General features: G+C 49.1%; 56 protein-coding genes, 4 tRNA genes, 3 riboswitches and 1 other annotated feature (1 of these 64 only partly in view). Of the genes, 53 read left to right on the top strand and 7 right to left on the bottom strand.

Annotated features, from left to right (window positions below):
- Positions 1-20: the 3' end of a 50S ribosomal protein L20 gene (gene rplT, locus QOX44_RS10555; RefSeq protein ID WP_176850596.1), read on the top strand. 337 nt of this gene lie to the left of the window's left edge; the window shows 20 of its 357 coding nt (coding positions 338-357); its start codon lies beyond the left edge, outside the window; its stop codon occupies positions 18-20.
- 205 nt (positions 21-225) lie between these two features.
- Positions 226-1,401, top strand: coding sequence for a glycerate kinase family protein (locus QOX44_RS10550; protein ID WP_283683095.1), 1,176 nt, complete (start codon positions 226-228; stop codon positions 1,399-1,401).
- Positions 1,402-1,560: 159 nt separating this feature from the next.
- Here the strand turns inward: QOX44_RS10550 and QOX44_RS10545 are convergent.
- Together QOX44_RS10545 and QOX44_RS10540 are read right to left on the bottom strand one after the other, a co-directional pair.
- A tRNA-Leu gene (locus tag QOX44_RS10545) sits at positions 1,561-1,644 on the bottom strand.
- 392 nt (positions 1,645-2,036) lie between these two features.
- Complete coding sequence (locus QOX44_RS10540) at positions 2,037-3,284, bottom strand: IS30 family transposase (RefSeq protein ID WP_283682841.1); 1,248 nt, start codon at positions 3,282-3,284, stop codon at positions 2,037-2,039.
- Positions 3,285-3,489: 205 nt separating this feature from the next.
- On the opposite strand from QOX44_RS10540, the gene QOX44_RS10535 reads away from it, so the two are divergent.
- The 28 genes from QOX44_RS10535 to QOX44_RS10400 all read left to right on the top strand — a co-directional run bounded on the left by QOX44_RS10535 (position 3,490) and on the right by QOX44_RS10400 (position 31,103).
- Positions 3,490-3,574, top strand: a tRNA-Leu gene (locus QOX44_RS10535).
- A 266-nt stretch (positions 3,575-3,840) separates the two neighbouring features.
- Positions 3,841-5,010, top strand: coding sequence for an LCP family protein (locus tag QOX44_RS10530; RefSeq protein WP_283683093.1), 1,170 nt, complete (start codon positions 3,841-3,843; stop codon positions 5,008-5,010).
- Positions 5,011-5,350: 340 nt separating this feature from the next.
- Positions 5,351-5,563 (top strand): hypothetical protein, encoded by a 213-nt coding sequence (locus QOX44_RS10525; RefSeq protein WP_283683092.1) that lies wholly within the window; start codon positions 5,351-5,353, stop codon positions 5,561-5,563.
- A 79-nt stretch (positions 5,564-5,642) separates the two neighbouring features.
- Complete coding sequence (locus QOX44_RS10520; protein WP_283683091.1) at positions 5,643-5,936, top strand: rhodanese-like domain-containing protein; 294 nt, start codon at positions 5,643-5,645, stop codon at positions 5,934-5,936.
- 72 nt (positions 5,937-6,008) lie between these two features.
- The gene (gene yfcE, locus QOX44_RS10515) at positions 6,009-6,551 is read left to right on the top strand and encodes a phosphodiesterase (RefSeq protein WP_283683089.1); all 543 of its coding nucleotides are present in this window, start codon (positions 6,009-6,011) and stop codon (positions 6,549-6,551) included.
- Positions 6,548-7,711 (top strand): THUMP domain-containing class I SAM-dependent RNA methyltransferase, encoded by a 1,164-nt coding sequence (locus QOX44_RS10510; protein WP_283683088.1) that lies wholly within the window; start codon positions 6,548-6,550, stop codon positions 7,709-7,711. Before yfcE ends, QOX44_RS10510 begins: the two co-directional genes overlap by 4 nt.
- Positions 7,708-9,024, top strand: coding sequence for a lectin like domain-containing protein (locus QOX44_RS10505; RefSeq protein ID WP_283683087.1), 1,317 nt, complete (start codon positions 7,708-7,710; stop codon positions 9,022-9,024). Before QOX44_RS10510 ends, QOX44_RS10505 begins: the two co-directional genes overlap by 4 nt.
- A gap of 68 nt (positions 9,025-9,092) precedes the next feature.
- Entirely contained in the window at positions 9,093-9,692 is a 600-nt protein-coding gene (locus tag QOX44_RS10500) for an XTP/dITP diphosphatase (protein WP_283683086.1), read from the top strand.
- A 60-nt stretch (positions 9,693-9,752) separates the two neighbouring features.
- Positions 9,753-10,229: a metallophosphoesterase family protein gene (locus QOX44_RS10495; RefSeq protein ID WP_283683085.1), complete on the top strand. Its 477-nt coding sequence runs from the start codon at positions 9,753-9,755 to the stop codon at positions 10,227-10,229.
- A 181-nt stretch (positions 10,230-10,410) separates the two neighbouring features.
- The gene (gene rpmG / locus QOX44_RS10490; RefSeq protein ID WP_176850573.1) at positions 10,411-10,560 is read left to right on the top strand and encodes a 50S ribosomal protein L33; all 150 of its coding nucleotides are present in this window, start codon (positions 10,411-10,413) and stop codon (positions 10,558-10,560) included.
- A 31-nt stretch (positions 10,561-10,591) separates the two neighbouring features.
- Positions 10,592-10,801 (top strand): preprotein translocase subunit SecE, encoded by a 210-nt coding sequence (gene secE, locus QOX44_RS10485; protein ID WP_283683084.1) that lies wholly within the window; start codon positions 10,592-10,594, stop codon positions 10,799-10,801.
- A gap of 23 nt (positions 10,802-10,824) precedes the next feature.
- Positions 10,825-11,340, top strand: a complete 516-nt coding sequence (gene nusG, locus QOX44_RS10480) for a transcription termination/antitermination protein NusG (protein ID WP_283683083.1) — start codon at positions 10,825-10,827, stop codon at positions 11,338-11,340.
- Positions 11,341-11,462: 122 nt separating this feature from the next.
- The gene (rplK, locus tag QOX44_RS10475) at positions 11,463-11,888 is read left to right on the top strand and encodes a 50S ribosomal protein L11 (RefSeq protein ID WP_120390821.1); all 426 of its coding nucleotides are present in this window, start codon (positions 11,463-11,465) and stop codon (positions 11,886-11,888) included.
- 259 nt (positions 11,889-12,147) lie between these two features.
- A complete protein-coding gene (gene rplA, locus QOX44_RS10470) occupies positions 12,148-12,840 on the top strand; it encodes a 50S ribosomal protein L1 (protein ID WP_283683082.1) in 693 nt (230 codons plus the stop codon).
- A 77-nt stretch (positions 12,841-12,917) separates the two neighbouring features.
- Complete coding sequence (locus tag QOX44_RS10465) at positions 12,918-14,753, top strand: ABC transporter ATP-binding protein (protein ID WP_283683081.1); 1,836 nt, start codon at positions 12,918-12,920, stop codon at positions 14,751-14,753.
- On the top strand, positions 14,740-16,572 hold the full coding sequence (locus tag QOX44_RS10460; RefSeq protein WP_283683080.1) for an ABC transporter ATP-binding protein: 1,833 nt from the start codon (positions 14,740-14,742) through the stop codon (positions 16,570-16,572). Before QOX44_RS10465 ends, QOX44_RS10460 begins: the two co-directional genes overlap by 14 nt.
- A 99-nt stretch (positions 16,573-16,671) precedes the next feature.
- Positions 16,672-16,803, top strand: a sequence feature (ribosomal protein L10 leader region).
- A 113-nt stretch (positions 16,804-16,916) separates the two neighbouring features.
- Positions 16,917-17,405 carry a 50S ribosomal protein L10 gene (rplJ, locus tag QOX44_RS10455; RefSeq protein ID WP_283683079.1) on the top strand — a complete coding sequence of 163 codons (489 nt, stop codon included), beginning with the start codon at positions 16,917-16,919 and terminating at the stop codon, positions 17,403-17,405.
- Between the two features lie 72 nt (positions 17,406-17,477).
- On the top strand, positions 17,478-17,855 hold the full coding sequence (gene rplL, locus QOX44_RS10450) for a 50S ribosomal protein L7/L12 (protein WP_283683078.1): 378 nt from the start codon (positions 17,478-17,480) through the stop codon (positions 17,853-17,855).
- A 437-nt stretch (positions 17,856-18,292) separates the two neighbouring features.
- Entirely contained in the window at positions 18,293-19,231 is a 939-nt protein-coding gene (locus QOX44_RS10445) for an Rpn family recombination-promoting nuclease/putative transposase (RefSeq protein ID WP_331488371.1), read from the top strand.
- Positions 19,232-19,523: 292 nt separating this feature from the next.
- Positions 19,524-20,531 (top strand): Rpn family recombination-promoting nuclease/putative transposase, encoded by a 1,008-nt coding sequence (locus tag QOX44_RS10440; protein WP_331488370.1) that lies wholly within the window; start codon positions 19,524-19,526, stop codon positions 20,529-20,531.
- A 216-nt stretch (positions 20,532-20,747) separates the two neighbouring features.
- Positions 20,748-21,128 (top strand): BlaI/MecI/CopY family transcriptional regulator, encoded by a 381-nt coding sequence (locus QOX44_RS10435; RefSeq protein ID WP_283683077.1) that lies wholly within the window; start codon positions 20,748-20,750, stop codon positions 21,126-21,128.
- Positions 21,125-22,486, top strand: coding sequence for a M56 family metallopeptidase (locus QOX44_RS10430; protein ID WP_283683075.1), 1,362 nt, complete (start codon positions 21,125-21,127; stop codon positions 22,484-22,486). The genes QOX44_RS10435 and QOX44_RS10430 overlap by 4 nt, the downstream gene beginning before the upstream one ends.
- A gap of 271 nt (positions 22,487-22,757) precedes the next feature.
- Positions 22,758-23,873, top strand: coding sequence for a hypothetical protein (locus QOX44_RS10425; RefSeq protein WP_283683074.1), 1,116 nt, complete (start codon positions 22,758-22,760; stop codon positions 23,871-23,873).
- Between the two features lie 416 nt (positions 23,874-24,289).
- A complete protein-coding gene (locus QOX44_RS10420) occupies positions 24,290-24,790 on the top strand; it encodes an SEC-C metal-binding domain-containing protein (RefSeq protein WP_283683073.1) in 501 nt (166 codons plus the stop codon).
- A 67-nt stretch (positions 24,791-24,857) separates the two neighbouring features.
- Positions 24,858-25,628 carry a YdcF family protein gene (locus QOX44_RS10415; RefSeq protein WP_283683072.1) on the top strand — a complete coding sequence of 257 codons (771 nt, stop codon included), beginning with the start codon at positions 24,858-24,860 and terminating at the stop codon, positions 25,626-25,628.
- A gap of 70 nt (positions 25,629-25,698) precedes the next feature.
- Positions 25,699-28,092: a hypothetical protein gene (locus tag QOX44_RS10410; protein ID WP_283683071.1), complete on the top strand. Its 2,394-nt coding sequence runs from the start codon at positions 25,699-25,701 to the stop codon at positions 28,090-28,092.
- Between the two features lie 85 nt (positions 28,093-28,177).
- Positions 28,178-28,259: riboswitch (ZMP/ZTP riboswitch) on the top strand.
- A gap of 68 nt (positions 28,260-28,327) precedes the next feature.
- Positions 28,328-28,422, top strand: a riboswitch (THF riboswitch).
- A gap of 164 nt (positions 28,423-28,586) precedes the next feature.
- Positions 28,587-30,272, top strand: coding sequence for a formate--tetrahydrofolate ligase (locus QOX44_RS10405; protein ID WP_283683070.1), 1,686 nt, complete (start codon positions 28,587-28,589; stop codon positions 30,270-30,272).
- 63 nt (positions 30,273-30,335) lie between these two features.
- Complete coding sequence (locus tag QOX44_RS10400) at positions 30,336-31,103, top strand: formate/nitrite transporter family protein (protein ID WP_283683068.1); 768 nt, start codon at positions 30,336-30,338, stop codon at positions 31,101-31,103.
- A 151-nt stretch (positions 31,104-31,254) separates the two neighbouring features.
- Here the strand turns inward: QOX44_RS10400 and QOX44_RS10395 are convergent, their stop codons facing one another.
- Complete coding sequence (locus tag QOX44_RS10395) at positions 31,255-31,746, bottom strand: hypothetical protein (protein ID WP_283683067.1); 492 nt, start codon at positions 31,744-31,746, stop codon at positions 31,255-31,257.
- A gap of 123 nt (positions 31,747-31,869) precedes the next feature.
- Here QOX44_RS10395 and QOX44_RS10390 point away from each other — a divergent pair, with 123 nt between their 5' ends.
- From QOX44_RS10390 to QOX44_RS10350, 9 genes are all read left to right on the top strand, one after another.
- Positions 31,870-32,739 (top strand): DegV family protein, encoded by an 870-nt coding sequence (locus QOX44_RS10390; RefSeq protein WP_283683066.1) that lies wholly within the window; start codon positions 31,870-31,872, stop codon positions 32,737-32,739.
- A gap of 200 nt (positions 32,740-32,939) precedes the next feature.
- The gene (locus tag QOX44_RS10385) at positions 32,940-33,437 is read left to right on the top strand and encodes a hypothetical protein (RefSeq protein ID WP_283683065.1); all 498 of its coding nucleotides are present in this window, start codon (positions 32,940-32,942) and stop codon (positions 33,435-33,437) included.
- Positions 33,438-33,586: 149 nt separating this feature from the next.
- Positions 33,587-34,387, top strand: a complete 801-nt coding sequence (hisA, locus tag QOX44_RS10380; protein WP_283683064.1) for a phosphoribosylformimino-5-aminoimidazole carboxamide ribotide isomerase — start codon at positions 33,587-33,589, stop codon at positions 34,385-34,387.
- Between the two features lie 109 nt (positions 34,388-34,496).
- On the top strand, positions 34,497-35,024 hold the full coding sequence (gene hpf, locus QOX44_RS10375; protein ID WP_283683063.1) for a ribosome hibernation-promoting factor, HPF/YfiA family: 528 nt from the start codon (positions 34,497-34,499) through the stop codon (positions 35,022-35,024).
- Between the two features lie 146 nt (positions 35,025-35,170).
- Entirely contained in the window at positions 35,171-37,741 is a 2,571-nt protein-coding gene (gene secA, locus QOX44_RS10370) for a preprotein translocase subunit SecA (protein WP_283683062.1), read from the top strand.
- Between the two features lie 55 nt (positions 37,742-37,796).
- Positions 37,797-38,925, top strand: a protein-coding gene (gene prfB, locus QOX44_RS10365) for a peptide chain release factor 2 (protein ID WP_283683061.1) whose coding sequence is annotated in 2 segments (ribosomal slippage) — positions 37,797-37,871 and positions 37,873-38,925 — 1,128 coding nt in all. Because the reading frame shifts where the segments join, the coding sequence is not laid out codon by codon here.
- Positions 38,926-39,192: 267 nt separating this feature from the next.
- A complete protein-coding gene (locus QOX44_RS10360) occupies positions 39,193-39,636 on the top strand; it encodes an ACT domain-containing protein (protein ID WP_283683059.1) in 444 nt (147 codons plus the stop codon).
- 15 nt (positions 39,637-39,651) lie between these two features.
- Positions 39,652-40,875 (top strand): homoserine dehydrogenase, encoded by a 1,224-nt coding sequence (locus QOX44_RS10355; protein WP_283683058.1) that lies wholly within the window; start codon positions 39,652-39,654, stop codon positions 40,873-40,875.
- A gap of 79 nt (positions 40,876-40,954) precedes the next feature.
- Positions 40,955-42,160, top strand: coding sequence for a cofactor-independent phosphoglycerate mutase (locus QOX44_RS10350; protein WP_283683057.1), 1,206 nt, complete (start codon positions 40,955-40,957; stop codon positions 42,158-42,160).
- Between the two features lie 93 nt (positions 42,161-42,253).
- Here QOX44_RS10350 and QOX44_RS10345 read toward each other — a convergent pair whose 3' ends face one another.
- Both QOX44_RS10345 and QOX44_RS10340 read right to left on the bottom strand, forming a co-directional pair.
- Positions 42,254-42,973: a DUF975 family protein gene (locus QOX44_RS10345; protein WP_283683056.1), complete on the bottom strand. Its 720-nt coding sequence runs from the start codon at positions 42,971-42,973 to the stop codon at positions 42,254-42,256.
- The gene (locus QOX44_RS10340; RefSeq protein ID WP_283683055.1) at positions 42,970-43,485 is read right to left on the bottom strand and encodes a hypothetical protein; all 516 of its coding nucleotides are present in this window, start codon (positions 43,483-43,485) and stop codon (positions 42,970-42,972) included. The genes QOX44_RS10345 and QOX44_RS10340 overlap by 4 nt, the downstream gene beginning before the upstream one ends.
- Before the next feature lie 328 nt (positions 43,486-43,813).
- Here QOX44_RS10340 and QOX44_RS10335 point away from each other — a divergent pair, with 328 nt between their 5' ends.
- On the top strand, positions 43,814-45,955 hold the full coding sequence (locus tag QOX44_RS10335; RefSeq protein ID WP_283683054.1) for a Tex family protein: 2,142 nt from the start codon (positions 43,814-43,816) through the stop codon (positions 45,953-45,955).
- Positions 45,956-45,999: 44 nt separating this feature from the next.
- On the opposite strand, the gene QOX44_RS10330 is transcribed toward QOX44_RS10335, so the two are convergent.
- Positions 46,000-46,782 (bottom strand): helix-turn-helix domain-containing protein, encoded by a 783-nt coding sequence (locus QOX44_RS10330; protein WP_283683053.1) that lies wholly within the window; start codon positions 46,780-46,782, stop codon positions 46,000-46,002.
- 300 nt (positions 46,783-47,082) lie between these two features.
- Between QOX44_RS10330 and QOX44_RS10325 the strand changes: the two genes are divergently transcribed.
- The 11 genes from QOX44_RS10325 to ispD all read left to right on the top strand — a co-directional run bounded on the left by QOX44_RS10325 (position 47,083) and on the right by ispD (position 54,736).
- The gene (locus QOX44_RS10325) at positions 47,083-47,550 is read left to right on the top strand and encodes a sporulation initiation factor Spo0A C-terminal domain-containing protein (RefSeq protein WP_283683051.1); all 468 of its coding nucleotides are present in this window, start codon (positions 47,083-47,085) and stop codon (positions 47,548-47,550) included.
- Between the two features lie 82 nt (positions 47,551-47,632).
- Positions 47,633-47,766, top strand: a riboswitch (FMN riboswitch).
- Between the two features lie 160 nt (positions 47,767-47,926).
- On the top strand, positions 47,927-48,694 hold the full coding sequence (locus tag QOX44_RS10320) for an ECF transporter S component (protein WP_283683050.1): 768 nt from the start codon (positions 47,927-47,929) through the stop codon (positions 48,692-48,694).
- Between the two features lie 88 nt (positions 48,695-48,782).
- A complete protein-coding gene (locus QOX44_RS10315) occupies positions 48,783-49,388 on the top strand; it encodes an NUDIX hydrolase (RefSeq protein WP_283683049.1) in 606 nt (201 codons plus the stop codon).
- A gap of 12 nt (positions 49,389-49,400) precedes the next feature.
- Entirely contained in the window at positions 49,401-49,898 is a 498-nt protein-coding gene (locus QOX44_RS10310) for a YcxB family protein (protein WP_283683048.1), read from the top strand.
- Between the two features lie 13 nt (positions 49,899-49,911).
- Positions 49,912-50,334, top strand: coding sequence for a tRNA (adenosine(37)-N6)-threonylcarbamoyltransferase complex ATPase subunit type 1 TsaE (tsaE, locus tag QOX44_RS10305; RefSeq protein WP_283683047.1), 423 nt, complete (start codon positions 49,912-49,914; stop codon positions 50,332-50,334).
- A gap of 52 nt (positions 50,335-50,386) precedes the next feature.
- Positions 50,387-51,151 (top strand): tRNA (adenosine(37)-N6)-threonylcarbamoyltransferase complex dimerization subunit type 1 TsaB, encoded by a 765-nt coding sequence (gene tsaB, locus QOX44_RS10300; protein ID WP_283683046.1) that lies wholly within the window; start codon positions 50,387-50,389, stop codon positions 51,149-51,151.
- A complete protein-coding gene (rimI, locus tag QOX44_RS10295) occupies positions 51,152-51,625 on the top strand; it encodes a ribosomal protein S18-alanine N-acetyltransferase (protein WP_283683045.1) in 474 nt (157 codons plus the stop codon).
- Positions 51,626-51,724: 99 nt separating this feature from the next.
- The gene (locus QOX44_RS10290) at positions 51,725-51,943 is read left to right on the top strand and encodes a hypothetical protein (RefSeq protein ID WP_283683044.1); all 219 of its coding nucleotides are present in this window, start codon (positions 51,725-51,727) and stop codon (positions 51,941-51,943) included.
- 17 nt (positions 51,944-51,960) lie between these two features.
- Complete coding sequence (locus QOX44_RS10285) at positions 51,961-52,872, top strand: ribonuclease Z (RefSeq protein WP_283683043.1); 912 nt, start codon at positions 51,961-51,963, stop codon at positions 52,870-52,872.
- 12 nt (positions 52,873-52,884) lie between these two features.
- The gene (tsaD, locus tag QOX44_RS10280; RefSeq protein WP_283683041.1) at positions 52,885-53,910 is read left to right on the top strand and encodes a tRNA (adenosine(37)-N6)-threonylcarbamoyltransferase complex transferase subunit TsaD; all 1,026 of its coding nucleotides are present in this window, start codon (positions 52,885-52,887) and stop codon (positions 53,908-53,910) included.
- Positions 53,911-54,022: 112 nt separating this feature from the next.
- Positions 54,023-54,736 (top strand): 2-C-methyl-D-erythritol 4-phosphate cytidylyltransferase, encoded by a 714-nt coding sequence (ispD, locus tag QOX44_RS10275; RefSeq protein ID WP_283683040.1) that lies wholly within the window; start codon positions 54,023-54,025, stop codon positions 54,734-54,736.
- A 276-nt stretch (positions 54,737-55,012) separates the two neighbouring features.
- On the opposite strand, the gene QOX44_RS10270 is transcribed toward ispD, so the two are convergent.
- Positions 55,013-56,260, bottom strand: coding sequence for an IS30 family transposase (locus tag QOX44_RS10270; protein WP_283682841.1), 1,248 nt, complete (start codon positions 56,258-56,260; stop codon positions 55,013-55,015).
- 225 nt (positions 56,261-56,485) lie between these two features.
- On the opposite strand from QOX44_RS10270, the gene QOX44_RS10265 reads away from it, so the two are divergent.
- A tRNA-Ser gene (locus tag QOX44_RS10265) sits at positions 56,486-56,571 on the top strand.
- A 66-nt stretch (positions 56,572-56,637) separates the two neighbouring features.
- Positions 56,638-56,726 (top strand) — tRNA-Ser (locus tag QOX44_RS10260).
- Positions 56,727-56,901: the final 175 nt, after the last annotated feature.

The following is a 56,901-nucleotide window of genomic DNA, read 5'->3' as shown; positions in this document are numbered from 1 at the left end:
CAAAGACAAAGCTGGCATAAGGCTCACAGGACAGATACCAGTCTGGAGTTTATAAATATAGAAAAGTGCTGCGGCAGACGGTGCGGTCTGGCAGACTTCCCCATGCTTTCTGATGCAGACAGCTTACCTGTCTGTTATAAAAGGAAGAGGGAAAGTCTGTCACCGTAAACTCTGCCGCAGTTTTTGTATTGTTCTGGAAATGCCTGCATATGGGAGGGAAGATATATGAAGGTAGTGATAGCAATGGATTCGTTCAAAGGGAGCATGAGCTCTCTGGAAGCCGGGGAGGCTGTGGCAGAGGGAATCCGGCGTGCGGATGAACAGGCAGAGACGGTTGTGCGGCCTCTGGCAGATGGCGGAGAAGGGACGATGGATGCGCTGGTACACGGAATGGGAGGAGAGATACAGCGTATCCGGGTGACGGGGCCGTATGGCAGGAAGGTCGAGTGCCGGTATGGGATCATAGAAAAGCGAAAGCTGGCTGTGATAGAGATGGCGGAGGCGGCCGGACTCACGCTTGCGGCGCCGGACGAGAGGAATCCGCTTTACGCGACGACATACGGTGTCGGAGAGGTGATCTGCGATGCAGTTGCAAAGGGCTGCAGACGGTTTCTGGTCGGAATTGGCGGGAGCGCTACGAATGACGGAGGCGCAGGAATGCTGCAGGCGCTTGGCTACGGTCTGCTGGACGAAAAAGGAGAGCAGGTGCCATTTGAAGCACAGGGGCTGCGCTGGCTACAAAGAATTACGAGTGACAGAGTGCTTCCGGAGCTTTCGGAATGTGAATTTCTGGTTGCCTGCGATGTAGAGAATCCTCTGTGCGGCGAGCTGGGGTGCAGCGCGGTCTATGGCCCTCAGAAGGGAGCGGATCCTGCGATGATCGCAGATATGGATCGATGGCTTTTGCGGTACGCGCAGCTTGCAGATGCGATATCAGAAATGGCAGATCCGTATTATCCCGGAGCAGGTGCCGCGGGAGGCATGGGATTTGCATTTCGGACATTTTTGCATGCGTCTCTGAGACCGGGCGCAGCGCTTGTATTAGAGGAGACAGGGCTGGAGGAAGCGATTAAAACGGCGGATCTGGTGATCACGGGAGAAGGACAGCTGGACAGACAGACCATGATGGGAAAAGCAGTAGCGGGTGTGGCAAAGATCGCAAGGACATATCGTGTTCCGGTTCTGGCATTTGCAGGGAGCGTTACAAAGGATGTGGCCGGATGCACTGAAAACGGTATAGCTGCATACTTTCCGATTCTGCACAGAGTCTGTACCCTGGAAGAGGCGATGAAAAGTGAGAATGCCAGAGAAAATCTGGCGGATACAGCGGAACAGGCGATCCGGCTGCTGAGAGTGGGGATGCAGATACATACAGAAAAAAGAAATGATTCTGTGAAATAAAAAAGATTGTGCAACAGCACAATCTCCGCGCGCGAGCGGTTCACAAAGCGATAATTTCATTTCCGAGAGCTGCGCATCCTTGCAGAGCATTTTTTATTTCATAGAACGCAATTTTCTATGAAATAAAAAATCCTGCATCATACGATGCAGGATCTCCAGTGCGGAGAAAGGGACTTGAACCCTCACGATATTGCTACCACAGGCACCTGAAGCCTGCGCGTCTGCCTATTCCGCCATCTCCGCGAAGTTGTTTTGCAACTCACGAACGTTATAATACTATATCATTTTAAGAATGTCAATATGTTTTTTGAAAAAAATAAAAAAAATCGCGAAAAAAATTTTTTGCAAGATTTTGGTGAATTATAAAAGTAACTTCCGGTTGTAAAAGTAACGTCCGGATGAAAGAGAAACTTCTGTTTTCAGGCAGGAAAACGGAAGTTTTTCTTGCCTAAAAGACTTTTTTTGTGTAAACTTTAAGTACAGTTCCGCTTTTTTGCGCATGCAAAGCGGAGCAAAGGGAGCTTTTTCTTTTTTTGTGAAAGACAAAGTTCCGTTGCCCAGAAGAATACATATGGGACGTGTGTTCATAGGGGCAAAATTAATGGTGTAAGGATAAGTCAGCGGTTGTGGCTGGCTTATTCTATTTTCAGCAGATACGGCTGAAGCGTTACGGAATCCGGTTCGATCCGTCTGACACCCAGCTTATGCAGCAGCGTTTCCCCATAAAAGAAGGAAAAGACCTCATAAGGAGTTCTTCCGCCTAATACCTTTCGTGGAACGGAATTGATATGATCGAACATAAGATTCAGATCTTTCTGCGTCAGGTGTTCGAGATTCCGCTGGTTCGGAAGGATATTCCGGACATAGTTGTGGTTATTTTCTACATGAGGTTTCTGGCTTGGTGTCTGTGGGTCGCAATAAAAGATATTTGTCCGTATCTGTCCGCTCTTTGGATTCTGTTCAAAGAGGGAGACTTTTTCAAACTCTGTCCCACGGTCAGTGAGGATCAGGGAAAAGAGGCGGAAATAGTCGATGCCGAGAAGCTCCTGAAGGAAATCTAAGGCAGAAGCCATGGATTCCGAAGTTTTTTCCTGATGGAGGAATCCGATCATAAGTCCGGTATTCTGAAAAGAAAAGGTCTGGATATAAGGTCCTTGCGGTTGGTTGTACAGAGTATCCATCTCCGTTGTCGGGATGGAAGGATTGTCGGCAAGAAACGCGAGATAGTCTGAAAACTTATGCCCCTCATAGTTGACCGGCTCTCTGCGTTTTTTCAGCTTTTTGCGTTCGCGCATGGAAACCTGTCTGCGCAGAGAGAAGTTATCAACGCCAAAGTCTTTAAAAACGCCGCCTTCGATGTAGGTGTAGAGGGATTTTACCGAAAGGGAGAGTTCCGGATGGTTAGCAAGGATCTGATAAAGGGACTGCCCTTTTTTGAGGAGCGGGGCAATGGTTTGTGCAATGAGTAGACGTTGCGGCTCTGAAAGATTAACGCCCTGTCTGGAATCGGACAGGTGAAAGAGATAATCTTCGTGAGCATGACTGGCGTTGTAGAAGTAATGATCCAGCCGGCAGTGTTTGATGTCCGGACAATGGTTGCAGGCGCCGACGGAGCGGTCACGCAGGGAACAGGACTGTTCGGCATAGGACGGGCAGGCTTCAGAACAGTATTTACGGGGTTTGCTGCACTGTTTAAAGTTTGAACAGATGACAGGTGAATTGAAGCGGTTGCGTGGTTTTAAGGTTCTATGCTTTTTGATTTCTTTTGCAATGGTAGTCGGATCTTTGTGGAGGGAACGGGCAATGGCTGTTTTGGACAAGCGCTTTTCGATGCCCTCCTGGATTATTTTTCTTTCTTCTAAGGTTAAATGTTTTGCTCTCATTATGTACATCCTTTCTCCCATGAACATCACAGGAAAAGGATAACCGGAAATAAGTCTTTCATAAAGCCTTAATGAAAAACAAGCTTCCGGAAGTGTGAAGAAGAACCGGAAGTTACTTTTACATTTCTCGTTTGCAAGATTTTTGAAAAAAGTTTAAAAAGGGTGTTGACAAGAACCACACCTTTTGCTATAATTCCAATTGTTCGCGGAAGTGTCGGAATTGGCAGACGAGCAAGACTAAGGATCTTGTGAGCAATGCGCTCGTGTGGGTTCAAGTCCCATCTTCCGCATGGACTCTTTCGAGAGATCGAAAGAGTCTTTTTTTTGTTCCAAAGGAAATTACGTCCTGTGGAACAAAAATATTCCGTGAGGATCGCATTGCGACGGACAGGGATGATGTTGCCCGGGCAGGCCGCCGCAGGCGGAGGATTCTGCTTGCAGAATTCTTTTTATACCAGGAAACATTGAGTCTTATGGTTTTACCAGATGTCTTTGCCTGCTTTGGCCGGACGGTCATTATACAGCAGGGGAGGAGAGAATCAGGAGGGAGCTTCAGATGCCAAGAAACAGGGACAACCGTATGGAGAGACGGGATAGCTACGAAAATGAAAACAAAAAGAAGAAAACAGGCATGAATACAAAGAAGGTCTTTGCGATCAGCTTTTGTATCGTGCTCGGTCTTGTGTTTATCAGCGGAGGGCTGATCTATAAGCTGGGACATGATATGTACCGCAGCGTTAATTATGTAGCGGATGAAGAGGTAAAGGTACTTGAAACGCTGCCGGAGGCGGCGCTTGAGGAGATAGCAGAGGCGGAGACTGCCGAGGACGATGGTCTGAAGGGTGAGAAGGTTTCTGATGATGAGCTTAAGAGTATCCACGACCAGATCAGCAGCCTGGCCAGTCAGGAAGCAGTGTCAGATGACGATATCTACAACGTGCTGCTTGTCGGTCTTGACCGCCGTGATAAATCCTGGAATGGAAACTCTGACAGTATGATGCTTGTTTCTATTGATAAAAAGGATAACCGTGTGTCTGTTGTATCTTTAATGAGAGATACGTATGTGGATATTCCGGAGGTTGGATATCAGAAGCTGAACTATGCGTACGCATACGGCGCAGGTCCGCTTTTGTGTGAAACTGTCACAAACACCTACAATATAAAGGTAGACCGGTATGCGGCAGTAGATTTCTTTGACCTGATCGATATCATTGATATCATCGGAGGCGTTTCCCTCGAGATCAGCCCGAAGGAGGCAGAGGTCGCAAACGGATATATCCTCGATATGTGTACTCTGATCGAGGGTGAGGACGGATGGGATCATCAGATCCCGGCAGAGGGCGGTCTGGTCCGCTGCGATGGTATTCAGGCAGTCGCATTTGCGCGTAACCGTTTTGTCGGCAACTCTGATTATGAGCGAACAGAGCGTCAGCGTTATCTGATCCAGCAGCTCATCGCTGAAGTAAAACAGATGAGTGTGGCACAGATGACAGAAAAAATGCAGGCGATCCTTGAGCATGTGACAATGAATATTCCGGAGAGCGAGATTTGGGCGATGATTCCGGAGCTTCCGGAGATGCTCAATTATGAGTTTGCGATGGATCGTGTGCCGTATGATGGCATGTACAGCATCATCGACGTAAATGGTCAGGGTATGCTTGTTCCGGACTGGGAGCCGACACTGGAAAAGCTGCATGACTTTATTTACGGGTCGGGAGAAAACTGATAAAAAATACAGATAAAAAGAAAAATGCTTCAGGACGTACCGGGAGACCGGGGAGTTCCTGAAGCATTTTTTTTGAGAGAAGTATCAGAAAAATATAAAAATGAAACAGCCGATAGGGGAGCTATCGGCTGTTTCGAGGGGAGTATAAATAATTAATAAGGGGTTTGTAAAAAAAATTGTTTGAAGGGTAATTCTTTTTACACCAAGAATTATAATATAATTTCCAGAAAAAAGCAACACATATTTTTCAAAAAAGCAGGAACAATAGAAGTGTAGTAAAGATGTGGCGGTGAAAACATCAGACCGCCGCAAAAATTCAGACACAGGAGGCTATTGTATCATGGCTAAGAATGCAAATAATGCAGTAAATTCAGGAAGCGCAAATAATGCGGCAAGAAATGCAGAAAACGGAAAGAACTGTGATTATAACAAGAGTATGGACAGCGCGAAGAACAATTCCAGAAACAGCACGAAAAACAATGCAAAAAACAGCTCCAGAAACAGTGCGGAAAACTGCCGCACACAGGAGTATGATTCCAGATCAGAATACTAAGAGCGAGGGGATGCGCGGGAGCATCCCCTTTTTTTCGCGCGTACATATGATAAAGTAAAAGAAAAGGAAGGACTTTGTTATGGAAACGATCTCTGCAAAGGAACTGGACCGTTATGCGGCGGACGGCAGGAGCATGATTATAGATCTGCGTTCCAGAAAGGAGTTTGCCGCGGCTCATGTACCGGGGGCGTTGAATGTCCCGCAGGGCAGGTTTCGGGGAGAGCTTGCCGGGAAGCAGGCGGTTCCGGTCATTTTGTACTGTGCCAGAGGGGCGCTTAGTATGGCAGTGGCGCGCGACCTGGAAGAAAAAGGCTATCAGACGAAAAGTGTAGTCGGAGGATTTCGGGCGTATCAGAACAGGAGGATGTGGTGATTCCTGCTATTTGCGATTGACAAAAAAGGGCGGAGGGCATTAAGATAGAGAAAAATAGATCAGGAGGAACATATGAAGCTTTTAGTGGCATCTGATATTCACGGGTCAGCTTTTTACTGCCGAAAGCTGTTAGAGGCGTATGAAAAAGAAGGGGCACAGCGGATGATCCTGCTCGGAGATATTCTCTATCACGGACCGCGCAATGACCTTCCGCGGGAATATGCGCCGAAGGAGGTCATCCGCATGCTCAATGAAAAGAAGGATGAGATATATGCAGTGCGCGGAAACTGTGAGGCAGAAGTGGATCAGATGGTCCTGGCATTTCCGGTTCTGGCAGACTATATGCTGCTTTTTGAAAACGGACATGCAGTGTATGCGACGCACGGACATATCTGGAATGAAGATCATCTGCCGCCGATAAAGCCGGGAGACGTGCTGCTGCACGGACATACGCATGTACTGCGGGCAGAGCAAAAGGGCGAGATCCAGATATGGAATCCTGGTTCTGTGTCGATCCCAAAAGAAGGGAATCCTCCCACGTATGCGATTTTGGAGAATGGCACATTTTGCATCAAAGATTTTGACGGAAAGACGATAAAGGAAAGAACCGTATGAGAAAACTATATGAACTGATCGCCCCATGCCATTTTGGCCTGGAGGCGGTGTTAAAAAGAGAGATCCTGGATCTGGGCTATGAGATCAGCTGTGTGGAGGATGGCCGTGTGACCTTTTTCGGGGACGCTGAGGCGATCGCGGTCGCAAACGTATTTCTGCGCTCTGCAGAACGCATCCTCCTGAAGGTGGGGACGGTTCACGCAGAAACCTTTGATGAGCTGTTTGAACGTACAAAAGCTCTGCCGTGGGAAGAATATCTCCCTGTTGACGCCAGGTTCTGGGTGGCAAAGGCAACATCGGTAAAAAGCAAGCTGTTTAGCCCCTCTGATATTCAGTCAATCGTAAAAAAAGCGGTTGTGGAGCGGCTCAAAAGTGTATATCATGTGAACTGGTTTACAGAGGAGGGAGCGGCATATCCGATCCGTATTTCGTTTTTGAAAGACGAGGCTGTGATCGGTCTGGATACGACAGGAGAGTCCCTGCACAAGCGCGGCTACAGAAAGCTTACCGCGAAGGCGCCGATCTCTGAGACGCTTGCGGCTGCGCTTATTATGCTGACTCCGTGGAAGGCGGACAGAATACTGGTAGATCCTTTCTGCGGCAGCGGTACCTTTCCGATCGAGGCTGCAATGATGGCTGCCAATATCGCACCCGGCATGAACCGCGCCTTCCTTGCGGAGCAGTGGGCGAATCTGACTGCGAAGCGGCAGTGGTATGACGCAGTGGAGGAAGCGCAGGATCTGATCGATCTCTCTGTGCATACAGATATCCAGGGCTATGATATCGACGGAGAAGTAATCCGCGCAGCCCGCGAGAACGCGCGCCTGGCGGGTGTGGATCATCTGATCCATTTTCAGCAGCGCCCGGTAAATGAACTGCGTCATCCGAAAAAATACGGCTTTGTTATCACGAATCCCCCATATGGGGAGCGTATTGAGGAGCGGGAGAACCTGCCTGCGCTTTACCGTGAGATCGGCCAGGCGTTCGCAGGGCTGGATTCGTGGTCGGAGTATGTGATCACCTCGTACGATCAGGCAGAGAAGTATATCGGCAAAAAGGCAGACAAGAACCGGAAGATTTATAACGGAATGATCAAAACATACTATTACCAGTTTCTGGGACCGAAGCCGCCCAGACGAAGAGACGGGGAGAGCGCTTGAGAAAAAAGTATCTGAAAACAGCAGGTATCTGCGCCGGGTGTGCGGCGCTCCTTTTTGCAGGAGGCTGTACAGCCGGAAAAAGGCCGGAGACGTCGCAGCCTGTGGCAGAGAAGATTTTGGAAACCTCGATTCCGGGATTTTTGCCGGACTACTGGTATGCGGGAGACCAGGGCAGGAAGCCGCAGGTACGCAGACAGTACAGTCAGAGCAATTGCTGGGCGGTCGCGTCAGCCTCTGCCCTTGAAGCGGCGCTCCTGCCGCAGACGAAGATGTCGTTTTCGCCGGATCATTTTGTTTTCCGCAATGCGTTTACCGTTGACCCCCAAAAGGGAGGAAGCTATTATATGGCTATGGCTTATCTGAGCAGCTGGCAGGGGCCGGTGACGGATGAGCAGGATCCCTATGGAGACAGGCAGTCTCCGCCGGGACTTTCTCCGGCCGTGCACGTACAGGAGATACGGCTGTTTGAGGAGGCGCAGGAGCGGCAGCTGAAGGAGGCTGTCATGAAATACGGGGCAGTACAGGCGTCCCTGCGGCTTGATAAGGAGGAGACGGAGGTGGACAGTCCATATTATAATGAGATGACGGCGGCATATTATTATCCGCACACAGAGCTTCAAAATCACGACATTGTGATCCTTGGCTGGGATGACTCGTATTCTCGCTTTTTGTTTCGGGAAATTCCGCAAAGAGACGGCGCCTTCATCTGCCAGAACAGCTGGGGAGAGGAGTTCGGGCAGGACGGGATCTTCTATGTCTCCTATGAGGATGCGAATCTCGGCGTGATGGCGGCAGCCTATAGCCGGGTGGAGCCTGCGGATAATTATGACCGGATCTACCAGGCGGATGACTGCGGCTGGCAGAGCAGCCTTGGATACGGCTCTGAGACATGCTGGTTTGCAAATGTCTATACGGCGCAGGAGGCGGAATCGCTTCAGGCTGCCGGATTTTACGCAACCGGAAAAAATACCCGGTATCAGGTCTATCTGGCGCATGATTTTACTGATACAGGGTCGTTTGAGACGATGGAGCTCCTGACGGAGGGGAGCTTTACGGATGCAGGATATTATACTGTTGATTTCACGCAGGAGATCCCCCTTGATCCGGGGGAACGGTTTGCGCTGGCGGTCAGGATGAAGGTGCCGCACAGCGCAAGCCCTGCTGCTGCGGAATATGCAAAGGATGCGGATACACAAAATGTTGTGCTGTCAGGAAAGGAAAGCTATCTGAGCCGTACCGGAGAGGAATGGCAGAACACCCAGGAGGAGTTCGCGGCAAATATCTGCCTGAAGGCATATACCGACCTGCGCTGACCTTTGCAGGCGGCAGAGGAAAATGGTGGCAGATGGTGCACAGGCGGCTGCCCCGGAAGGAGAGGGACATGGAAAAAAGGATTATTTTTGCAACAGGAAATGAAGGGAAGATGCGCGAGGTGCGCATGATACTGGCTGACCTGAAGCTGCCGGTCGTGTCTATGAAGGAAGCCGGAGTGACGGGAGATATTATCGAGAATGGCACAACCTTTGAAGAAAATGCGCTGATCAAGGCGCGGGCAGTCATGGAGCGCACAGGAGAGATGGCGCTGGCGGATGATTCCGGGCTTGAGATTGATTATCTGGATGGCGCCCCCGGCATTTATTCCGCGCGGTTTATGGGAGAGGATACTCCGTATGAAAAAAAGAACGCTGCGATCCTCGAGAAGCTTTCCGGCGTGCCGGAGCAGGAACGTACGGCGCGGTTCGTCTGTGCGATCGCCTGTGTGATGCCGGATGGAACGGAGCTTACAAGCCGCGGGACGATGGAAGGGCGGATCGCGTACGAGATCAGGGGGGAGAATGGATTTGGATACGATCCGATCTTTTATCTTCCGGAGTGCGGGTGCAGCTCTGCGCAGATCTCGCCGGAGCAGAAAAATGAGCTCAGCCATCGGGGAAAGGCGCTCAGGAGCATGAAGGAAAAGCTGAGAGCATACTGGGAATAAAAGCAGGGGATGGGCGGATATGCCCGAAATACAAAAATAGGACGAAAGAGGCCGGATAAAATGAAAGTTCTGATTATGAGTGATACGCATGGGCGTGAAGAAAATGTGGAAAAGGCGCTGGCCCGGGAAGGGATGCCGGATCACGTGCTGCATCTGGGAGATTCTGAGGACAGCGGAGCGCATCTGCGCAGCCTGCTGACCTGCCCGCTGGAGATCGTAGCAGGCAATTGTGACTTTTTTTCAGACCTTCCGAAGACGATTGTGACGCAGGTGGGAGGAGTGCGGATACTGATGGCGCATGGACACTGCCATTTTGTGACGCTTGGACTGCATGACCTGGCGGAGGATGCGCGGGCCAACGGCTGCAGCGTGGCGATGTTCGGACACACGCACCGCCCGGTGATAAAAGAGGTGGACGGTATCACGATAGTCAATCCGGGCAGTCTTTCCTTCCCGCGGCAGAACGGGCGCTGCCCCAGCTATGCGGTCATGGAGCTTACAGGGGATAAAGTGCAGTATGAGATCCGCTATATCTGAGAATATCTGAGAAAAAAAGCTGCGAACATAGCTGCGAACCGCGAAAAAGTCTTGACTTTCATGCAGATTGTATGGTAAACTGTACGGGCGTATGGAAGCAGGCTTTTTTTTTGTGCCTCAAAACAAAGAACGGCAGCAGGGCTGTCGGACAAGACAAATATAAGAGAGCGAGGTGGAAGTTGTGCGTGTAAGAATCACATTGGCATGTACGGAGTGTAAGCAGCGTAATTACAACACGACAAAGGATAAGAAGACTCATCCGGACAGAATGGAAACAAAGAAATACTGTCGTTTCTGCAGAACACACACATTACACAAAGAAACGAAATAATTCGGTAGATTCGTGCAAAGGAAGTGAAGGTATGGCAGAAAAAACTGAAAAAGGTTTGAAGAAGAGCTGGTTTGACGGTATGAAAGCAGAGTTTAAAAAGATCGTCTGGCCGGATCAGAAAACGCTGGTGAAGCAGACCGGTGCCGTAGTTGCCGTTTCTATCGTACTTGGAATGCTCATTGCCCTACTGGATTTTATTTTCAAGTATGGCGTGGACATTTTGGTAAACATCAGTTTCTAAATGAGTGAGGACAGGGTGATTGTATGGCAGAAGCTAACTGGTATGTAGCTCATACGTATTCAGGGTATGAGAACAAAGTAAAGGCCAACATCGAGAAGACGATTGAAAACAGACATCTGGAGGATCAGATTCTGGAGGTTCGAGTGCCGCTTCAGGATGTTGTCGAAGTCAAAAATGGCGTGAAGAAAACAGTTCAGAAAAAGATGTTTCCGGGCTATGTACTTCTCAACATGGTAATGAACGATGATACCTGGTACGTTGTCAGAAACACGCGTGGCGTTACCGGATTCGTTGGTCCGGGATCCAAGCCGGTTCCGCTTACAGAGACAGAGATGTTTAATCTCGGTATCCAGGCGGCAAACATGGAAGTAGAGTTTGCCGAGGGAGATATGGTCACTGTGACCGGCGGTGTCTGGAAGGATACGGTCGGAGTGATCCAGACTGTAAATCAGGGCAAGCAGAGCGTTACAATCAATGTTGAACTGTTCGGTCGTGAAACACCGGTTGAGATAAGTTTCACAGAGATCAGAAAAATGTGAAACCATCAGGTCAAGCACATGGGTTCACATAAACGCGATAACAAGTAGACTCTCCTGACAGCAGTCAGGGGACGTGGGAGGGAAGACGTACTCCCGACATTACCACATAGGAGGTGCCTGACATGGCAAAGAAAGTAACAGGTTATATTAAATTACAGATTCCTGCTGGTAAAGCAACACCGGCTCCGCCAGTTGGTCCGGCTCTTGGACAGCATGGCGTAAACATTGTTCAGTTTACAAAAGAGTTCAATGCAAGAACAGCAGACAAGGGTGATCTGATCATCCCTGTAGTTATTACAGTATATGCAGACAGAAGCTTCAGCTTCATCACAAAGACTCCGCCGGCAGCAGTTCTTCTGAAGAAGGCATGCAACCTGAAATCCGGTTCCGGAGTTCCGAACAAGACAAAGGTAGCTACGATCTCCAAGGACAAGATCAGAGAGATCGCTGAGATGAAGATGCCGGATCTCAATGCAGGCAGCGTAGAAGCAGCTATGAGCATGATCGCAGGTACAGCAAGAAGTATGGGTATCACAGTAGAGGAGTGACTGTGAGCACTTAACGAAAACAAGCTGTAAGCGCAGTTTGAGTTTAGTGCGAACGTCGTTCGCGAACCTTAGCGAGCGCAAGCAAAGCGAGCGAGAGCTTAGTTGAGCGAACATACCCGTTCAACGTCCGGACCAATGTTGAGCGAACATACCCGTTCAGCGTCCAGACTATCGTTGAGCGAATACCCCAGATTTTGTAAACGCAGGAACAACAAGTGGGAGGGCAATCCCCGCAAATACCACCAGGAGGTTATTTAATATGAAAAGAGGAAAGAAATACGCAGAGGCTGCAAAGGCGATCGACCGCGCAGCTCTCTACGATGTAAATGAGGCTATTGCACTGGCTAAAAAGTCAGCAGTAGCAAAATTTGATGAGACAATCGAAGTTCATATCAGAACAGGCTGTGATGGACGTCATGCAGATCAGCAGATCCGTGGTGCGGTAGTACTTCCGCACGGAACAGGTAAGAAGGTTCGTGTCCTTGTATTCGCTAAGAATGCAAAGGCTGACGAGGCTCTTGCAGCAGGCGCAGAGTACGTAGGCGCTGAAGAACTGATCCCGAAGATCCAGAACGAGGGATGGCTTGATTTTGACGTAGTGGTAGCTACACCGGATATGATGGGTGTTGTAGGTCGTCTGGGACGTATCCTTGGACCGAAGGGACTTATGCCGAACCCGAAGGCTGGTACAGTTACAATGGACGTAACAAAGGCTGTCAATGACATTAAGGCTGGTAAGATTGAATACAGATTGGACAAGACAAACATTATCCACGTGCCAATTGGTAAGGCTTCTTTCACAGAGGAGCAGTTAACGGACAACTTCCAGACGCTTATTGAAGCAATCAACAAGGCAAGACCGTCAGCGCTTAAGGGTCAGTATCTCAGAAGTGTGACAATCGCACCGACAATGGGACCTGGCGTAAAGCTTAACCCGACAAAGCTTGCATAATAAATTGCAGAACAAGAATCCCCGAAGGTACGCGCTTCGGGGATTTTTTGCTCATTTTTATTTTGAGGATATTGAAGATGCAGGAAAGAGATAAGAACACGAAGTATAGAAAAATACAGCTTATTGCCCGGTTTTTCACGGGGGCAAAGCGCTATTTTGCAGCGGCTGTTACAGCTTCTTTTTTAATGACGGTGCTCAATTCCCTGACCCCGCAGATTTTTCGCTTTACGATTGACGAGGTGCTCGGCGGGGGAGGATACCCCTACCTGTCAAAACATCTGTGGGCAATTGCGCTCGCCCTTATCGCGGTAGAGCTGTTGTCTGGTATCTCCATGTTTGTGTGTAAATATGACACAGCAAAGGCGGGAGAAAATTTTGCGCAGAATCTCAGGAATGCGCTGTTTTCTCACGTGCAGAAGCTGCCGATGAGCTGGCATGACAAAAATCAGACCGGAGACATTATCCAGCGCTGTACCTCAGATGTAGAAGTCATCCGCAACTTTGTTGTGACACAGCTGCTGGAGGTATTCCGTACGACATTCCTTGTCGCAGTGTCCTTTGTGGTGATGCTGTCTATGAACGTAAAGCTGTCGCTTGTCGTACTGCTGTTTGTCCCGGCAGTGGTCATATATTCGGCAGTATTTTACCGGATGATCGCCAGAAGATTCCAGTATGCAGATGAAGCGGAGGGAGAGCTGTCGACGGTTGTGCAGGAAAATGCGACAGGAGTGCGTGTTGTCCGGGCATTTGGCAGAGAAAAGTTTGAGATGGACCGCTTCCGGGAAAAGAATGACATTTTTGCAAAGCTCTGGATCCGGCTGGGTACGCTTTCCGGTCTTTACTGGGGAGTGGGGGACCTGATCACCGGGCTGCAGGTGGTTACCGTCATCGTACTCGGTGCAGTCGAGGCGGTGCATGGGAATATCTCAGTCGGAGAATTCGTAGCATTTGCCTCCTATAATACAACGCTGGTGTGGCCGATCCGTGGACTGGGGAGGATCTTGTCTGACATGAGTAAGGCAGGAGTGTCCTTTGAGCGTGTAAATTACATTTTGAGCGCTTCAGAAGAAGCATATGCCGAAACGAAAGAGACGGATGCCGGCGGCAACGATGGCAGAAGCACGAAGAGGGAGCAGCTTGCCGGTGATATCGTATTTTCACATGTAGATTTTGGCTACGGAGACAGTCAGAAAGTACTTTCTGATATTGATTTTACAATCCCCGAAGGGACGACGTTTGGTATCCTGGGAGGAACAGGAAGCGGAAAATCCACGATCGTACAGCTTTTGACCAGGTTTTATGAGCTGGGAGACAAAGCTGGAAGCATCCGTATCGGAGGACGTGATATCCGTGACATTCCGCTTGAGCAGCTGCGCAGGAATATCGGATTCGTCCTGCAGGAGCCATTTTTATATTCCAGAACGATCGGGGAAAATATCGCGGCATCACGCCCGGATGCAACAATGGAGGAGATTCGCCAGGCAGCCCGAATCGCCTGTGTCGATGATGCGATCATGGGTTTTGCAGATGGCTATGATACGCTTGTCGGAGAGCGGGGCGTGACACTTTCGGGAGGACAAAGACAAAGAGTTGCGATCGCCAGAATGCTTTTGCAGAAGGCTCCGATCCTTGTATTTGATGATTCACTGTCAGCAGTGGACTCGGAGACAGATTCTCTGATCCGCAGAGCGCTTAAAGAACATATGCAAAATGCTACCGTGATCCTGATCTCGCATCGCATTACGACACTGATGGGGGCATCACAGATCATGGTACTCTCCGGCGGACGGATCGCACAGCTGGGGACGCATGCGCAGCTGACTGCGCAGGATGGGATCTACAGGCGCATTTATGATATCCAGATGAGCCATGATGACAGAAGGGAGGTGGCGCAGAAAAATGGCAGCTTATGAGGAACAGGACTATAATAAACCATTTCAACTGAAGATATGGGCAAAGCTTCTGCCCTTTTTCAGACCATACCGGAAGTTTTTTGTGATCACACTCACCTTGAATATTCTGCTGGCTGGTGTGGATATTCTTGTGCCGCTTTTTCAGAGCTATGCGATCGACCATTTTATCGTGCCGGATACCCTGGAAGGGATCGGCGCCTTTGCGGCGGTATATGCGGCAGTTATCGTGCTGCAGACAGTCAGTGTGTATATTTCTGTGCGCGCGGCGACGGTGATCGAGATGAATATCGGAAAGGACCTCAAATGGGCACAGTTTGAACATCTGCAGACGCTGTCCTTTTCTTATTATAATACGACTCCGGTCGGCTATATCCACGCGCGTGTGATGAGCGATACGCTCAAGATTGCGGGGATGATCGCCTGGGGACTGGTGGACATGTTCTGGGCGTTGATCTACATTGTCGGAGTGTTCGGGATTATGTTCGCACTAAATGCGGCGCTTGCATGGATGCTTTTGCTGATCGTGCCGTGTATTGCAGTAATCACTGTATTTTTTCAGAACAGGATCCTGAACTGGAACCGAAAGGTGCGAAAGCTCAATTCTCAGATCACGAGTGCTTACAACGAAGGGATTACGGGCGTGCGCACTTCAAAGAGCATGGTCATCGAGGCAGACAATGAGCGGTCATTCTTTAAGCTGGCAGGAAGCATGAACCACGCCGCAAGCCATGCCGCAAAGCTCAATGCGCTCTATATTCCGCTGATCCTGTTTTTCAGCTCGGTGGCAGCGGCGCTTGTGCTGGCAAAAGGCGGCTACATGGTACAGGAGGAGCTGATGCAGCTCGGCATGCTCTCTGTGTTCATTTCGTATGCGCTTGTTATCTTCGAACCGATCCAGCAGCTCGCAAGGCTTCTGGCAGATCTGATCTCCTGCCAGGCAAATATCGAGCGAGTGATGGATCTGCTCGCGCAAAAGCCAAATGTCACAGACCGTCCGGATGTAGTCGAGACATACGGAGACAATTTCCATCCGAAAAAGGAAAACTGGGAGAAAATAAAGGGCGAGATTGATTTTGAAGATGTATCTTTTCGGTATCCGGATGGAAAAGAGTACGTGCTCGAGCATTTTAACCTGCACGTGCCAGCCGGGATGAATGTCGCGATCGTCGGAGAGACGGGAGCGGGAAAATCAACACTTGTAAACCTTGCAGGGCGGTTTTTCGAGCCGACAAAAGGGCGCATCCTGATTGATGGCGTGGATTACCGCGAACGTTCCCAGCTCTGGCTGCACAGTCAGATCGGGTATGTGCTTCAGAATCCGCACCTGTTCTCAGGGACGGTCCGTGAGAATATCCGTTACGGCAGGCTGGATGCGACAGACGAAGAGATCGAAGCGGCGGCAAAGAGGGTCTCTGCGGACCTTGTTGTAAACAAGCTCGAAAAGGGTTACGACAGCGATGTAGGAGAGAGCGGCGGACGTCTCTCAACCGGAGAAAAACAGTTGATCTCCTTTGCACGTGCGATCCTGGCAGATCCGGCGATCTTCGTTCTGGATGAGGCAACCTCCTCCATTGACACGGCGACAGAGCAGCTGATACAGCAGGCGACGCAGACCCTTTTGAAGGGGCATACCTCATTTGTGATCGCGCACCGGCTTTCTACGATACGAAATGCAGATCTGATCCTCGTTGTGAAGGACGGCAGGATCGTAGAACGTGGTACACACAAAGAGTTGCTGGCGCAGAAGGGGTATTACCGTGATCTGTATTACAAACAGTTTGAAGAAGAGTCGGCGATGCAGGTATTCGAGGAGCAGTAAAGAAGCGGAAAACACGCTCATTTTTTGCCCCGGTATGAAAAAACTGCGAAAAACAGAGAAAAAATCAGGCTGGGTACTTGACGGATGCGGTATCATATGCTATAGTTTCAAAGACTGCCGAAGACAGCAGGTGCCGAGAGGTATAAGGAGAAAACGCCTGCCGAGGAGAAAAGAGATTCTTAGGAAGAATTTACAGCTCTCTGTCTTGCAGAGGGCTTTTTTATCGTAAAGGAAAGTTTTTACTTTTCTATACCATAAGATCAAGATGACCGGGATGCAGGTTCCGGTGAAATTTCCTACTTATCCGGCGGTACACTTAAATCTATAAGGAGGTGCACCATTTCATGGCAAAAGTTGAACTGAAGAAACCGATCGTGGAAGAGATTTCAGAAAACATCAAAGACGCACAGTCAGTTGTTCTGGTACATTACAGTGGTATTACGGTTGAAGCTGATACAGCGCTTCGTAAAGAGCTGAGAGAAGCTGGTATTACTTACAAGGTGTATAAGAACACAATGATGAACTTCGCTTTTGAAGGTACAGACTGTGAGCCGCTGAAGCAGCATCTGGAAGGACCGAATGCTATCGCTATTTCCAAAGACGATGCAACGGCTCCGGCAAGAATCGTTGCAAAATATGCAAAGACTGCTCCGACACTGAAAATGCTCGCTGGTATCGTAGAGGGCAACTACTATGATGAGAAGGGTGTTGCAGCACTTGCAGCCGTTCCGTCAAGAGAAGAGCTTCTTGGAAAACTTCTTGGAAGCATCCAGTCACCGATTGCAAATCTCGCTCGTGTGCTTAATCAGATCGCAGAAGCAAAGGCTGAGTAATTACAGGATCGGCTGATCGGAGATAGTTAAGATCAAAAAGAAAAACAATATTTAAATCAGGAGGAAAATAAAATGGCAAAGTTGACAACAGCTGAATTTATCGAAGCTATTAAAGAGTTATCTGTACTTGAACTGAACGAGCTGGTAAAGGCTTGTGAGGAAGAATTTGGTGTATCTGCAGCAGCAGGCGTTGTAGTAGCAGCAGCAGGCGCTGGCGCAGCAGAAGCAGCAGAGGAGAAGGACGAGTTCGACGTAGAGCTTACAGAGGTAGGCCCGAACAAGGTTAAGGTTATCAAGGTTGTACGTGAAGCTACAGGTCTTGGTCTGAAAGAGGCTAAGGAAGTAGTAGACGGCGCTCCGAAGGTAATCAAAGAGGGCGCTTCCAAGGCAGAGGCTGAGGAGATGAAGACAAAGCTCGAGGCAGAAGGCGCAAAGGTTACATTGAAATAATCGATGCGATAAGCAGACTGAGTAAAGTCATTAAAACCGGAGATTCCGCAAGCGGAAATCTCCGGTTTTTTGACTTTATGAAGGAGCAACGCGCACGAGAAAATGCGAAGCATTTGCGAGTCGGCGCGGTGCACTCAGTCTGCGTATGTGAAGGAAACATGTTTCCGGACGCGTGTCTTTTATTATTTTCATAGGGCGACAGCCCGCGTACGAGGAAACGCGCAGCGGTTCCGAGTTCGCACGGCTCGTAGCATGTAGCTGCCTATATTAAACATAAATAATAAGTTGCATTAAATAAGATTATATGATACAATTAAAAGGAAACATACTATTTAGTGATAAAAATTCTACATCTCAGAACATCTAAATCTCATCTTCAAAATTCTTGCAAAATCTGTTCAATCCAGGGCAAATATGATAAAATGAAGGAGAAACATATGGTAAAAGACAAAACAGAGAACAAAGTGAAAATTGGATCAAAAACGAAAAGCAAAACGGTCGGTAGTGTGCAAGAGAAACACTCAGAAAGAACAGCGCCGCAAAAGCGAATCATGACACCGCTGAAAGAATTAAATCTGACGAACCGCTTTTTGTTTGACGAAGTTATGGAAGACGCTGCGACACAGCAGGAGGCGCTCAGTATTATTCTTGGCAGGGATATTACTCTTGCAGGGCAGGGGCAGTCGGAGAAAGAGCTGCGCGTATCTCCGCTTGCACGGTCGATCCGTATGGATGTGTTTGCCGTGGATGAAGAGAGCGTTGTCTATAATACGGAGATGCAGAATCGCCGGAAGGACGATCTGATAAAGCGCAGCCGTTATTATCAGGGGATTTTGGATACTTCGCTTCTGGAGGCAGGCGTACCGAATTATAATTCTTTAAATCCGACATATTTAATTATGATCATGACTTTTGATCTGTTCGGATTAGGGAAATATTGTTATACTTTTGTTCCGAAGTGTGTGGAAGTGCCGGAGCTTATACTTGAAGATGGGGCAACGAGAATATTTCTGAATACGCGTGGAACGAATGATGATGAAGTATCAAAAGAACTAAGAGAATTTCTGCATTATCTGGAGCATACGACAGATGCAGCAGCGAAACAGACGCAGAGCAGCCGCATTCGGAAAATACATGACCGCGTGAAAAAGGTGCGGTCCAATGAAGAGATTGGGGTGAAGTATATGCAGGCTTGGGAAGAAAAGTATTATGACAGGCAGGAAGCTACAGAAGATGCAAAACGAAGTATGGCGCGCAATCTGGCAGATATGGGCGTTCCTTTTGAGAAGATTGCCAGGGCTGCCGAGGCAGATCTGGAGACGGTTCGCCGATGGATTGGGGGAGGCGAAGAGGAAGAGCTTGAAGATGATATATGATGCGCTCAAAATATCCGGCGGCAGTTTGAAGCTATATTCGTTTCGGCTGCCTCCGGATATTTGTTTTCAAACTCTATAAAACATAAATAATATGTTGCTATACAAAAAAATAATGTGATATAATATAAAAACAGTCCTGTAGTTTCGAAAAGGGATCAGGAGAGAACCACACAACATTTCTTTTGAGATATCAGACTCTTTTACAATTCATTAATAGTTTTAGAATCTCATGTTCAAAGCTTACAAAATCTACTCAAATTCCCCCTGATATGATAAGATAAAGGAGAATCATATGGTAAAGAACAAAATAAAAGTCAGACCAGAAACCAGAGCAAAAGCGGGAAATGGTACGGCAGAGAAATCTGCAAAAAAAGAAATGCAGCAAAAGAAGACTATGATACCGTTGCGGGAACTGAATCTTACGAGCCGTTTTCTATTTGACGAAGTGATGGAGGATGCGGCAACACAGCAGGAGGCACTTAGTATTATTCTGGGCAGAGATATTTCTCTTTTGCAGCAGATACAGTCAGAGAAAGAGCTGCGCATATCGCCGCTTGCGCGGTCGATCCGTATGGATGTTTTTTCGATAGATGAAGATGAAATTGTCTATAATACGGAGATGCAGAATCGGAGAAAAGGTGATCTTGTAAGACGTAGCCGTTATTACCAAGGGATTTTGGATACTTCTTTGCTGGAACCGGGCATTCTGGATTATAACCGTTTGAATCAGACATATTTAATTATGATCATGACGTTTGATCTGTTCGGCCTGGGAAAGTATTGTTATACTTTTATGCCGAAGTGTCTGGAAGTACCGGATCTTTCACTGGATGATGGCGCAGTGAGAATGTTCTTAAATACGCGTGGCAGGAATGACAGTGAGGTGTCAAAAGAACTGACAGAATTTCTGCATTATTTGGAGCATACAACAGATGCGGTGGTGGAACAGACAGAAAGTGCCCGTATCCGAAGGATACATGACCGCGTGCGACAGGTAAGGTCTGATGAAGAGATCGGAGTGAAATATATGCAGGCATGGGAAGAAAGGTATTATGACAGGCAGGAGGCCAGAGAGGAGGGCTTACAGGAAGGTCGTACAGAAGGCCGAATAGAAGCCAAACGCTGTATGGCGCAGCGTCTTACAAAAATGGGGCTTTCCATTGAACAGATTGCCAAAGCAGCAGAAGTGGATATAGCAGTGCTTGAGCAATGGCTAAAAGAAGACACGGTCCACCGATGGATGGAGGGAGGATCCGGGGAAGAAAAGCTTGAAGTTAATATAGAAGAAAGTGACGCCTGATACGCTGAAAATATCCGGTAGTAGTTTGAAAATATATTCATTTAGACTGCTGCCGGATATTTATATATATTTTTGTTCATTCGCAGGTATTAAAAGAAATATGGTTATTTTAATTAGTTAGTAAGAATTACTCCAAACATTTTTAAAAGACAGTTGTGTCATACGTCAGAAAATGGTAAAATAGTAATACAATAATATAGTACATGAGGTGATAATATGGGCGTAAAGGTAACAGGAGCAGAATTGGAAATTATGCAATATTTATGGGAACATCCCGACAACAATACTTTTGCACAGCTGCTTACATGGTTCAATGAGGAAAAGGGAAAACAGTGGAGCAAGCAGACATTGAATACAAATCTGCTGCGTCTCACCAAAAGAGGATTGCTTGAGCGGGTGAACAGATCGCCAAAATCCATTTATGTACCGACGGTGGACGAGATCCGCTATCAGCAGCTTTGTGCAAAAGAGATTCTGGAGGAATCCTACGGAGGCAGACTCGCGAATTTCATTGCGGCGTTTAGCGGAAACCAGAGGCTCACATCGGAAGAAGAACAGAAGCTGATGCGTTTCATTGAAGAAAAGGAGCGGGTATGAATGTGATTGCGGCGATGAGCCTGGCGGGAACTATAACGATGCTGCTGTATTATTCGTCAGGTTTGATCCTGCGAAAAAGGTTTGGTGCGTCGCAGAAGGATATATTGCTGAAGGCGGCAGTGTTTTTCTTTCTCTTTCCGATACAAAAGATAAAATATAATCTGCCGTATGAGCTGGGGGAGCTTCTGCCGGGATTTTTCCATCCCGACATAGGCGGGGTGACACAGTTCGGAATATCCGGGTATACAGCGGTTGCCCTTAATTCAGGAGAATATCTGATAGTGGAAAGCTGGAAGGTTGTCTGTCTGGCGGTGGGAGTGTGTGTTGCGCTTGGCTTTATCGGTTATCAGACGGTTCGGTATTTTCGCCTGAAAAGGCTGCTTGGGGTATGTGCAAAAGATATTTCTCAGGAGACGCTTGAAAACAATCCAGAGCTGCGAAAGCTGTGCGGGAAAAAGCGGATCCCGATCAAGAAAGTATCTGGAATACAGACACCGTTTACCCTGGGGGTGCTGCGTCCGGTCATATTTTTGCCGGAGCAGGATTTTACACAGGAGGAGCAGGAGTTTGTACTCTTCCACGAAGCTGCGCATATCAAAAGGCAGGATGTCCTGATGAAGTGGATCAGTCTTTTGGTCATACTGCTGCATTGGTTTAATCCGTTTTCCTATCTGATGCTAAGGGAGATAAATAAAGTCTCGGAATATCGGTGCGACGAGGAGACACTGCGCATCGCGGGCGATGAGAAAAGAGGCGCGTATGCGCGGCTGGTCGTACGTGCGGCAGCGACAGGCGCTCAGAAAACGAAGCTTTGGGCAAGCTGTTTATCAGGAAGCAAAAAAGATATTTCTGACAGAGTGGAGGTAATTATGGACAGAAGAAGAATAAAAAGAGGATTGGGGATTGTTATTGTAGTGATCGCGGCAGCGTTTAGCAGTTTTATCAGTACGTATGCGTATGAAACAGAAAAAGTTGCTAGAGGGGAAATAGATAAGGATATCGATTGGGAGGTAGAAATATTAGAAGAAGATTTGGACGAAGAAATGGAGTGGACCGTAGATGACAATAAAGAGTTCGTCACGGATGATGTCGCAGCGATAGATTTTACACACTCGGATTGTGTATTTATTGATGACATTACAGGAACCGTTTCTTATTTAGAAGAGGATAAGGTAATTACAGAAAGTGAGCGGGCATGCACACATACATATAAAGATGGGAGAAAAGCAGTTCATAAGCGAGATGGAAAAGGAGGATGTGAGGTTTTTATTTATAAAACAAAAAAATGTATAAAATGTGATCATATAATCGCTGAAGAGATGATTAGTTCTACAAAATATACAAAATGTCCTCATTAACCTGCTGAAAGTGAGAAAAACTAGATATAATAAACAAAATAAAACTTGCATACTGTGAAATTATATGATAAACTTTATATTACAAGAAAGTAGTACGTGAAAAATTTACAGTAAAGAGGTGGTGCGTTGTTTATACGATAAGAAGATAGCTGATTTTGTTTTGGAGGAGGAATTTACAAAGCAGAGCCTGTAGTTAGAACATTTTGTACAATAAGAGTCCGCATTGTAAAAAAACAGATAAAGCTTTGTGTACCATCAAGGAGGGTTGAACATGAAAAAAGGAAAAAATTATCTCCATCTGCTTCTCGCGTTTATGGGAATGCTGATGCTTCTTTGTGCAGGTATGACAGTATCTGCGTCTGAAAGACCTCGTGTACGGATTAATAATGTAGATTATGTGTTTTATAAGAATGAGCAAGGGAAAAAACCTGTCGCCATAGCGTATATTGACGATGTAAGGGGCAGTAATCTGCCGACAGAATTATACATCCCAAAAAAGATAAAGTATAAGAAAAAGAAATATGAGGTAGAATCTTTTGTATGGGGAGATCTTGAGGAATACAAGTATACTACTGCTATAGGACAGGAACCCGATAAACCCTACTGGAGACCGAATGTTGCCATCCCGGATAAGAAACATTCCTATCAGGCCTGTTTGAAGAAGATCACGTTTGCCAAGGGAGTGCTGGTATATGGTCCGGCGTATGGCTATGAAAAGCTGAAATATGTGGTTTTTGAGGATCCGAACGATCTGAGAGAGGCACGCTTCTATAATTGTCCTAAATTGAAGCGGCTGCATTTTACAAAGAATTACTATTGGGACTGGGACTATCAGAGTTTCGATATTAAAAACTGTCCGTCTTTAAAAATGACTATTGATAAAAAACATAAATATCTGAAGATGGTAGGAAATGATATCTGTTCGAAAGATGGAACACGTCTGGATAATGTCGTTTCCGGAAAGAAGAATTATAAAGTGCCCAAAGGGGTCAAAGAGATATCTGCTCACGCATTTTGGGGGAATACAGCCATTGAGACACTTCAGGTACGTAAAACTGGTTTGTGCGGAATTTATGGACTCCCAAATCTGAAGCGTATAAAAATGGGCAAGGAATACGGAAATGAGTATCTCTTTTTAAGTATAAAATATACTCCTCCAATAAAGCGTCTGAATATACCGGAAGATGTTCGTTACGTATATATTCAGGAAGAAGCCGGTGACTCCGAGATTAACCATATTTATCTTTATTCAAAAAATCTGAAGGGTGGAGATTTAAGAAGAGCATCTGTAAAGACCACCTTCCACGTAAGAAATAAAAAGGTAGAGAAAAAGCTCCGCAAGTTCGGATTCAAAGGCAAGATCGTGATCGAAAAGAATATGAAGTAGCGAACAAAACCCCGCGGATGCGCAGCCTTGCGCGCCCGCGGGGTTATAAAGGGGAGGATAAGTATTTATTTTATCTTTGGTAAGGATCACCGGAGGGGGATCCGGTGATAAGAACATACAATAATCTCATAAGAAAATTTACGATCGCCTGTTGGCTTTCCCTGTGAGATTAGTGATAGTATAGCCGGATCGGAGCAAAATATACACCTTTAAAAAAAGTTTATCAGGTATCATGGTTACTGGAAACAAGTGATGCCACACCGGGAAGTGCCGGATATTTTTCGTCGGAGCGATTTTGGCGGTTTTGCTTGTCTTTGCCGAAAAAGTGTTATATAATAACTGGCGTCAGCGGGGCGATACGTTGGCGTTGGTTATTTTTATGTGAATCAGAAAAAGAATTAAAGGATGGTATTACTATGGGATTATTACAGACATGGAGAGATACTGCGTACTCTCAGGAGACAGATAGAAAACAGCTTCAGCAGTTCTGGTCAGATTACTTTCTGACAGAGAAGGGCGTGTATGAGAAGCTTCTGGAGAATCCGGAGGAGGCAGTTTCCGGTACCGTAAAGGAGCTTGCAGAGAAATATGAGATCCCGCTTATGAAGATGGTTGGATTTCTTGATGGCATCAATGACAGCTTAAAGACGCCGAACCCGATCGAGGAGATGGAAGAGGATACGGTCGTAAGTCTTGATTTCGACAATGAGCTTCTGTACAAAAATATGGTAGATGCAAAGGCTGACTGGCTTTACAATCTTCCGGCATGGGACAGGATCTTTGATGCAGAGAAGAAGAAAGCGCTCTACATGGAAGCGAAGAAGATGAACACGATCGTAAAGGGCAAGAAGGTCGGAAGAAACGATCCATGTCCGTGCGGCAGCGGCAAAAAATACAAATTCTGCTGCGGCAGATAACAGAGTTTCGCAGTTTGCGAAAGGATTTGCAGGCAAATCTTCAGACAGCAGGGAAATGGAGACTTACATGCGGAATTGTTTACAGACGGGATGCCTGATCATAGGCATCCTTTGTTTTATTTATTATGCGGCGGTCACTGCGTATGCCGGACTCCAGACGGACTTCGCGTGGATCTGGGTGGCAGGCGGCGTTTTTTTCCTGACCTTATGGCGTTTATTTCTGTATGAAGCGTCGCATCCGCATTCGTGGGCGGGCTATGTGCTTGTGGTATCGGGCGTGCTGATCGCAGCAGGTATCGCGGGGATGCTCTTTCTTGGCAGCCGCATCGTATCAGGAATGAGGACAAAGACGCCGGAGGCGCTTGACTATGTGATCGTGCTTGGCGCGCACGTCAGTGGAGAAGAACCGTCGCGCGCGCTTTTGAAGCGGCTGGAAGCGGCTTATACTTACGCAGAAAAAAATCAGGATACCGTGCTGCTTCTCTCCGGCGGAAAGGGCAGCGGAGAGGATATCTCAGAGGCAGAGTGTATGTTCCGCTATCTGTCCGGGCGGGGGATCGGGGAAGAGCGTCTGATAAAAGAAGACCGGTCGACTACGACGAAGGAGAATCTGGCGTTTTGCGCCGCGCTGCCGCATGAGACGCCGAGAGAGAGCCGCACCGGGATACTTTCCAATGATTTCCATGTGTACCGTGCGCTCGCGCTTGCAAAAAAGCAGGGCTATGAGGCTGCGTATGCGATTCCGGCAGCTGGCGATCCTCTGATGGAGGCGCATTACGTTCTGCGCGAGATGTTTGCGATCGTAAAAGAGCTGCTGACAGGCAGCATGGAGCTGTAAAGCAGCCGTGAAAGAAAGGCATCAGGACAACTGACCAAAAACAGACATAAAAAGAAAAAGGAGAATGCGTATGAGTCATCAGATCCGTACCGTCTATGTGGTGCATCATTCCCACACAGACATCGGTTATACAGATCTTCAGGAAAGGGTCATCGACGTACAGACAGATTATATCCGCACGGTGCTCTCAATGATGGAGAAGCCGGAATATGCAGATTTTCGCTGGAACTGTGAGACACTGTTTTGTGTGGAGAAGTTTTTTGAGACTGCCACGCAGCAGGAGAAGGAGGCGTTTTGCCGTCTTGTCTCAGAAGGAAAGATCGGTATTTCAGCAAATTATCTGAATTTCACCGATCTTCTGGAGGTGCCTGTCTACCGGGAGCGCCTTGCGCAGTGGAACGCATATTTTGAGCAAAACGGTGTTTCTCTTTGTACAGCAATGTTTGCAGACATCAATGGTATTTCTATGGGATACCGGGATGCGATGATCGACAATGGCATTGAGTTTTTGTATACAAACATCCACTGTCATCATGGAATGTATCCGCTGTACAAAAACCAGACAGCATACTGGTGGGAAAATGCAGAGGGAAAGCGTATCCTTGTGTGGAACGGAGAGCACTACAATCTGGGCAATGCGCTCGGACTGAAATCGAACCCGGCGATCGCGTATATGCAGAAAACGTACTTTGGACAGGAGCGTCTGCCAGAGGATGCAGTGGAGGCGCTGCATGAGAACCTGATGAAATATCTCGATTCCTGTGAATCGCAGGGATACGCATACGATTTTATCATAGCGTCTGTGTCGGGCGTGTTCAGTGATAATGCGCCGCCATGTGCAGAAATCCTGGAGAATATCAGGAAGTACAATGAAGTATATGGAGACGATGTGCAGATCCGCATGGTTTCTCTTCAGGAACTGTATGCGCAGATCCGTGACCGCCTTGCACAGGCTCCGGTATACCACGGGGACCTGACTGACTGGTGGGCGAACGGAGTCGGCAGCACCCCGTATGCGGTAAAGCATTATCGGGAAGCGCAGTATCGTTATCATCTCTGCAGCCGGCTGGAGGAGCATTTGCAGGAGAAGTATCCGCAGCACGTAAAGGCGGCGCAGGACAATATGCTTTTGTATGCAGAGCATACGTGGGGGCACTCAGCAACGATCGTGAACCCGTATACGACAATGGTGTTAAACCTTGATATGCGCAAAAACAGCTATGCTTCAGGTGCGCACGAGGCAGCATCCCGTATGCTTAATGCAGTGATCAGGGAAAAGGGCGATCTGCTGCGCTATTACAATACGGAAGGAAAAATACGTGCGTGCAGCGTTTCTAAAGCTGCAGGGCGGCAGCTTGTAGAGTTCTATATCGAGACAATGGCAATGCCGCAGGCACAGGTGAGAGATGAATCAGGACGAGAGATCCCGTGCCAGGTGTCTGCACATCCGCGCGGAAGGATGATCAGCTTTACTGATGAATTTGCAGCTGGGCAGGAAAAAACATACGTATATAAAGCAATGCCCGCTGTACCGGATGTGATGAATACGAGACAGTGCTATGTGGGCTCGGAGAATGTAAAGGACATTGTCAACGATTACGATCCGCAGTCCTTCCGGCTGCCATACGGCTTTGAAAACCGTTTTTTCCGGCTTTCCTATCGGACAGGAGAGGGTGTGACTTCGTTTGTCGATAAGCGGACAGGACGGGAGCTGACCGGAAGAGGTGAGGCGCCGTTTTTCACACCGGTCTACGAGGTGACAAAGGTGCGTTATGACAATGCAGATCCCTATCCGGAAGAGCTTGAACGCCGACTGATGGGACGCAATATGCGCGGGCAGCATGCGAAGCTGTATGCGGGCCGTCTCGAGGAGATACGCGTGGAGGAACACGGCAGGGTGTTTACACAGCTGCGGCTGCGCTACAGCCTGCCTGGGACTGTGCGTGCAGATGTAGTCGTACGCTTCTTTGAGGATATGCCGCGTGTAGATTTCAGACTGGAGCTTGGAAAGACTATTTCAACAGACATAGAAAGTATCTTTTTGCCGCTTAGCCTTGACTTTCCGGATGACAGCCTGTATCTGCGAAAAGGTACGGAAGCATTCCGCCCGGGTGTGGATCAGATCCCGGGAACCTGTATGGAGTTTTATATGTCAGATGAGGGGCTGGCGTATACGGCGCCGGGCGGCGGCGCTCTGATCGCCGCGCGGGATACCGCTCTTTTGTATATGGGAGAGCTTCGCCATCATCCGATCGTGCTGTGCGATGGAAAAGAGGAGAACAATCGCCGGCCGGTGTATTCGTGGGTGATGAATAATATATGGGAGACCAATTTCAAAATGGATCTTTCCGGCTTCGGCGAATACCGCTACAGCCTGTGGCTGACAGATGAGACGGACGGCGAGGCGGCGATGGATGCGCTCAGAGAAAAAACGTTTGATCCATATGTGCTGATCGTAGAATAAGCGAAAAATCGCAGAAAAATTTGAAAAAAATTTTTTGATAAATTCTTGACAAACTAAAAAACATCGGGTATAATGACAAACAGTTAGAGGTTTTGATTGCTGACGGATAAGTGGAGCACCACAGGGTGATCAAAATAATAATTTTGTCGACCGTCTGGACAGCATTTGAGAACACAGGTGCTGTCCAGTTTTCATTAGCACAGATCTCTGACGACAATTTAATAATTTCTATGAAAGTAGAGAAGATACAGTACGTTAAGTGTCACACGATGGGAAGGTTTTTATGTGAACGAAGGAAATTTTCCGCGTTACGGTATCGCTTCCGCTACTGCGTTAAGATGGATTCCTCTGTATATCCCTTTGCGCAGTTTTTTTGTTGCCTCATATCGGGATCTGATAAGGCGGCAAAGAGCAGCAGCCGGCTGGGAAGCAGGTATCCGTCTGACAATACTTAAGGTACTTTTTATTTTTTATAATGAGAGGAGATTAAAACAATGGGATTCAAAACAGACATCGAAATCGCACAGGAAACTACAATGTCTCCGATTACGGAGATCGCAGCAAAGGCTGGCATTGATCCGAAGTATCTGGAGCAGTACGGAAATTATAAGGCAAAGATCGACTACAATCTTCTGAAAGAAACAGATAAAAAGGACGGAAAGCTCGTCCTCGTCACAGCGATCAACCCGACTCCGGCAGGAGAAGGAAAGACAACGACGACAGTTGGTCTGGCTGACGGACTGCAGAAGCTTGGCAAGAACGTTATGGTAGCGCTTCGTGAGCCGTCCCTCGGACCGGTATTTGGCGTAAAGGGCGGAGCAGCAGGCGGCGGATATGCACAGGTTGTTCCGATGGAAGATATCAACCTCCACTTTACCGGTGACTTCCATGCGATCGGCGCAGCAAACAACCTGCTGGCAGCAATGCTTGACAACCACATCTACCAGGGCAATGCACTGAACATCGACCCGAGAAAGATCACATGGAGAAGATGTGTGGATATGAACGACCGTCAGCTGCGTTTCGTTGTAGACGGACTTGGCGGAAAGACAAACGGCATGCCGAGAGAGGATGGCTATGATATCACAGTAGCATCCGAGATCATGGCAGTTCTGTGTCTGGCAAGCGACATCACAGACCTGAAGAAACGTCTGGCAAGAATCATTGTTGGTTATACATACGGAAAAGCTTCTGAGCAGAAGCCGGTAACAGCAGGCGATCTGCATGCAGAGGGCGCTATGTGCGCACTGCTCAAGGACGCTCTGAAGCCGAACCTTGTACAGACACTGGAGCACGTTCCGGCGATCGTACACGGCGGACCGTTCGCAAATATCGCACACGGATGTAACTCCGTAATCGCAACAAAGATGGCGTTAAAGCTTGGTGATTATGCGATCACAGAGGCAGGCTTCGGCGCAGACCTCGGAGCTGAGAAGTTCCTTGACATCAAGTGCCGTATGGCAGGACTGAAGCCGAATGCAGTCGTGATCGTAGCTACGGTACGTGCGCTGAAATACAACGGAGGCGTTCCGAAGGCTGACCTGAACAACGAGAACCTTGAGGCTCTGGAAAAGGGACTTCCGAACCTGCTCAAGCATGTAAGCAATATCAGAAACGTATACAAACTGCCGTGCGTAGTAGCGATCAACGCATTCCCGACCGATACAAAGGCAGAGCTTGACCTCGTAGAGAGCAAGTGTAAAGAGCTCGGTGTAAACGTAGCACTGTCCGAGGTATGGGCAAAGGGCGGCGAAGGCGGCATCAAGCTTGCAGAAGAAGTGATCCGTCTCGTAGAGGAGCCGAACGACTTCACATACAGCTATGAGCTGGAGGGAAGCATCGAGGATAAGCTCAACCAGATCGTACAGAAGATCTACGGCGGCAAGAGAGTTGTCCTGACAGCAAACGCACAGAAGCAGGCAAAAGAGCTCGAGGCTCTCGGCTACGGCAACTGCCCGATCTGCGTGGCTAAGACACAGTACTCCCTGACAGACGACCAGACGAAGCTCGGCGCGCCGACAGACTTCGAGGTAACGGTACGTAACCTCAAGATCTCCGCAGGTGCAGGCTTTATCGTAGCGCTTACCGGTGAGATCATGACAATGCCGGGTCTGCCGAAGGTACCGGCTGCAGAGCGTATCGATGTAGACGAGACAGGAAAGATCTCCGGACTGTTCTAATACGCTGCAGTGCTATGAGTATGATTACTACTTTTGTAAAAACAGTCAGAGGGGGAAACAGACATGTTTAGAGAAGAGACGACAGCAGTGTGTGGCGCAGCGAAAAAGAAAATAGCACTTTTGGAAAATAACCCACTCGGTTACTGGCTGATGTCTATACTGGCAGGACTTTTTATCGGTCTTGGTTCCGTACTGATGGGCGTAGTCGGCGGTGTGTTCACCGCCGGCGGCGCGTACTCGACAAAGCTGGTATGCGGCAGCGTATTTGCCGTAGGACTTTGCCTTGTTACAGTAGCAGGCGCGGAGCTGTTTACCGGCAATAATTTCGTGATGGCAATGGCAGGGTTCCGCAAGGAGATCTCCTGGGGAAAGATCGTGAAGCTGTGGGTGATCTGCTGGCTTGGCAACCTGATCGGTTCCGTGCTGACAGCTCTTGTATTCCATATGACAGGGATTGGAGCCGGCGATATCGGTACATTTCTTGCGAACACAGCTTCTGCAAAGGCAAACGGAGAGGCAGTCCCGTTGTTTATGAAGGCGATCCTGTGCAACATCTGTGTCTGCCTGGCGATCTGGTGCGGCACAAAGCTGAAATCAGAGGGCGCAAAGCTTGCAATGAATTTCGCCTGCGTCATGACATTTGTTACATGCGGATTTGAGCACAGCATCGCGAATATGACGTTTTTGACGATCGGTCTTTTGAATCCGATGGAGATGGCTGTTCCGGTGACAGGTGTGATCATGAATCTTGTCATTGTGACAATTGGAAATATGATCGGCGGGATCGTTTGTGTAGCGCTTCCGTATTATCTGATCGCACGCGAGAAATAATAGCAGAGCTGCAGAAAAAACAAAAAAGCAAAAACTATAAAAATACATAAAAATACCGGATCTATCCTGATGAAAAATACAGAAGGGATAGATCCGGTATTTTTGTGCTGCGGCAAAGGCTTTTCCTGCGTACAGGACAAAAGCTGTGCCGTCATGAGTCGGTATCTGAGGCGAGAGTCAGTGCATCAGAGATTGCCGAGAGAAGTACCTGCGAGGTGTAGCGGTTTTCCTGCGGGCAGGTAATCCCCTCAAGCGTCTGTGTCTCGAGGATCTGTGTGGTGATATGATCCAGAGAAGGGGAGACGAGCGGATAGGCTGCTGCAGCCGAATCACTGAGATTAACAAGGCGGATCGCGCGGATGCGGTCAGAGTCCACCGTCACCTCGACATCTACGCAGGAGGTACCCAGCGTGATCGGGGAGGTGTATACACCGGGAACATAGGATGCAGGCGCATCAGACGGCGTATCCGTGCTCTCGTTTTGCGCCGGGGCGCTTTGGGTCTGTGTCTGCTGTGATTCTGGCGTTTGTCCGGAAAACATCAGCACCAGGCACAGGAGCAGCAATGCGGCCAAAAGGACCAGCAGCAGTGTGTAGACAATTTCGCGCATTTTAAATACAAAAATCTTGGGTTTGGTATTCATGGGTTGCTCCGGAAAATTTTTATTTATTACATTGTATTTTCTGAGTGCAGGCTTTATGATAACATTTACAAATCAGGGCGAAACGTGATAAGATGACTTCGGGTATGGATAAGGAGGAGGATTATGGAAAAATATTTGATTACAACAGACAATATGACAGATCTGCCGGATGCGTACAGGCAGGAGCACGGGCTTCCCATGATGTCGCTGACGTATCTGATGGACGGAGTGACGTATACAGCGGAGAACTCTCTTTCCAGTGAAGAGTTTTACAAAAAAATGAGGGAAGGCTGTATGCCTACTACGTCTCAGGTCAATCCGGAGGAGGCGAAGGAGAAGCTAAAAGAGTTCCTTCAGATAAATAAGAATATTATACACATTGCATTTTCCAGTGGGCTGAGCGGCACCTTCAACAGCGTGCGGCTTGCAGCTTCGGAGCTTATGGAGGAGCAGCCGGACTGCCGGATCACCGTGATCGATTCACTTGCAGCTTCGATGGGAGAGGGACTCCTGGTCCATAAGGCGCTGGAAAAACAGGCATCAGGGGCAGATTATGAAGAGATGACAGCGTGGCTTGAGGAGTATCGGTATCATGTCTGCCACAATTTCACAGTGGATGACCTGTTTCATCTCTACCGGGGCGGCCGTGTATCGAAGACGGCGGCAGTGCTTGGGACGATGATCAACTTAAAGCCGGTGCTTCACGTAGATGATGAGGGGCATCTGATCCCGTTATCGAAGGTACGCGGAAGGAAAAAATCACTGCATACACTGGTGGACAATATGGAAAAACAGATGGGAGCGTACCGCGGTGAAAATGATACGGTCTTTATCAGTCATGGAGACTGCTATGAGGACGCCGTCTATGTAAAGGAGCTTGTGCAGAAGCGCTTTGGCATTGAAAAATTTCTGATAAACCCCGTAGGTCCGACGATCGGGGCACATTCCGGTCCGGGCACGCTGGCACTCTTTTTCATCGGAGAGAAGCGCTGAGGGCGAGCTGTGAAAGAGCGGCGCTGACCGCAGATGGTGTTTTTTATTGTGTTTCTTTTTAAAAAAATAATTCCTGCGATTTCAGAATAAAAACAGACGAAAAGTACATATTACTAACATAACGGCTCAGAAAAGGAACAGTCATCTGTTTTTTGGCAGCCGGTAAATTACAGGATTTTAAGAAAAAGGAGACAGGAGCTATGAAACACTGGAAGAGATACGCATTAGGTGTTGCCTGTGCCTGCTGTATGGCTATGCTGACAGGCTGCGGCAGCAATGACAGAAACACAGCTACGGAAAAGGAAACGAATGCTGCGATGACGGAACAGCGCCAGAGCGATAAGAAGGGGCCGGACCGTCCGGCAGAAACCATGGATCAGACGGACGATATGCGGCAGACCGACCGCAGAGATGACGCAGGCAGGACTGACGGCACAGAGGGCGGTGCACAAAATAATGTGGCAACAGAAAACACCGGAGATGTAAACGGTGTCACAGATGATGTCAATGACGGAGCTGCAAGGGATAACGATGTGATCGATAATGCCGGAGACAATGAAAAGGGCGGTGACATCGGCGATGCAGGCCGGGACATCGTAGACGGAGTCGGTGACGCCGGAAAGGATATCATTGACGGTGTGGAAGATGGTGTAGATGAGCTGACAGGCAATGAGACAGACAACCGGGAAAACCGCTGAGTACTGTCCGGACGCTGGCACAGACAGATACAGCGCTGCGTGGGAAGGATGCGCAGCGCTGTAAGCGATTATCCGGGAAAATAAGGCTGATAAAAGGACAGAAAGAATGATGAAGGTATACAGCCATACATAGCAAAGGAGGGGGCAGGATGCGTTTTCGGCCATGTATTGATATACATAATGGAAAGGTAAAGCAGATCGTAGGAGGCAGCCTGAGGGATCAGGGAGACTGGGCGGAAGAAAATTTTGTCTCCAGTCAGGATGCGGCGTTTTATGCAAGACTGTATCAGGAACAGGGGCTTACAGGCGGACATATTATTTTGCTTAATCCTCCGGCATCTGAACATTACGGGGAGACGAAGCGGCAGGCAAAGGCTGCGCTTGCTGCTTATCCGGGCGGGATGCAGATCGGCGGTGGTATTACGCAGGAGAATGCAGAAGAATTTCTGGACGCCGGCGCATCTCATGTGATCGTCACTTCGTATGTGTTCCGGGATGGGAAGATCGATTATGAGAGGCTGGAGCGGCTGGTAAGGGCAGTCGGAAAAGAGCGTCTTGTACTGGATTTAAGCTGCCGGAGAAAAGACGGCGTATATTATATCGTGACAGACCGGTGGCAGAAATTTACACAGGTGCCTCTGGACCACCAGGTGCTGGACGCGCTGCACGGATTTTGTGATGAGTTTCTGATCCATGCGGCAGATGTAGAGGGGAAGGCCTCCGGGATCGAAGCGCCTGTCGCAGCATTGCTGGGAGACTGGGGAAAATGTCCGGTGACGTATGCGGGCGGTATCGGGTGCAGAGAAGATCTGCTCTTGCTTCGGGAATTAGGGAAAGGGCGGCTGGATGTGACGGTAGGAAGTGCGCTGGATATATTTGGCGGGAAGCTGGCGTACCGTGAGGTGCTCGAAATATGTCAATGTTACTGTGAACAGATAGAAAGACAGTAAATTTTTAGAAAACTTTGACAGAGGCTACAGTTTTGGTTGAAAAAAATCGAGTATGTGATATAATAAGGCTAAGTCGACAGACCGAATACAGGTAAAGGAGTTGGATTATATGAAATATACGATCAGCGGGAAAAATATCGAAGTGACAGAAGGATTAAAAGCAGCGATCAAGGATAAGCTCGGTAAGCTGGAGCGGTATTTCACACCAGACACGGAAGTGGTCGTGACACTGAGCGTTGAGAAGGAGCGTCAGAAAATCGAGGTGACGATCCCGGTAAAAGGCAATATCATCCGTTCAGAGCAGGTGAGCAACGATATGTACGTGTCTATTGATCTTGTAGAAGAGGTGATTGAGCGTCAGCTCCGCAAATATAAGGAGAAAATCATTGCAAAGCATCAGGAGGGCGGAAACTTCAAAAAAGAATTTATCGAAAAAGAGTCCGAGCCTCTTGAGGAGGTAAAGATCATCCGTACGAAGCATTTTGACATGAAGCCGATGTATCCGGAAGACGCATGCGTACAGATGGAGCTTCTCGGACACAGCTTCTTTGTATTTAATAATGCAGAGACAGAGGAGATCAATGTCGTATACAAGAGAAAAGGAAACACATACGGGCTGATGGAGCCGGAGTTCTAAGTATACAGGATATGGCAGACCGGGGGTGCTGTTTTGCAGCACTCCCGTTTTTTGTTCCCGTTTTTTGTTCACAAAAAATTTAATTGTGTTGCAGTAGCGAAAGTGATACAATAGAAAGGAAATTATGTTTGAAATGGAGAGACACAATGAATTTAGTAAAAAAGATTTTTGGAACCCACAGTCAGCGTGAGCTGAAAATGATCATGCCGATCGTGGACAAAATAGAAAGTCTGCGCCCGCAGATGCAGGCTCTCTCTGACGAGGAGTTAAAGGCAAAGACAAAGGAGTACAAAGAGCGTTATGCAAAGGGCGAGACGCTGGATGATCTTTTGCCGGAGGCATTTGCCACTGTGCGCGAGGCTGCAAAGCGTGTACTGAATATGGAGCATTATCGTGTACAGCTCATCGGCGGTATCATTCTCCACCAGGGCCGTATCGCAGAGATGAGGACAGGTGAAGGTAAGACGCTCGTATCGACGCTGCCGGCATACTTGAATGCGCTTACCGGCGAGGGCGTCCATATCGTCACAGTCAACGACTATCTGGCGCACCGTGACGCTGAGTGGATGGGACAGGTCCATGAGTTTCTCGGACTGAAGGTCGGATGCGTGCTCAACTCGATGGATAATGACGAGAGACGGGAGCAGTATGCCTGCGACATCACATATATTACGAATAATGAGCTGGGCTTTGATTACCTGCGCGATAACATGGTGATCTACAAGGAGCAGCTCGTGCAAAGAGATCTTGTCTATGCGATCATCGATGAGGTCGACTCTGTGCTGATCGATGAGGCGCGTACGCCGCTGATTATCTCCGGCCAGTCCGGTAAATCCACAAAGCTGTACGAGGTCTGTGATATTCTGGCGCGTCAGCTGGAGCGCGGCGAGGCGAGCGGCGAGGTCACAAAGATGACGGCGATCATGGGCGAGGAGATCACGGAGACGGGAGATTTCATTGTCAATGAAAAGGACAAGATTGTTACTCTGACGGAGCAGGGTGTGCACAAGGTAGAGAAGTTTTTCCAGATCGAGAACTTCTCTGATGCAGAGAACCTCGAGATCCAGCACAATGTGGATCTGGCGCTGCGGGCGCACAATCTGATGTTCCGGGATCAGGACTACGTCGTAAAGGACGATCAGGTCATGATCGTTGATGAGTTTACCGGACGTATCATGCCGGGACGCCGCTATTCGGACGGCCTGCATCAGGCGATCGAGGCGAAGGAGCATGTGAAGGTAAAGCGCGAGAGCAAGACGCTTGCCACGATCACCTTCCAGAACTTCTTCAATAAGTATAAAAAGAAAGCCGGTATGACCGGTACAGCGCTTACGGAGGAGAAGGAGTTCCGTGATATTTACGGAATGGATGTTATTGAGATACCGACAAACCGTCCGGTACAGCGTGTAGACTATGACGATGCAGTATATATGACAAAGAAAGAGAAGTACCGGGCAGTCGTTGAGGCAGTCAAGCAGGCGCATGCGCAGGGACAGCCGGTACTGGTAGGTACGATCACGATCGAGGTTTCAGAGCTGCTCTCCGGTATGCTCAAGCGCGAGGGGATCCAGCATAAGGTGCTCAATGCGAAGTTCCATGAGCTGGAGGCTGAGATCGTGGCAGATGCCGGAGTACATGGCGCAGTGACGATCGCGACGAATATGGCGGGCCGTGGTACGGATATTAAGCTTGATGAAGAGGCAAGAGCGGCAGGCGGACTGAAGATCATCGGTACGGAGCGTCATGAGTCGAGACGTATCGACAATCAGCTGCGCGGACGTTCCGGACGTCAGGGAGATCCGGGTGAGTCAAGATTTTACATCTCTCTTGAGGATGACCTGATGCGTCTGTTCGGATCAGAAAAGATGATGAAGGTATTCCAGTCGCTCGGCGTAGAGGAAGGCGAGCAGATCGAGCACAAGATGCTGTCTAATGCGATCGAGAAGGCGCAGATGAAGATCGAGAGCAACAACTTCGGTATCCGTAAGAACCTGCTCGAGTATGATCAGGTCAATAATGAGCAAAGAGAGATCATTTATGCGGAGAGAAGACGCGTGCTTGACGGTGAGAGTATGCGTGACTCCATTTTCAAGATGATCACGGATATTGTAGATAATACAGTAGATATGTGCTTTGGCGAAAGCTCTGACCGCGAAGCCTGGGACGTGCGGGAACTCAATTCTGTGCTTCTGCCGACGATCCCGTTAAAGCCGGTGACGCAGGAAGTGCTGGACGGTGTTTCTAATAAAAACGAGCTGAAGCAGCTTCTCAAGGAGCAGGCAGTAAAGCTTTATGAGCAGAAGGAAGCTGAGTTTAAGGAGCAGGAGCAGATCCGTGAGATCGAGCGTGTCATCCTGCTTAAAGTGATCGACCGCAAGTGGATGGATCATATTGACGATATGGATCAGCTGCGCCAGGGGATCGGGCTGCAGGCATACGGACAGAAGGATCCGCTTGTAGAGTACAAGATGAGCGCATACGAGATGTTTGATGCTATGACTGCGGCGATCCAGGAGGATACGGTCCGCCTGCTGTTCCACATCAAGGTAGAGCAGAAGGTAGAGCGTGAGGAGGTCGCAAAGGTGACTGGAACGAACAAGGATGAGACCGGACCGCGCGCGCCGAAGAAGCGTGCAGCGGAGAAGATCTATCCGAACGATCCGTGTCCGTGCGGCAGCGGCAAGAAGTACAAGCAGTGCTGCGGACGCAAGGCATAAAGCAATAGCGCAGCAAAGCTGCGCAGGTTTTCAAAAAAAGAAAGAAGGTGAAGCTATGGTTGAACTGGATCAGTTCAAAGTCGTTTTAAACAGCTATACAAAACCATTAGTGGAAGTGAGGGATTCACTTTAACTTAGCTGGTAAAGAGCAGAAGGTACAGGAGCTGGAGCGCAGGATGGAAGAGCCTGATTTCTGGGATGATCCGGAGCGTTCGCAGGAGTCCATGAAGCTTTTGAAGTCTTTGAAGGATGATATTGAGACGTATCAGAAGCTGGAGGAGCAGTATGAGGAGATCGGCATGCTGATCGAGATGGGATACGAGGAGAATGATCCGGATGTGATCCCTGAGATCGAGGAGACCCTGGAGAGTTTCCAGAATACGCTTGAGGATATCCGCATCAAGACGCTTCTGTCCGGCGAGTATGATGAATCAAATGCGATCGTGACGCTGCATGCAGGAGCAGGCGGTACAGAGTCATGTGACTGGGCGTCGATGCTCTACCGCATGTACACCCGTTGGGCAGACAAGAAGGGATATCAGGTCGAAGTGCTGGATTATCTCGACGGCGACGAGGCAGGGATCAAGGCAGTGACATTTCAGGTCAACGGGCCAAAGGCATACGGCTACCTGAAATCCGAAAAAGGCGTTCATCGCCTTGTGCGCATTTCGCCCTTCAATGCGGCAGGAAAGCGCCAGACCTCCTTTGTGAGCTGTGAGGTCATGCCGGATATTGAGGAGGACCTCGATGTCGAGATCAATATGGACGATCTGCGTATTGATACGTACCGTTCCAGCGGTGCAGGCGGACAGCACATCAACAAGACGTCTTCCGCGATCCGCATCACGCATCTGCCGACCGGGATTGTCGTACAGTGCCAGAACGAGCGTTCACAGCACCAGAACAAGGACAAGGCCATGCAGATGCTCAAGGCGAAGCTGTATCTTTTGAAGCAGCAGGAAAATGCGGAGAAGGCATCGGATATCCGCGGCGAGGTAAAGGAGATCGGCTGGGGCAACCAGATCCGCTCCTATGTCATGCAGCCGTACAAGATGGTCAAGGATCTGCGTACCGGGGAGGAGTCCGGCAATGTCGACGCAGTTATGGATGGCAATATCGACCCATTCATTAATGCCTATCTGAAATGGCTGTCGCTTGGCGGAAAACGGGCAGAAGAAGAATAAAAACAAAAAATATCGAAATGGATAAAGGCAAAGGCAGTCTGTGGCATAAGCTACGGCTGCCTTTGCTGTAAACGGAAAAAAGCAGCGGATAGCCGGATTACGCACAACAGCAGGCGCGGCACCGTTTGGATGAGACAGAAAAGGGGTTGCACCGCGGGATAAAATGTGGTAATATCCTTGAGTGATACACAAACGTATTTCTGAGACAAACACCCAACGGGTGTATGGAGACGGCGGATGCTGTATTCGCCTTGGGAGGAGAGAAATATGCCGGACAAGAAAAAGTATTTTGTAGTCAGAGAAAAAGCGGTGCCGGAGGTATTGCTGAAGGTGGTAGAAGCCAAGCGGCTTCTTGATACGCGGCGTGTGGCTACGGTGCAGGAGGCTGCCGATCAGGTAGGGATCAGCAGAAGCTCGTTTTATAAATATAAGGATGATATTTTTCCGTTTCGTGATAATGTGAAGGGAAAGACGCTGACATTTGTCATGCAGATGTGCGATGAGCAGGGGCTTTTGTCAGAGGTGCTGCACATTGTGGCGGACTATAAGGCAAATATCCTGACGATCCATCAGAGTATTCCTACGAATGGGGTAGCGACACTGACCCTGAGTGTGGAGGTGCTGCCGGCTACGGGAGACGTTTCTGCTATGATAGAAGCGATCGAGCACAGAGAAGGAATACAGTATTTAAAAATCGTGGCAAGAGAGTAGACGGAGGAGACGCATATGGTACAGGTTGCAGTGCTGGGCTATGGTACAGTGGGATCTGGCGTGGTGGAGGTAATAAACACGAACCACGACAGTATACTTGAGAAGACAGGAGTTGATCTCCATGTGAAATATATTCTGGATCTGAGGGATTTTCCAGGGGATCCGAATCAGGAAAAGATCGTGCATGACTATGAAGTGATCGTAAATGATCCGCAGATCCAGGTGGTAGTAGAGGTGATGGGTGGTACAGAGCCGGCCTTTACTTTTTCCAGGCGTGCGCTCGAGGCTGGCAAGAGTGTCTGTACCTCAAACAAAGAGCTCGTCGCGCGTCATGGCACACAGCTTCAGCAGCTTGCGAAGGAGCATGGCGCAAGCTACCTCTTTGAGGCGAGCTGCGGAGGCGGTATCCCGATCATCCGCCCGCTTCGGACCTCTCTGAGCGCGGATGTGATCGATGAGATCACAGGTATCTTAAATGGTACGACGAATTATATTTTGAGCAAGATGATCGATGAAGGGCTGGAGTTTGACGATGTGCTGCGCGACGCACAGCAGAAAGGATATGCGGAGCGGAACCCGGAGGCTGATATAGAAGGGCATGACGCGTGCCGCAAGATCGCCATCCTGTCCTCTCTGGCATATGGGAAGCGTGTTGATTTTACGGATATTTATACAGAGGGGATAACGAAGATCACTTCCGCAGACATCCGTTATGCGAAAGCGATGGGGCGGACGATCAAGCTGCTTGCTTACAGCAGCAGGCAGAAGGATCAGGTGATGGCGATGGTGGCGCCCTATCTGGTGGAAAAGGACGATCCTCTTTTTGCAGTAAACGGTGTGTTTAACGCGATCTTTGTACATGGAAATATGCTCGGCGACGCTATGTTTTACGGGCAGGGAGCCGGAAAAGAGGCGACTGCGAGCGCGGTTGTGGCAGATGTGGCAGAGGCGGCACAGACGCTTGGAACGGGGGTAGTCTCTTCCTGGGATCCGCACAGGCAGGAGCTCAAAGATGTCTCCGGTACGAAAAAGCGATTTTTTGTGCGCGCAAAGGGCGCGGCGCGGGAATTATCTGAGATGGAGCAGATATTTGGCGCGGTCGAGCCGGTAGAAGCAGAGCTTGACGGAGAGTTCGGGTTTGTGACAGGAGTGATGAGCGAGCAGGAGTATGAGACGTGCGCATCGCAGGCGCAGGGGATACTCGGGATGATCCGCATGCGTGACCGCAAAGGCGTGTGACAGGCGGAAGGATCCGGACAATCGCTCAGACAGGAAAAGCGGCAAAGTATGAGAAGAGTTGAGAAAGGATGTGCTGCGTGTGAAATATATTGTAATTCTCGGAGATGGTATGGCAGATGAGCCTCAGGAGGCGCTTGGAGGAAGGACACCGCTTGAGGCTGCCAGGACTCCTGCGATGGATGCCCTGGCAGCGCGTGCGCAAATCGGACTGCTGCAGACGATTCCGGAGGGGATGAGTCCGGGCAGCGATACAGCGAATCTGGCTGTGCTTGGCTATGATCCGCGCCGGTTTTATACCGGGCGCTCTCCGCTGGAGGCGCTTAGTATCGGCGCTCCGATGAAGGAGACAGATGTGGCGCTGCGCTGCAACCTTGTGACGCTGTCAGAAAAAGAAGACTGCTATGAGGAGAAACACCTGATCGATCACAGCTCAGATGAGATCAGCACGCAGGATGCGGCGATCCTGCTGGATGCAGTGCGGCAGGAGTTTCAAAGTGAGGTGTATCAGTTTTATACAGGAACGAGCTACCGCCACTGTGTGATATGGGCGCAGGGAGAGCGCGCAGAGCTTGAGCCTCCGCATGATCACCTGACAGAGAAGATCGGGCCGTATCTTCCTCAAAATACAGAGCTTTGTGATATGATGAAGCGCAGCTATGAGATTCTTGCAGCTCACCCGCTGAATCTTGCCAGAAAGGAGCAGGGGCTGCATCCGGCGAATGGCTGCTGGTTCTGGGGAGCCGGCACGAAGCCTGCTTTGGTCTCTTTTTCACAGAAGTACGGGAAAAAGGGTGTGATGATCTCTGCGGTCGATCTGCTAAAGGGTATCGCGGTCGGCGCAGGTATGAGAAATGTTTTTGTGCCGGGGGCAAATGGAGGGCTGCACACGAATTATGAGGGAAAGGCGCAGGCGGCAGTCGATGCGCTTTTAAAAGAGGGCGCAGATTTTGTCTATGTACATCTGGAGGGGCCGGACGAGATGGGGCATCAGGGCAGTCTGGAGCGCAAGATGCAGGCCATCGAGTACCTTGATGATCGTGTGATCCGCATAATCAGGGAACAGATGGACGCTTCGGGTGAGCCGTACCGTATGCTGATCCTTCCGGATCACCCTACGCCGATCCGCCTCCGTACACATACCGGGGATCCGGTTCCGTACCTTCTCTATGACAGCACAAAACAGCTGGGAGAGGGCAGATCTTATTGCGAGAAAACGGCAAAGGAGAGCGGTATTTTCCAAAAAGAGGGATATCGTATCATGGATGTGCTGCTGGAGCAGGAGTAAAAACAGGCAGCCAGGCACCGTAGAAAATAAAAAAGCTGACAGACGGACGCAGCGGTTGGACGCTGGCTGGCTGTCAGTTTTTTATTTTGTAATTTATTCTGCCTGGCTGTCTTTTCTGTCCCTGAGATTCAGATAAAACAGAGCCTGTGATAAAAACAGATACGGACGTACGAACAGAAATCCGATCCCAAGCGAAAGCATGCCAAGGATCATCAGTCCGATAAAGGAAAATTCCAGGAAAAACAGTTTTCCTTTGCTGCCGCGCATCAGACTCCAGCTTTCCCTGACAAGCTGTACAGCTGTTTTGGATGGATCATCGCAGTAGAGAAAGAGTACGGGCGTCAGGCAGAGCTGGATCCACAGATTCACGACAGACAGCAGAATCGGAACAATGATAAATGGGAGCAGCGCCTCCTTTGCATACAGGATGCCGCTCAAAGACCATTGCATTGAAATGCTGAGTACCATGCTTAATATATACTGGAGGATCGAGTAGATGGCGATCTGCTCCGGCCGGTCGGAAAATACACAAAAAAGATCGGAGATCTTTACCTGCCGCCCGCGGCAGATATTCAGGTATATGTGCATCAGTCCTGCGAAGAGGATATAGTAGACCATATTGCAGAGCAGTCCGCAGCCATAGTAGAGGATCTGATTGAACAGTCCGCCCGTCGGCAGGATTGCAGCATCTACGATATAGTCCAGTCCAAAATCAAAAAAGGTGATCAGAAGAGTGGTGAGCACCAGAAAGCCCGTTTTGCCTGACAAAAGGACCCGGGCATGGAATTTTAATTCGCGGTTCGTTGTTTTCATATGAAGCCACCTCCATTATCCGGGATATCCTGCACAACATCCGGCATGCGGTTCATGCCCGGAGCATCGGTAAAAGGATCGGCAGGACTCTGCTGCGGGTCATCTGCTTTCTTTTTGCCGGACTCTTCCGGGACAAATGGGAGGATCTCCCCAAGCTCTTCGCGCAGATCCAGTTCGGGATCGCCTGTGTACATCTGCATGTAGTATTCGATGGCGTCGAACATTTCGGGATCTGTAAAGACCTTGTAAAATGCGCTCCATGTGAGTACCGAAGTGAGGACCATACCGCAGATCCCGCAGATCACAGAAGCGCGGTATTTTCTGCTTTTTATGGTGTCTGTGCGGGAGAGGAGCGCAAAAATGACTGCCAGCGCCCCGCATGGCAGGGAAATATAGATGACCATGCAGGTCATCAGCGATACGATGCTCAGCACCAATGAGACCCGGGCCAGAGGACTGCTGTGCGCAGGAGGCCTGTACCCGTCATTTCCGTACATATCATTGTCGTACATAATTTCTACTCCATTCTTTTTGCCGGATCCTGCGGCAAAGCCATGCTTTGTGGCTCCGGCAGATATTGACATTGACAGAAAGCAGCGTCTGTGACAGCTCCGTCAACGTTACCTTTCATATTAGCATAAGAAAGAAATTCTGACAATATCCAGAAAATTTCTTTTATAAACTCCGGCGATTGTCTTTTCAGATTCAGATTCTGGCCGATGCTCTTTCCTGAAACAATGATTGTGCTTTTTCGGGGAACATGGTATACTGCAACGTATGCTGCCCGGAGACAGTCTGGCAGCGTGAAATGACAGACATCAGGGTACAACAGGAGGAATTATGGATATTATCAAAACACTGGCACAGGAATTGGAGATCAGACCGCAGCAGGCACAGGCGGCGGTAGAGCTGATCGATGACGGGAATACCATTCCGTTTATTTCACGATACAGGAAAGAAGCGACAGGCTCGCTGAATGATGAGGTACTCCGGAAATTATTTGAACGGCTGAACTATCTGAGAAGCCTTGAGGAGAAAAAAGCGCAGGTGCTTTCAACGATCGAGGAGCAGGGAAAGCTCACACCGGAGCTGAAAAAACAGATAGAGGATGCGCAGACGCTTGTGGTGGTAGAAGATCTGTACCGTCCATACCGTCCGAAGCGCCGCACAAGGGCAACTATAGCGAAGGAAAAGGGACTTGAGCCTCTGGCAAACCTGATCCTGCTCCAGAAGCTGCAGCACCCTGTGGAAAAAGAAGCAGAAGCGTTTGTCTGCGCGGAAAAAGGCGTGGAGGATGTTCAGGATGCGATAAATGGAGCAAAGGATATTCTGGCAGAGACGATTTCAGATGAGGCGGACTACCGCATCAGGATCCGTGAGATGACGGTGCGGGAGGGTATGCTGACAACGGAAGCGAAGGATGAAAAGGCAGAGTCTGTTTATGAGATGTATTACAGCTTTTCTGAGGCAGTGGCAAAGATTGCGGGATACCGCGTGCTGGCTGTCAACCGCGGAGAAAAGGAAAAATTCCTGAGTGTTAAAATAGAAGCTCCGGAAGAAAAGATACTGCGTTATCTCGAAAGACAGGTGATCACAGGCAGCAATCCTTACACAGCGCCGCTGCTGCAGGAGGTGATCGCGGACAGCTATAAGCGTCTGATTGCTCCGGCGATCGAGCGGGAGATCCGGGGGGATCTGACAGACAAGGCAGAAGATGGCGCGATCTCTGTATTTGGAAAGAATCTGGAGCAGCTTCTGATGCAGCCGCCGATCGCAGGGCAGGTTGTGCTGGGCTGGGATCCGGCGTTTCGTACCGGGTGCAAGCTTGCGGTCGTAGATGCGACAGGGAAGGTGCTGGATACGACGGTGGTATATCCGACTGCGCCTACGACTCCGGCAAAGATCCGCGCGGCAAAGGATACGGTAGAGCAGCTGATCGAAACGTATGGCGTGACGCTGATCTCGCTCGGGAATGGAACGGCCTCCCGTGAATCAGAGCAGGTGATCGTAGAGATTTTAAAGGAGATCCCGCAAAAGGTATCCTATATGATCACGAATGAGGCGGGAGCGTCTGTCTACTCCGCCAGCAAGCTTGCGACAGAGGAATTTCCGAATTTTGACGTCGGACAAAGGAGTGCGGCGTCGATCGCCAGACGTGTACAGGATCCGCTTGCAGAGCTTGTAAAGATCGATCCGAAATCAATCGGTGTCGGGCAGTATCAGCATGATATGAACCAGAAAAAGCTCGGAGAGGCGCTGGATGGCGTTGTAGAGGACAGCGTAAACCGCGTGGGCGTAGATCTGAACACTGCTTCTGCGCCTTTGATGGAGCATATTTCCGGTATTTCAAAGGCTATTGCAAAGAATATTGTTGCATACAGAGAGGAGAACGGCCGGTTTGGCGATCGCAGAGAGCTCCTGAAAGTACCGAAGCTTGGACCGAAGGCGTTTGAGCAGTGTGCCGGATTTATGCGGATCGCAGGCGGGAAGAATCCGCTTGATGCGACAAGCATCCATCCGGAAAGCTATGAGGCGGCCAAAAGGCTTCTGGAAGAGCTTGGGTGTACGCCGGAAACAGCGGCGGAAGGACTCAGACGGGCGCCGGTGAAGGATTATAAAGCGCTGGCAGAAAGAATCGGAGTCGGGGAACCGACGCTTCGCGATATGATAAAGGAGCTTTGCAAGCCGGGACGCGACCCCAGAGAGGAGATGCCGGGACCGATCCTGCGTACAGACGTGCTGGAGATGAAGGATCTCAAGGAAGGCATGATCTTAAAGGGGACGGTGCGAAACGTGATCGACTTCGGAGCGTTTGTGGATATTGGCGTGCATCAGGACGGACTGGTGCATATTTCACAGCTTACGGACAAAAAGTTTGTAAAGCATCCGCTTGAGGTCGTGAGCGTAGGGGATATTGTAGAAGTGAAGGTAGTCAGTGTTGACCTGCAGAAAAAAAGGATCGGTCTGACGATGCGGCTGTAAAAAAGCGGGGGTGTTTTGCAACACCTCCGCTTTGTATGTGCGCTTCACTGGGGCGTGGACTGAAATCTTGTCATCTTATTTTTGGACAGATCGATCAGCTCGCAGGTGCCGTACACCTTCCCGAGGATCCTTCCAATACAGACAAAATCATCAGAAGAGAGCACCTCGATGTCAGGCTCCATCACATTTAAAGCGCGCAGCCTGCGCAGGTTTCCCACGTGATACAGCGAACGGATATAGTAGACATCATTCAGGCAGAATATGCCGATCTCGTTGTGGCGGGCAGGCTTTTTCTGAAGCGCCAGAATATCATTTTTTCTAAATACCGGCTGATAACGGTCTACCTGTATCTGAAAACAATAGTCGGTCCCTTCGATTACATTCTTCCGCTTGATGCGGATCTTCAGGGTCGCCTCGTTCGGGAGGAAACCAGAATGCAGCATTCGTACTCCGGGCTGTATGCAGGGAAATTCCAACCATTCACTGACGTGCGTGCGGCTGAATTCCTCGTGAATGAGCGCACGTGCGAGACGCTTGCTTGATTCTGTAAGCATCTTATATTCGGCAACTGTTTCCATCTCGTCAGAGGTCAGCTCCCTGCCGTAAAGTGTACGGATTTTGGACTGGACCAGATAATCCTGATAAAAATAATTGGCGTCTACCTCAAGCGCGTGGATCAGTGCGATCAGAATATCGGGCTTGGGATAGCTGAAGCCATTTTCGTAGTTGGCTATGGCAGACGGGGTTACATGGATTTTTTCTGCAAGCTGGTTGCGTGAAAGATTCAGTTCCTGTCTCCGCTGGCGCAATTTATTTCCGATTCCCATGCGTAAACCCTCCCTATTATACTTGTAAATATCAGCCTGAATCTACCCTGATTATACTACAGGAAACTTGTAAAAGCAACGGAAAACGCGCGGCAAAAATTACAAGAAACTTGTTGACAATTGTCCGCTTATAGCGTAGACTGTACGATATAGGGGGGTGAAAAAAACGAAAAAACAGCGATTTTGCTGATTTTTACAATTTATTTACGAATATCGACTTACAAGAATCTTGTAAAATGCAAAAGCGCTGAACATCAGGGAGTATGATCTTATTAATAAAGGGAACAGGAGTGAGAAAAAATGAGAGATAGTACAATGGATGTGTTGCTGAAGATCGGGATACCGGCAGGTGTGAAGGGGATGACGTATATTTGTGATGCGATGGAGCTGTTTGATACAGACCCCTATTATCCGGACGGAAAGATTTCATCGCTTTATGCGGATATCGCGCGGAAGCATGATACGACATCATCCAGAGTAGAACGGGCGATCCGGCATGCGTTTGAGACAGCACTGACGAAGGGGAATCAGGAAATGCTGGAACAGTATCTGGATGTGGCCAACACACAGAATTCAAACCTGCTGAAGAGTCTGTATTTCAGGATGCGACAGAAAGCCAAGAGAGAATGTCAGGCTTCCGTGTGCAATCCGGACACATGTGAAATGAAAAAGCAGATCTATCACGAGGTGATGGAAACGTTTTTTGGAGAACTCGAATTTGCGCTTACCAAGCATATGGAGCTAAAGCATATGGAACTGCTGGGCTGAAACAAAGCCGAAATGTGGCAGAATCATAAAACAGAGCTTGTCAGAAAGCAATAAAAGAGATATAATAATCATAATTTAAGAAATGATTCTTCAGGGCGGGGTGAGATTCCCCACCGGCGGTATAGTCCGCGACCCGCTTCGGCGGCTGAACCGGTGATACTGTACGTACAGTAAATTCCGGTACCGACAGTATAGTCTGGATGAGAGAAGAACGCAGAGTATATTTTGAGATGGTGCGAAGCGGCCGTGAAGTTTTCAGTGAGAAGATTTCGGGCCGCTTTTTATCATGTAAAACAAAGCTGCTGTGTACCGGGGAAGCTTTTCTTAAAATAAACCAGGGACGGTCCTGCATTATTTAAGAAAAAGGAGAATGGATATGGAGACAGGATTTTTACAGGCTGCTGCAGAAAATCTGCAGTTTGTTCTGGTATGTGCGGCAGTAGTTTTTGCAATCGTGGGAGGAGCGCAGCTGATCGAGAAGAAACTGATCGCAGAGAGCGTAGCGCAGGTAAAACGCACGCGGTATCTTACGATATGCGCGATGCTGGGCGCGCTGGCGATGCTGCTGCATCTGTTTGATTTTCCGGTTCCATTTCTGGCGCCGGGCTTCTACAAACTGGATTTCAGTGAGATCCCTGTTATGGTGGGAGCATTTTATCTGGGACCGGTTGGCGGTGTGATCATCGAGCTGGTCAAGATCCTGCTGAAGCTTGTGGTGAAGGGGACGAGCACGGCGTTTGTCGGAGATCTGGCAAATTTTATCGTAGGCTGCTCCTTTATCGTGCCTGCCTGTGTAGTCTATCATCTGAGAAAGTCCAAAAAGACGGCGGTCATGGGGCTGGCGATGGGGACGGCGGTCATGACTGTATTCGGGAGCGTGTTCAATGCTGTATATCTGCTCCCGGCATTTTCCAGGCTTTATGGGATGCCCCTTGATGCGATCGTGGATATGGGCACGGCGGTCAATCCGGCGGTCAACAGTGTGATGATGCTCGTTCTGCTGGCGGTGGCTCCGCTGAATCTGTTAAAAGGTATATTGATTTCTGTGCCGACTATGGTATTATATAAGCGAATCAGCAAAGCGCTGCATAACAGTGCGCAGGAACAGTATGTACCAGAAAGACACAGTCAGACAGAGGGCTGATCCTGTCTGATCTGGAAGGGGATGCTGCGGAAGCTGCAGCATCCTTTTTATTTGTTTTGGCAGTATGATCTGGAAGGAAGGAAACGACATGGGAAAGATCAGGCACATTGAGCAGACAACGCACAATCCATACGTCAATCTGTATGAACTGGATGTAGAAAACCGCCTGGGGGCTGCGGGAAAGTATTATGTCGCTTCAAGAGCAAAGGATGCGAAGGAGCTGGAGCTTTGTACAAAGAAACAGGCGGCGGACGGGGTGATCATTTACAGTCTGTATGGGGAAAAACGCGACAGAGTCGTGCTGATCCGCCAGTACCGGTATGCGATAGACGGCTATATCTATGAACTGCCCGCGGGACTGGTAGAGCCGGGGGAGGACTGCCATGCGGCGGCGGTGCGCGAGATGCGTGAGGAGACAGGGCTTACGCTGCACCCGCTTACGGTTGACACGATTTATGAAAAACCGTATTATACTACGATAGGGATGACGGATGAGTGCTGCGGCACAGTATTTGGCTATGCGGACGGGCAGATCAGCACAGATGCTCTGGAGGACAGCGAAGAGATAGAGGTCGTGCTGGCAGACCGCAAAGAAGTAAGGCGTATTTTGAGGGAAGAGCGCGTAGCGGTCGTATGCTCTTATATGCTGATGCATTTTCTGCATGAGGAAGACCCGTTTGCGTTTCTGCACTGACAGGAGGAAAAGATGAAGACAGAATTTGATATGAAAATGACCACAGGCGCGATGTATCGCTTTTTCATGTATCATGCATATCACGGCTTTAGCGGAATATTTGGTATTGTTGCAGGAACAGCTCTGCTTGTATACTTTTTTACCGGGCTAAAGGATGCGGGGGCGAATCACTGGATCTATCTGCTGTTTGGCGTAATATTTCTTTTGTATCAGCCGTGGTCGCTTTATACGATGGCAGTGCGGCAGGCAAAGCTGAATCCGGTGTTTAAGCATCCGCTGCACTATGCGCTTTCTGAAGAGGGAATGTCAGTGACTCAGGGGGAGTCTGCCAGTGATATGAAGTGGGATGCAGTAAAAAAGGTCCGGGAGACCGGAAGCTGCATTTATGTATATACCGGAAAGAAAAATGCCTGTATCTGGATCAAAAGCCAGATGGGAGAGCAGGAAGCCCGGGCAAGGCAGATCCTGAAAAAACAGGTGCCGGAAAAGCTTGTAAAGCTGAGAAAGTGATCGGGAGGACAGTATGATCGTAGAGACAAATTCAGAAAAAGAGACATGGGAGCTTGGCAGGAGACTGGCTGAGACAGCCCGGCCGGGCAGCATATTTTCTCTGAATGGAGATCTTGGAGTAGGAAAGACAGTGCTGACTAAGGGGATGGCGGCAGGACTTGGCATTACGGAGCCTGTGAGCAGTCCGACGTTTACCATTGTGCAGGTATATGAGGAAGGCAGGCTGCCATTTTATCACTTTGACGTATATCGGATCGCAGACCCGCAGGAAATGGATGAGATCGGATATGAGGATTACTTTTTTGGGGAAGGCGTCTGTCTGGTCGAGTGGGCAGAGCTGATCGAAGAGCTGATGCCGGAGTATACGGTGCGTATCACTATAGAGAAGGATCTGTCAAAAGGCTTTGATTACAGGCGGATCACCGTCAGTGAGTGAGCCCGGGCCGGATAGAAAATGAAAATATAGACGAAAATGGAGCGAGGAGCAAATGAAGATACTTGCATTAGACAGCTCAGGGCTGGTAGCGTCTGTCGCAGTAGCGGAGGATGACGTACTGCTTGCTGAGTATACCGTGAACTATAAAAAAACACATTCGCAGACGCTGCTGCCTATGCTGGACGAGATAGCCGGGATGATCGAGCTTGATCTGCACAGCGTAGATGCGATCGCTGTGGCGGCAGGACCTGGTTCGTTTACAGGGCTGCGCATCGGATCGGCGACTGCGAAGGGGCTTGGTCTTGCGCTTGATAAGCCGCTGGTCCACATTCCCACCGTGGATGCGCTTGCGTACAATCTTTATGGCTGCGGCTGCGATATCTGTCCGATGATGGATGCAAGACGGAGTCAGGTGTATACAGGGATATACCGGTTTGAAAAGGGAGAGCTGCAAACGCTTCTGGCGCAGACGCCTATGGCAGTGGAGGAGCTGGCAAAGGAGCTGAATGCGCGCGGCCGCGAGGTCATCTTTCTGGGCGATGGTGTTCCGGTGTACCGGGAGCTTCTGGAGTGTCTCTTACAGGTTCCGTACAGCTTTGCTCCGGCGCATATGAACCGCCAGCGCGCAGCGTCTGTAGCTGCGCTGGCAGCAGAGTATGTCAAGGCAGGAAAGACGCAGCGGGCGGCAGAGCATGTGCCGGATTATCTGCGTCTGTCTCAGGCGGAGCGTGAGCGTGCAGAAGCACTGGAGGCGGCAAAACAGTCGGGACAGAGCGCGGATGCAAAGTCAGTCGGAAAGGAAAAGGCGTCCGTATAGATGAAGGATGACAGGTGGAAGGAAATACCGGAGCTGATCGTGATAGAAGATATGAAGACGGAGGATATTGAGGAAGTTGCGCAATTGGAAAAAGAGATTTTTTCAATACCGTGGAGCAGTCAGGGGTTCCTGTCCTCTCTGCGGCAGCCGGATACCCTGTATCTGACCGTGCGTGCAGGAGGCAGGCTGGTTGGCTACTGTGGCCTTTTGCAGTCGTTTGACGAAGCTGATATCACGAATGTGGCCGTGTGTTCTGATTTTCGTGCAAGAGGCATAGGACGAAGGATGCTGGAAGCTTTGATGGAGCGGGGAAGAGAACGGGGAATTGAACGGTATACGCTGGAAGTGCGTGTCAGCAATGAACCGGCGATCCGTCTGTATCACAGGCTCGGATTTGAGGATGCGGGCATCAGAAAAAATTTTTATGAAAAACCGTCTGAGGATGCATTGATCATGTGGACCAGGCCGGTGTGAACGATTCTCAGGGATTCCCAGTAGGCATAAAAATGCAAAGCCATTATAATGAAAATGAAAAAGATAAAACAATGGTATTTGCAGATGCGGAGGATCAGGATGAACGGAGAAAAAATACTATATTGCAACAAATGCGGCAAAAAGATAGAAGGCGATCACGGGATGATCCGGGAGGGCGTATTTACCACAGCGTATGAGTGGGGATACTTTTCCGGAAAGGACGGGGAACGCCACAGCTTTTGCCTGTGTGAACCATGTTATGATAAAATACGGGAATCGTTTGTGATCCCTGTAAAAACAGAGGAATATATGCTGTAGAAAACGGAGGAAACGATATGCTGGATGTGTGTCTGCTGGGAAGCGGCGGTATGATGCCGCTTCCGTATCGCTGGCTGACCTCTTTGATGACGCGATACAACGGAAGTAATCTGCTGATCGACTGTGGAGAGGGGACGCAGGTCGCTATAAAAAAGAAGGGATGGAGTGTAAAACCGATCGATACGATCTGTTTTACCCATTACCATGGTGATCATATCAGCGGTCTGCCGGGGCTCCTGCTCACTATGGGCAATGCGGAGCGGACACAGCCGCTGACACTGATCGGTCCGAAGGGACTGGAACGGGTAGTGAATGCTCTGCGCGTGATCGCGCCGGAGCTGCCGTTTCCGATCCTGTTTCAGGAGATCCAGGGGACAGAGCAGGTATTTGAGCTGAATGGATATAAGATCACAGCATTTCGCGTAAACCATAATGTTCTGTGCTACGGGTATACGCTGGAGATCGAGCGCGCAGGCCGGTTTGATGTGGGCAGAGCGAAGGCTGCGCAGATACCGATGCCTTATTGGAGCCGGCTCCAGAGGGGTGAAGTGATCGAAGCGGAAGGCAGGATATACCGTCCGGAGGATGTGCTTGGACCGGCGCGCAGGGGACTGAAGGTTACGTACTGTACGGATACCCGTCCGGTAGATGTGATAGCGAAGGAAGCGCAGGGAGCAGATCTGTTTATCTGCGAAGGCATGTATGGAGAACCGGAGAAGGCGGCAAAGGCGGTAGAATATAAGCATATGACCTTTGAGGAGGCGGCGCGGCTTGCAAAGCGGGCGCAGCCGGACGAGGTGTGGCTGACGCATTATAGCCCGTCTCTCGTAAGACCGGAGGATTATATCGAGGAGATCCGCAAAATCTATCCGAAGATTTATCCGGGCAAGGACGGGAAGACGGCAGAGCTTGACTTTAAAGAGGAATAACGGAGGCGCACAATGAACGAAAGTGATGTTTTGATACTGGCAATAGAAAGTTCCTGTGATGAGACTGCGGCAGCTGTGGTGCAAAACGGCAGAGAGGTATTGTCAAATGTAATCTCATCGCAGATCGAGCTGCATAAGCTTTATGGCGGTGTTGTGCCGGAGATCGCTTCCCGCAAGCACATTGAGAAGATAAATCAGGTGATCGAGGAGGCACTCGAGGTATCCGGAAAACAGCTGTCTGATATGGATGCAGTTGCTGTGACGTATGGTCCGGGACTGGTAGGCGCTCTGCTGGTAGGCGTTGCGGAGGCGAAAGCGATCAGCTATGCAGCAGGACTGCCTCTGGTAGGCGTGCACCATATTGAAGGACATATTTCTGCAAATTACATAGAAAATAAAGAGCTCGAGCCGCCGTTTATCTGCCTGGTCGTGTCCGGCGGGCATACGCATCTTGTCAGGGTCAGCGATTACGGCGAATATGAGATCCTGGGACGTACGCGTGATGACGCGGCGGGAGAAGCTTTTGATAAGGTGGCAAGAGCGATCGGACTGGGATATCCGGGAGGGCCGAAGATCGATCAGCTTTCCAGGGAGGGAGACCCTTTGGCGATCCATTTCCCCAAGGCCAAAATAGAGGATGCGCCATATGATTTCAGCTTCAGCGGGCTTAAATCAGCAGTCCTGAATTATTTAAACGGCTGTATGATGCGAGGAGAAGAAGTCAATAAAGCAGATGTGGCAGCTTCCTTCCAAAAGGCGGTAACGGACGTGCTCGTGGAGCATGCGATGATGGCGGTAAAAGAGTCGGGGATGGATAAACTGGCGATCGCGGGAGGCGTTGCGTCAAACGGGACGCTGCGCGCGGCAATGGAGGCGGCGTGCCGGGAGAACAATATCCGCTTTTATCGCCCGTCACCTGTTCTCTGTACGGATAATGCCGCAATGATCGGAGCAGCAGGCTATTATGAGTACAAAAAAGGCGTTCGTCACGGGTGGGACCTGAATGCAGTGCCGAATCTCAAGCTCGGCGAGCGATGAGGCGGACTGGCAAAACGACAGACACGGCAGTACAGTGCAAAAACGGGTACTGCAGATCGGAAGATAAATACTGCGGGTAAGCTCGCACGGTAGATCAGGAAGGGCAGAGAGCATGAGGACAGTGGCAATTGTGCTTGCCGGGGGAAGCGGCAGCAGAATGAAAAGCAGTGTGAAAAAACAGTATATGCTGATTGGAGATAAGCCGGTACTGTACTATTCGCTGCGTGTATTTCAGGACAGCAGCGTGATCGATGAGATCATTCTGGTCTGCGGAAGGGAAGAAGTGGAAAACTGCCGCGCCGAGATTGTTGAGAAATATGACTTTACAAAAGTGAGCAGGATCATACCAGGCGGAAAAGAACGGTATCATTCTGTCTACGAAGGGCTCAAGGCTGCTGTGGACTGTGATTACGTCATGATCCATGACGGGGCGCGGCCGTTTGTTGACGAGCAGATGCTTGAGCGGATCTGGGACGCGCTTCCATCTGCGCGCGCATGTACCGTCGGCATGCCGGTAAAGGATACGATTAAACGGAGTGACCCGGAAGGCTTTGTTGAAGAGACGCTTCCGAGAGAAAAACTATGGCTGATCCAGACGCCGCAGGCATTTGAGTATCGCCTGATACGGAAGCTGCATGAGGATGCTGCAGGCGGAGCGTGCCTGGGACAGCAGATTACGGACGATGCAATGCTCGTAGAATGTCTCGGAAAAATCAGGGTAAAACTGATAGAAGGATCCTATCAGAATATCAAGATCACCACCCCGGATGACTTGCTTTTGGCTCAGATAATACTGGGGCAGAAAAAGGGGCAGAAAAAAGGGTGAATTATAAAAGTAACTTCCGGTTGTAAAAGTAACGTCCGGATGAAAGAGAAACTTCTGTTTTCAGGCAGGAAAACGGAAGTTTTTCTTGCCTAAAAGACTTTTTTTGTGTAAACTTTAAGTACAGTTCCGCTTTTTTGCGCATGCAAAGCGGAGCAAAGGGAGCTTTTTCTTTTTTTGTGAAAGACAAAGTTCCGTTGCCCAGAAGAATACATATGGGACGTGTGTTCATAGGGGCAAAATTAATGGTGTAAGGATAAGTCAGCGGTTGTGGCTGGCTTATTCTATTTTCAGCAGATACGGCTGAAGCGTTACGGAATCCGGTTCGATCCGTCTGACACCCAGCTTATGCAGCAGCGTTTCCCCATAAAAGAAGGAAAAGACCTCATAAGGAGTTCTTCCGCCTAATACCTTTCGTGGAACGGAATTGATATGATCGAACATAAGATTCAGATCTTTCTGCGTCAGGTGTTCGAGATTCCGCTGGTTCGGAAGGATATTCCGGACATAGTTGTGGTTATTTTCTACATGAGGTTTCTGGCTTGGTGTCTGTGGGTCGCAATAAAAGATATTTGTCCGTATCTGTCCGCTCTTTGGATTCTGTTCAAAGAGGGAGACTTTTTCAAACTCTGTCCCACGGTCAGTGAGGATCAGGGAAAAGAGGCGGAAATAGTCGATGCCGAGAAGCTCCTGAAGGAAATCTAAGGCAGAAGCCATGGATTCCGAAGTTTTTTCCTGATGGAGGAATCCGATCATAAGTCCGGTATTCTGAAAAGAAAAGGTCTGGATATAAGGTCCTTGCGGTTGGTTGTACAGAGTATCCATCTCCGTTGTCGGGATGGAAGGATTGTCGGCAAGAAACGCGAGATAGTCTGAAAACTTATGCCCCTCATAGTTGACCGGCTCTCTGCGTTTTTTCAGCTTTTTGCGTTCGCGCATGGAAACCTGTCTGCGCAGAGAGAAGTTATCAACGCCAAAGTCTTTAAAAACGCCGCCTTCGATGTAGGTGTAGAGGGATTTTACCGAAAGGGAGAGTTCCGGATGGTTAGCAAGGATCTGATAAAGGGACTGCCCTTTTTTGAGGAGCGGGGCAATGGTTTGTGCAATGAGTAGACGTTGCGGCTCTGAAAGATTAACGCCCTGTCTGGAATCGGACAGGTGAAAGAGATAATCTTCGTGAGCATGACTGGCGTTGTAGAAGTAATGATCCAGCCGGCAGTGTTTGATGTCCGGACAATGGTTGCAGGCGCCGACGGAGCGGTCACGCAGGGAACAGGACTGTTCGGCATAGGACGGGCAGGCTTCAGAACAGTATTTACGGGGTTTGCTGCACTGTTTAAAGTTTGAACAGATGACAGGTGAATTGAAGCGGTTGCGTGGTTTTAAGGTTCTATGCTTTTTGATTTCTTTTGCAATGGTAGTCGGATCTTTGTGGAGGGAACGGGCAATGGCTGTTTTGGACAAGCGCTTTTCGATGCCCTCCTGGATTATTTTTCTTTCTTCTAAGGTTAAATGTTTTGCTCTCATTATGTACATCCTTTCTCCCATGAACATCACAGGAAAAGGATAACCGGAAATAAGTCTTTCATAAAGCCTTAATGAAAAACAAGCTTCCGGAAGTGCGAAGAAGAACCGGAAGTTACTTTTACATTTCTCGGGGCAGAAAAAAGGATAAAAAAATACAAAAAAGTGATTGACAGAATCGAGTAAAGCTGATAATATACTAAATGCGCTGGTCGCCAGTGCAGTAATGGAGAGGTATCGAAGTGGTCATAACGAGGCGGTCTTGAAAACCGTTTGTCCGAAAGGGCGCGTGGGTTCGAATCCCACCCTCTCCGCTTATCAGATTATGATGAGCGCATGACGGTAGCAGACAACTGAATGCAAGAGTGATTCAGGCACATGGAGAAGTACCCAAGCGGCTGAAGGGGCTCCCCTGGAAAGGGAGTAGATCGTTAATAGCGGTGCGAGGGTTCAAATCCCTCCTTCTCCGTTTCATATTTCCAGTAAATATGAAAGAAAAAAGATTTGAAAAAAATCAAAAAAACTTGAAAAAAGTTGTTGACAAACGAAAAAACATATGATAATATATCAGAGTTGCTTCGCAAGAGACAACAACAAAGAACCTTGATAACTGAACAGTGAAACAACCTTGAAAAATTCTTGAA

This window comes from Parablautia sp. Marseille-Q6255 (assembly GCF_951230155.1).
Taxonomy (GTDB): Bacteria; Bacillota; Clostridia; order Lachnospirales; family Lachnospiraceae; genus Choladousia.
This window is presented reverse-complemented; position numbering and strand designations above follow the sequence as displayed.

Excerpts from the sequence above, each read along its gene's own strand:
- QOX44_RS10550 (WP_283683095.1), top strand. The coding sequence starts at position 226 with ATGAAGGTAGTGATAGCAATGGATTCGTTCAAAGGGAGCATGAGCTCT.
- QOX44_RS10540 (WP_283682841.1), bottom strand. The coding sequence starts at position 3,284 with ATGAGAGCAAAACATTTAACCTTAGAAGAAAGAAAAATAATCCAGGAG.
- QOX44_RS10530 (WP_283683093.1), top strand. The coding sequence starts at position 3,841 with ATGCCAAGAAACAGGGACAACCGTATGGAGAGACGGGATAGCTACGAA.
- QOX44_RS10525 (WP_283683092.1), top strand. The coding sequence starts at position 5,351 with ATGGCTAAGAATGCAAATAATGCAGTAAATTCAGGAAGCGCAAATAAT.
- QOX44_RS10520 (WP_283683091.1), top strand. The coding sequence starts at position 5,643 with ATGGAAACGATCTCTGCAAAGGAACTGGACCGTTATGCGGCGGACGGC.
- yfcE (WP_283683089.1), top strand. The coding sequence starts at position 6,009 with ATGAAGCTTTTAGTGGCATCTGATATTCACGGGTCAGCTTTTTACTGC.
- QOX44_RS10510 (WP_283683088.1), top strand. The coding sequence starts at position 6,548 with ATGAGAAAACTATATGAACTGATCGCCCCATGCCATTTTGGCCTGGAG.
- QOX44_RS10500 (WP_283683086.1), top strand. The coding sequence starts at position 9,093 with ATGGAAAAAAGGATTATTTTTGCAACAGGAAATGAAGGGAAGATGCGC.
- QOX44_RS10495 (WP_283683085.1), top strand. The coding sequence starts at position 9,753 with ATGAAAGTTCTGATTATGAGTGATACGCATGGGCGTGAAGAAAATGTG.
- secE (WP_283683084.1), top strand. The coding sequence starts at position 10,592 with ATGGCAGAAAAAACTGAAAAAGGTTTGAAGAAGAGCTGGTTTGACGGT.
- nusG (WP_283683083.1), top strand. The coding sequence starts at position 10,825 with ATGGCAGAAGCTAACTGGTATGTAGCTCATACGTATTCAGGGTATGAG.
- rplK (WP_120390821.1), top strand. The coding sequence starts at position 11,463 with ATGGCAAAGAAAGTAACAGGTTATATTAAATTACAGATTCCTGCTGGT.
- rplA (WP_283683082.1), top strand. The coding sequence starts at position 12,148 with ATGAAAAGAGGAAAGAAATACGCAGAGGCTGCAAAGGCGATCGACCGC.
- QOX44_RS10465 (WP_283683081.1), top strand. The coding sequence starts at position 12,918 with ATGCAGGAAAGAGATAAGAACACGAAGTATAGAAAAATACAGCTTATT.
- QOX44_RS10460 (WP_283683080.1), top strand. The coding sequence starts at position 14,740 with ATGGCAGCTTATGAGGAACAGGACTATAATAAACCATTTCAACTGAAG.
- rplJ (WP_283683079.1), top strand. The coding sequence starts at position 16,917 with ATGGCAAAAGTTGAACTGAAGAAACCGATCGTGGAAGAGATTTCAGAA.
- rplL (WP_283683078.1), top strand. The coding sequence starts at position 17,478 with ATGGCAAAGTTGACAACAGCTGAATTTATCGAAGCTATTAAAGAGTTA.
- QOX44_RS10445 (WP_331488371.1), top strand. The coding sequence starts at position 18,293 with ATGGTAAAAGACAAAACAGAGAACAAAGTGAAAATTGGATCAAAAACG.
- QOX44_RS10440 (WP_331488370.1), top strand. The coding sequence starts at position 19,524 with ATGGTAAAGAACAAAATAAAAGTCAGACCAGAAACCAGAGCAAAAGCG.
- QOX44_RS10435 (WP_283683077.1), top strand. The coding sequence starts at position 20,748 with ATGGGCGTAAAGGTAACAGGAGCAGAATTGGAAATTATGCAATATTTA.
- QOX44_RS10430 (WP_283683075.1), top strand. The coding sequence starts at position 21,125 with ATGAATGTGATTGCGGCGATGAGCCTGGCGGGAACTATAACGATGCTG.
- QOX44_RS10425 (WP_283683074.1), top strand. The coding sequence starts at position 22,758 with ATGAAAAAAGGAAAAAATTATCTCCATCTGCTTCTCGCGTTTATGGGA.
- QOX44_RS10420 (WP_283683073.1), top strand. The coding sequence starts at position 24,290 with ATGGGATTATTACAGACATGGAGAGATACTGCGTACTCTCAGGAGACA.
- QOX44_RS10415 (WP_283683072.1), top strand. The coding sequence starts at position 24,858 with ATGCGGAATTGTTTACAGACGGGATGCCTGATCATAGGCATCCTTTGT.
- QOX44_RS10410 (WP_283683071.1), top strand. The coding sequence starts at position 25,699 with ATGAGTCATCAGATCCGTACCGTCTATGTGGTGCATCATTCCCACACA.
- QOX44_RS10405 (WP_283683070.1), top strand. The coding sequence starts at position 28,587 with ATGGGATTCAAAACAGACATCGAAATCGCACAGGAAACTACAATGTCT.
- QOX44_RS10400 (WP_283683068.1), top strand. The coding sequence starts at position 30,336 with ATGTTTAGAGAAGAGACGACAGCAGTGTGTGGCGCAGCGAAAAAGAAA.
- QOX44_RS10395 (WP_283683067.1), bottom strand. The coding sequence starts at position 31,746 with ATGAATACCAAACCCAAGATTTTTGTATTTAAAATGCGCGAAATTGTC.
- QOX44_RS10390 (WP_283683066.1), top strand. The coding sequence starts at position 31,870 with ATGGAAAAATATTTGATTACAACAGACAATATGACAGATCTGCCGGAT.
- QOX44_RS10385 (WP_283683065.1), top strand. The coding sequence starts at position 32,940 with ATGAAACACTGGAAGAGATACGCATTAGGTGTTGCCTGTGCCTGCTGT.
- hisA (WP_283683064.1), top strand. The coding sequence starts at position 33,587 with ATGCGTTTTCGGCCATGTATTGATATACATAATGGAAAGGTAAAGCAG.
- hpf (WP_283683063.1), top strand. The coding sequence starts at position 34,497 with ATGAAATATACGATCAGCGGGAAAAATATCGAAGTGACAGAAGGATTA.
- secA (WP_283683062.1), top strand. The coding sequence starts at position 35,171 with ATGAATTTAGTAAAAAAGATTTTTGGAACCCACAGTCAGCGTGAGCTG.
- QOX44_RS10360 (WP_283683059.1), top strand. The coding sequence starts at position 39,193 with ATGCCGGACAAGAAAAAGTATTTTGTAGTCAGAGAAAAAGCGGTGCCG.
- QOX44_RS10355 (WP_283683058.1), top strand. The coding sequence starts at position 39,652 with ATGGTACAGGTTGCAGTGCTGGGCTATGGTACAGTGGGATCTGGCGTG.
- QOX44_RS10345 (WP_283683056.1), bottom strand. The coding sequence starts at position 42,973 with ATGAAAACAACGAACCGCGAATTAAAATTCCATGCCCGGGTCCTTTTG.
- QOX44_RS10340 (WP_283683055.1), bottom strand. The coding sequence starts at position 43,485 with ATGTACGACAATGATATGTACGGAAATGACGGGTACAGGCCTCCTGCG.
- QOX44_RS10335 (WP_283683054.1), top strand. The coding sequence starts at position 43,814 with ATGGATATTATCAAAACACTGGCACAGGAATTGGAGATCAGACCGCAG.
- QOX44_RS10330 (WP_283683053.1), bottom strand. The coding sequence starts at position 46,782 with ATGGGAATCGGAAATAAATTGCGCCAGCGGAGACAGGAACTGAATCTT.
- QOX44_RS10325 (WP_283683051.1), top strand. The coding sequence starts at position 47,083 with ATGAGAGATAGTACAATGGATGTGTTGCTGAAGATCGGGATACCGGCA.
- QOX44_RS10320 (WP_283683050.1), top strand. The coding sequence starts at position 47,927 with ATGGAGACAGGATTTTTACAGGCTGCTGCAGAAAATCTGCAGTTTGTT.
- QOX44_RS10315 (WP_283683049.1), top strand. The coding sequence starts at position 48,783 with ATGGGAAAGATCAGGCACATTGAGCAGACAACGCACAATCCATACGTC.
- QOX44_RS10310 (WP_283683048.1), top strand. The coding sequence starts at position 49,401 with ATGAAGACAGAATTTGATATGAAAATGACCACAGGCGCGATGTATCGC.
- tsaE (WP_283683047.1), top strand. The coding sequence starts at position 49,912 with ATGATCGTAGAGACAAATTCAGAAAAAGAGACATGGGAGCTTGGCAGG.
- tsaB (WP_283683046.1), top strand. The coding sequence starts at position 50,387 with ATGAAGATACTTGCATTAGACAGCTCAGGGCTGGTAGCGTCTGTCGCA.
- rimI (WP_283683045.1), top strand. The coding sequence starts at position 51,152 with ATGAAGGATGACAGGTGGAAGGAAATACCGGAGCTGATCGTGATAGAA.
- QOX44_RS10290 (WP_283683044.1), top strand. The coding sequence starts at position 51,725 with ATGAACGGAGAAAAAATACTATATTGCAACAAATGCGGCAAAAAGATA.
- QOX44_RS10285 (WP_283683043.1), top strand. The coding sequence starts at position 51,961 with ATGCTGGATGTGTGTCTGCTGGGAAGCGGCGGTATGATGCCGCTTCCG.
- tsaD (WP_283683041.1), top strand. The coding sequence starts at position 52,885 with ATGAACGAAAGTGATGTTTTGATACTGGCAATAGAAAGTTCCTGTGAT.
- ispD (WP_283683040.1), top strand. The coding sequence starts at position 54,023 with ATGAGGACAGTGGCAATTGTGCTTGCCGGGGGAAGCGGCAGCAGAATG.
- QOX44_RS10270 (WP_283682841.1), bottom strand. The coding sequence starts at position 56,260 with ATGAGAGCAAAACATTTAACCTTAGAAGAAAGAAAAATAATCCAGGAG.